48 protein-coding genes and 1 pseudogene (2 of these 49 only partly in view) are annotated in these 57,671 nt (G+C 41.4%); 18 read left to right on the top strand and 31 right to left on the bottom strand.

All coding sequences use genetic code 11. The features are described from left to right. Positions 1 to 935 carry the 5' portion of a tRNA lysidine(34) synthetase TilS gene (gene tilS, locus CAL6303_RS16820; protein WP_041740716.1) on the bottom strand. 97 nt of this gene lie to the left of the window's left edge, so 935 of the gene's 1,032 nt are visible here — the first part of the coding sequence; its start codon is at positions 933 to 935; its stop codon lies off the left edge, out of view. Between the two features lie 305 nt (positions 936 to 1,240). On the opposite strand from tilS, the gene CAL6303_RS16815 reads away from it, so the two are divergent. The 3 genes from CAL6303_RS16815 to CAL6303_RS30405 all read left to right on the top strand — a co-directional run bounded on the left by CAL6303_RS16815 (position 1,241) and on the right by CAL6303_RS30405 (position 4,548). After that, entirely contained in the window at positions 1,241 to 2,923 is a 1,683-nt protein-coding gene (locus tag CAL6303_RS16815; RefSeq protein WP_015199014.1) for a bifunctional serine/threonine-protein kinase/formylglycine-generating enzyme family protein, read from the top strand. A gap of 419 nt (positions 2,924 to 3,342) precedes the next feature. Then, the gene (locus CAL6303_RS16810; RefSeq protein WP_015199013.1) at positions 3,343 to 4,152 is read left to right on the top strand and encodes a formylglycine-generating enzyme family protein; all 810 of its coding nucleotides are present in this window, start codon (positions 3,343 to 3,345) and stop codon (positions 4,150 to 4,152) included. A gap of 225 nt (positions 4,153 to 4,377) precedes the next feature. After that, positions 4,378 to 4,548, top strand: coding sequence for a hypothetical protein (locus tag CAL6303_RS30405; protein ID WP_015199012.1), 171 nt, complete (start codon positions 4,378 to 4,380; stop codon positions 4,546 to 4,548). Between the two features lie 137 nt (positions 4,549 to 4,685). On the opposite strand, the gene CAL6303_RS16805 is transcribed toward CAL6303_RS30405, so the two are convergent. The 4 genes from CAL6303_RS16805 to CAL6303_RS16790 form a co-directional block, all read right to left on the bottom strand. Then, positions 4,686 to 4,970 (bottom strand): KGK domain-containing protein, encoded by a 285-nt coding sequence (locus CAL6303_RS16805; RefSeq protein WP_015199011.1) that lies wholly within the window; start codon positions 4,968 to 4,970, stop codon positions 4,686 to 4,688. 553 nt (positions 4,971 to 5,523) lie between these two features. After that, entirely contained in the window at positions 5,524 to 7,362 is a 1,839-nt protein-coding gene (locus CAL6303_RS16800; RefSeq protein ID WP_015199010.1) for a ribonuclease J, read from the bottom strand. 373 nt (positions 7,363 to 7,735) lie between these two features. Next, positions 7,736 to 8,620 (bottom strand): 4-hydroxy-tetrahydrodipicolinate synthase, encoded by an 885-nt coding sequence (dapA, locus tag CAL6303_RS16795; protein ID WP_041740714.1) that lies wholly within the window; start codon positions 8,618 to 8,620, stop codon positions 7,736 to 7,738. 508 nt (positions 8,621 to 9,128) lie between these two features. Beyond that, positions 9,129 to 10,172, bottom strand: a complete 1,044-nt coding sequence (locus tag CAL6303_RS16790; protein WP_015199008.1) for an aspartate-semialdehyde dehydrogenase — start codon at positions 10,170 to 10,172, stop codon at positions 9,129 to 9,131. A 298-nt stretch (positions 10,173 to 10,470) separates the two neighbouring features. Here CAL6303_RS16790 and CAL6303_RS31490 point away from each other — a divergent pair, with 298 nt between their 5' ends. Continuing rightward, on the top strand, positions 10,471 to 10,605 hold the full coding sequence (locus CAL6303_RS31490; protein WP_255348424.1) for a hypothetical protein: 135 nt from the start codon (positions 10,471 to 10,473) through the stop codon (positions 10,603 to 10,605). Between the two features lie 186 nt (positions 10,606 to 10,791). On the opposite strand, the gene CAL6303_RS16785 is transcribed toward CAL6303_RS31490, so the two are convergent. Beyond that, positions 10,792 to 11,052: a hypothetical protein gene (locus CAL6303_RS16785; RefSeq protein WP_015199007.1), complete on the bottom strand. Its 261-nt coding sequence runs from the start codon at positions 11,050 to 11,052 to the stop codon at positions 10,792 to 10,794. A 134-nt stretch (positions 11,053 to 11,186) separates the two neighbouring features. Here CAL6303_RS16785 and tig point away from each other — a divergent pair, with 134 nt between their 5' ends. The 3 genes from tig (at position 11,187) to clpX (ending at position 15,207) form a co-directional block, all read left to right on the top strand. Next, the gene (gene tig / locus CAL6303_RS16780) at positions 11,187 to 12,596 is read left to right on the top strand and encodes a trigger factor (RefSeq protein ID WP_015199006.1); all 1,410 of its coding nucleotides are present in this window, start codon (positions 11,187 to 11,189) and stop codon (positions 12,594 to 12,596) included. Between the two features lie 562 nt (positions 12,597 to 13,158). Continuing rightward, on the top strand, positions 13,159 to 13,854 hold the full coding sequence (clpP, locus tag CAL6303_RS16775) for an ATP-dependent Clp endopeptidase proteolytic subunit ClpP (protein ID WP_015199005.1): 696 nt from the start codon (positions 13,159 to 13,161) through the stop codon (positions 13,852 to 13,854). Positions 13,855 to 13,863: 9 nt separating this feature from the next. Further along, the gene (gene clpX / locus CAL6303_RS16770) at positions 13,864 to 15,207 is read left to right on the top strand and encodes an ATP-dependent protease ATP-binding subunit ClpX (protein ID WP_015199004.1); all 1,344 of its coding nucleotides are present in this window, start codon (positions 13,864 to 13,866) and stop codon (positions 15,205 to 15,207) included. Between the two features lie 77 nt (positions 15,208 to 15,284). Here the strand turns inward: clpX and CAL6303_RS16765 are convergent, their stop codons facing one another. Beyond that, positions 15,285 to 16,271: a GntR family transcriptional regulator gene (locus tag CAL6303_RS16765; RefSeq protein ID WP_015199003.1), complete on the bottom strand. Its 987-nt coding sequence runs from the start codon at positions 16,269 to 16,271 to the stop codon at positions 15,285 to 15,287. A 203-nt stretch (positions 16,272 to 16,474) separates the two neighbouring features. Between CAL6303_RS16765 and CAL6303_RS16760 the strand changes: the two genes are divergently transcribed. Together CAL6303_RS16760 and CAL6303_RS16755 are read left to right on the top strand one after the other, a co-directional pair. Continuing rightward, positions 16,475 to 17,218 (top strand): dienelactone hydrolase family protein, encoded by a 744-nt coding sequence (locus CAL6303_RS16760; RefSeq protein WP_015199002.1) that lies wholly within the window; start codon positions 16,475 to 16,477, stop codon positions 17,216 to 17,218. A gap of 173 nt (positions 17,219 to 17,391) precedes the next feature. Then, positions 17,392 to 18,294 carry a S1 RNA-binding domain-containing protein gene (locus CAL6303_RS16755; protein WP_015199001.1) on the top strand — a complete coding sequence of 301 codons (903 nt, stop codon included), beginning with the start codon at positions 17,392 to 17,394 and terminating at the stop codon, positions 18,292 to 18,294. A 1,689-nt stretch (positions 18,295 to 19,983) separates the two neighbouring features. Here the strand turns inward: CAL6303_RS16755 and CAL6303_RS31485 are convergent. After that, positions 19,984 to 20,106 carry a hypothetical protein gene (locus CAL6303_RS31485; RefSeq protein WP_255348423.1) on the bottom strand — a complete coding sequence of 41 codons (123 nt, stop codon included), beginning with the start codon at positions 20,104 to 20,106 and terminating at the stop codon, positions 19,984 to 19,986. Positions 20,107 to 20,310: 204 nt separating this feature from the next. Here CAL6303_RS31485 and CAL6303_RS16750 point away from each other — a divergent pair, with 204 nt between their 5' ends. Then, positions 20,311 to 20,607, top strand: coding sequence for a hypothetical protein (locus tag CAL6303_RS16750; RefSeq protein ID WP_015199000.1), 297 nt, complete (start codon positions 20,311 to 20,313; stop codon positions 20,605 to 20,607). A 69-nt stretch (positions 20,608 to 20,676) separates the two neighbouring features. Here the strand turns inward: CAL6303_RS16750 and CAL6303_RS16745 are convergent, their stop codons facing one another. From CAL6303_RS16745 to CAL6303_RS16730, 4 genes are all read right to left on the bottom strand, one after another. Further along, positions 20,677 to 21,420 (bottom strand): class I SAM-dependent methyltransferase, encoded by a 744-nt coding sequence (locus CAL6303_RS16745; protein WP_015198999.1) that lies wholly within the window; start codon positions 21,418 to 21,420, stop codon positions 20,677 to 20,679. Between the two features lie 648 nt (positions 21,421 to 22,068). Then, positions 22,069 to 23,166, bottom strand: coding sequence for an FAD-dependent monooxygenase (locus CAL6303_RS16740; protein WP_015198998.1), 1,098 nt, complete (start codon positions 23,164 to 23,166; stop codon positions 22,069 to 22,071). A 97-nt stretch (positions 23,167 to 23,263) separates the two neighbouring features. Then, entirely contained in the window at positions 23,264 to 24,064 is an 801-nt protein-coding gene (locus CAL6303_RS16735) for a DUF3598 family protein (protein WP_015198997.1), read from the bottom strand. A 120-nt stretch (positions 24,065 to 24,184) separates the two neighbouring features. Next, positions 24,185 to 24,574, bottom strand: a complete 390-nt coding sequence (locus CAL6303_RS16730; protein WP_015198996.1) for a hypothetical protein — start codon at positions 24,572 to 24,574, stop codon at positions 24,185 to 24,187. Positions 24,575 to 24,804: 230 nt separating this feature from the next. Here CAL6303_RS16730 and CAL6303_RS16725 point away from each other — a divergent pair, with 230 nt between their 5' ends. After that, complete coding sequence (locus tag CAL6303_RS16725) at positions 24,805 to 26,274, top strand: leucyl aminopeptidase (RefSeq protein ID WP_015198995.1); 1,470 nt, start codon at positions 24,805 to 24,807, stop codon at positions 26,272 to 26,274. 262 nt (positions 26,275 to 26,536) lie between these two features. Here the strand turns inward: CAL6303_RS16725 and CAL6303_RS16720 are convergent, their stop codons facing one another. The 10 genes from CAL6303_RS16720 to CAL6303_RS16675 all read right to left on the bottom strand — a co-directional run bounded on the left by CAL6303_RS16720 (position 26,537) and on the right by CAL6303_RS16675 (position 37,730). Next, complete coding sequence (locus CAL6303_RS16720; protein WP_015198994.1) at positions 26,537 to 26,764, bottom strand: type II toxin-antitoxin system MqsA family antitoxin; 228 nt, start codon at positions 26,762 to 26,764, stop codon at positions 26,537 to 26,539. 142 nt (positions 26,765 to 26,906) lie between these two features. Continuing rightward, a complete protein-coding gene (locus tag CAL6303_RS31210; protein WP_238993705.1) occupies positions 26,907 to 27,062 on the bottom strand; it encodes a type II toxin-antitoxin system RelE family toxin in 156 nt (51 codons plus the stop codon). Continuing rightward, the gene (locus tag CAL6303_RS16710) at positions 27,049 to 27,261 is read right to left on the bottom strand and encodes a hypothetical protein (protein ID WP_015198993.1); all 213 of its coding nucleotides are present in this window, start codon (positions 27,259 to 27,261) and stop codon (positions 27,049 to 27,051) included. Before CAL6303_RS16710 ends, CAL6303_RS31210 begins: the two co-directional genes overlap by 14 nt. 64 nt (positions 27,262 to 27,325) lie before the next feature. Next, positions 27,326 to 30,112: a serine/threonine-protein kinase gene (locus CAL6303_RS16705; RefSeq protein WP_015198992.1), complete on the bottom strand. Its 2,787-nt coding sequence runs from the start codon at positions 30,110 to 30,112 to the stop codon at positions 27,326 to 27,328. 434 nt (positions 30,113 to 30,546) lie between these two features. Next, positions 30,547 to 31,179, bottom strand: a complete 633-nt coding sequence (locus tag CAL6303_RS16700) for a precorrin-8X methylmutase (RefSeq protein ID WP_015198991.1) — start codon at positions 31,177 to 31,179, stop codon at positions 30,547 to 30,549. 103 nt (positions 31,180 to 31,282) lie between these two features. After that, a complete protein-coding gene (locus tag CAL6303_RS16695) occupies positions 31,283 to 32,092 on the bottom strand; it encodes a TPM domain-containing protein (protein WP_041739708.1) in 810 nt (269 codons plus the stop codon). A gap of 198 nt (positions 32,093 to 32,290) precedes the next feature. Continuing rightward, on the bottom strand, positions 32,291 to 32,860 hold the full coding sequence (locus tag CAL6303_RS16690) for a DUF948 domain-containing protein (RefSeq protein ID WP_015198989.1): 570 nt from the start codon (positions 32,858 to 32,860) through the stop codon (positions 32,291 to 32,293). Positions 32,861 to 32,876: 16 nt separating this feature from the next. Further along, entirely contained in the window at positions 32,877 to 33,233 is a 357-nt protein-coding gene (locus CAL6303_RS16685) for a YtxH domain-containing protein (RefSeq protein WP_015198988.1), read from the bottom strand. A gap of 397 nt (positions 33,234 to 33,630) precedes the next feature. Continuing rightward, a complete protein-coding gene (gene hemJ / locus CAL6303_RS16680) occupies positions 33,631 to 34,197 on the bottom strand; it encodes a protoporphyrinogen oxidase HemJ (RefSeq protein WP_015198987.1) in 567 nt (188 codons plus the stop codon). Between the two features lie 371 nt (positions 34,198 to 34,568). Beyond that, positions 34,569 to 37,730, bottom strand: coding sequence for an efflux RND transporter permease subunit (locus CAL6303_RS16675; RefSeq protein WP_015198986.1), 3,162 nt, complete (start codon positions 37,728 to 37,730; stop codon positions 34,569 to 34,571). Between the two features lie 18 nt (positions 37,731 to 37,748). On the opposite strand from CAL6303_RS16675, the gene CAL6303_RS30400 reads away from it, so the two are divergent. After that, positions 37,749 to 37,919, top strand: coding sequence for a hypothetical protein (locus CAL6303_RS30400; protein WP_015198985.1), 171 nt, complete (start codon positions 37,749 to 37,751; stop codon positions 37,917 to 37,919). A 7-nt stretch (positions 37,920 to 37,926) separates the two neighbouring features. Here the strand turns inward: CAL6303_RS30400 and CAL6303_RS16665 are convergent, their stop codons facing one another. Next, positions 37,927 to 39,384: an efflux RND transporter periplasmic adaptor subunit gene (locus CAL6303_RS16665; protein WP_015198984.1), complete on the bottom strand. Its 1,458-nt coding sequence runs from the start codon at positions 39,382 to 39,384 to the stop codon at positions 37,927 to 37,929. Positions 39,385 to 39,673: 289 nt separating this feature from the next. On the opposite strand from CAL6303_RS16665, the gene CAL6303_RS16660 reads away from it, so the two are divergent. Together CAL6303_RS16660 and CAL6303_RS16655 are read left to right on the top strand one after the other, a co-directional pair. Next, positions 39,674 to 40,558, top strand: coding sequence for an Npun_R2479 family HD domain-containing metalloprotein (locus tag CAL6303_RS16660; protein WP_015198983.1), 885 nt, complete (start codon positions 39,674 to 39,676; stop codon positions 40,556 to 40,558). A 121-nt stretch (positions 40,559 to 40,679) separates the two neighbouring features. After that, a complete protein-coding gene (locus CAL6303_RS16655; protein ID WP_015198982.1) occupies positions 40,680 to 41,795 on the top strand; it encodes an ABC transporter permease subunit in 1,116 nt (371 codons plus the stop codon). Positions 41,796 to 42,295: 500 nt separating this feature from the next. Here the strand turns inward: CAL6303_RS16655 and CAL6303_RS16650 are convergent, their stop codons facing one another. Next, positions 42,296 to 43,636: an IS4 family transposase gene (locus tag CAL6303_RS16650; protein WP_015198005.1), complete on the bottom strand. Its 1,341-nt coding sequence runs from the start codon at positions 43,634 to 43,636 to the stop codon at positions 42,296 to 42,298. A gap of 145 nt (positions 43,637 to 43,781) precedes the next feature. Here CAL6303_RS16650 and CAL6303_RS16645 point away from each other — a divergent pair, with 145 nt between their 5' ends. The 4 genes and pseudogenes from CAL6303_RS16645 to CAL6303_RS28845 all read left to right on the top strand — a co-directional run bounded on the left by CAL6303_RS16645 (position 43,782) and on the right by CAL6303_RS28845 (position 46,884). Further along, positions 43,782 to 44,603, top strand: coding sequence for a Nif3-like dinuclear metal center hexameric protein (locus CAL6303_RS16645; RefSeq protein WP_015198980.1), 822 nt, complete (start codon positions 43,782 to 43,784; stop codon positions 44,601 to 44,603). A gap of 723 nt (positions 44,604 to 45,326) precedes the next feature. Beyond that, positions 45,327 to 45,638 (top strand): DUF6679 family protein, encoded by a 312-nt coding sequence (locus CAL6303_RS16640; RefSeq protein WP_015198978.1) that lies wholly within the window; start codon positions 45,327 to 45,329, stop codon positions 45,636 to 45,638. Between the two features lie 166 nt (positions 45,639 to 45,804). After that, positions 45,805 to 45,930 (top strand): annotated as a pseudogene (locus tag CAL6303_RS31205) (ATP-binding protein); the annotation flags it as partial. A gap of 63 nt (positions 45,931 to 45,993) precedes the next feature. Beyond that, positions 45,994 to 46,884, top strand: coding sequence for a helix-turn-helix domain-containing protein (locus CAL6303_RS28845; RefSeq protein WP_015198977.1), 891 nt, complete (start codon positions 45,994 to 45,996; stop codon positions 46,882 to 46,884). On the opposite strand, the gene dcm is transcribed toward CAL6303_RS28845, so the two are convergent. From dcm to CAL6303_RS16595, 7 genes are all read right to left on the bottom strand, one after another. After that, a complete protein-coding gene (dcm, locus tag CAL6303_RS16630; protein WP_158333163.1) occupies positions 46,881 to 48,290 on the bottom strand; it encodes a DNA (cytosine-5-)-methyltransferase in 1,410 nt (469 codons plus the stop codon). The genes CAL6303_RS28845 and dcm overlap by 4 nt on opposite strands. 85 nt (positions 48,291 to 48,375) lie before the next feature. Beyond that, a complete protein-coding gene (locus tag CAL6303_RS16625) occupies positions 48,376 to 50,046 on the bottom strand; it encodes an MBL fold metallo-hydrolase (RefSeq protein WP_015198975.1) in 1,671 nt (556 codons plus the stop codon). 454 nt (positions 50,047 to 50,500) lie between these two features. Beyond that, positions 50,501 to 52,297 carry an aspartate kinase gene (locus CAL6303_RS16615; RefSeq protein ID WP_015198973.1) on the bottom strand — a complete coding sequence of 599 codons (1,797 nt, stop codon included), beginning with the start codon at positions 52,295 to 52,297 and terminating at the stop codon, positions 50,501 to 50,503. A 148-nt stretch (positions 52,298 to 52,445) separates the two neighbouring features. Then, positions 52,446 to 53,456 (bottom strand): hypothetical protein, encoded by a 1,011-nt coding sequence (locus CAL6303_RS16610; RefSeq protein WP_015198972.1) that lies wholly within the window; start codon positions 53,454 to 53,456, stop codon positions 52,446 to 52,448. Positions 53,457 to 53,808: 352 nt separating this feature from the next. Continuing rightward, on the bottom strand, positions 53,809 to 55,155 hold the full coding sequence (locus CAL6303_RS16605; RefSeq protein ID WP_015198971.1) for an oligosaccharide flippase family protein: 1,347 nt from the start codon (positions 55,153 to 55,155) through the stop codon (positions 53,809 to 53,811). Next, entirely contained in the window at positions 55,152 to 56,399 is a 1,248-nt protein-coding gene (locus CAL6303_RS16600; protein ID WP_015198970.1) for a glycosyltransferase family 4 protein, read from the bottom strand. Before CAL6303_RS16600 ends, CAL6303_RS16605 begins: the two co-directional genes overlap by 4 nt. Before the next feature lie 456 nt (positions 56,400 to 56,855). Next, positions 56,856 to 57,671 carry the 3' portion of a glycosyltransferase gene (locus CAL6303_RS16595; RefSeq protein WP_015198969.1) on the bottom strand. The gene runs 180 nt beyond the window's last position, so only the last 816 of its 996 coding nucleotides appear in the window; its start codon lies beyond the right edge, outside the window; the stop codon is at positions 56,856 to 56,858.

The raw sequence follows: 57,671 nt of genomic DNA, 5'->3' as shown, positions 1-57,671 counted from the left end.
GGGTCTGTTTGTGTCCGATTGGGTGCTGTAATTAATGCTGTTAGCTTTTCAATTTGCTGAAAATTAGGGGAAATACTTAGAGTTTCTTGTAAAATTTGCCGCATCACTCGTCTTTGTAAGGCTAGTGGTGCGGTTTTTAATATTTGACGATTAATTTTTGCTAAATACATTTCCCCCTGCTCCCCCGTTCCCTGCTCCGTAGCCTTTTCCCTTAATTCCTGGGCTGCTTGTTCCAAATATTCCACTTCTGCTTGGAGTAATTCGGCAGTTTGGGCTATAGCTGATTCAACATTTTGATTAAAATGCTGCCGCAAATAGGGTAATACCTCATTCCGGATGCGATTGCGGGCATATTTCAAATCTTGATTGGTGGAATCTTCCCAAATCGGTAGATTTAGCTCTTGACAAAAGTTGTATGTTTGTGTTCTAGTGACCGTCAATAGGGGACGCACCAAAGAAATTTCATGATTTAATTGACGTTGCCAGGTGAGAGACTGTAAACCATCGGTACCACTACCACGGATTAAATTATAGAGTAGAGTCTCAGCGCGATCGCTTTGAGTGTGTCCGGTAACGATATGGGTGTATTTGTGGGAGAATGCGATCGCGCTCAGAATTTCATACCGCCATTCTCTAGCAGCAGCTTCACTACTAATGGTTTCTATGGCTGTTTCCAAATAAAACGGTATTTGCCAACTTTCCATGAGTTTTTGCACATGTTGGGCATTTTCTTGAGAATCATCACGCCAACAATGATCAAAATGAACAACAGCTAAATCCCATCCCCACTTGGGTTGTAAATCTAAAAGTAGCTTTGCCAAAGCCAAAGAATCCTGTCCCCCAGAAACAGCAATCAACAACCGCGATTTTTTAGCAAACAATCCGCGACTACTAATTATTCGATGAATTTTTGCATGGAGAGGAGTCCACATAATAATCAGTAAACAGTTATCAGTTATCAACAAAGCTGACGCAACAACCGCACTTACGTCATTGCGACGTAAGGAAGCAATCTCACAGTCTAGTTTTCTCATTACAATTGCCCAAGTCATGCATGGGTGGGAACTAACCCCATAAACCCGGTTTCTTCAGTCGAAAACGAAAGATTATTGTACTTAATCGAAATAAACCGGGTTTCTCGAATCAACGAAAGTCGTGAAAAACCCTCTCAAGCAAAAACCTCCATATTGCCTAACACCAACAAATTTGTAAAAATAAGGCAAACATTGAGTAAAAAGCGATGCAGCCAGGAACAACTCTCCGCAACCGCTACCAAATCATCAAACTACTAGGAAGCGGTGGATTTGGCGAAACCTACCTCGCTGAAGATTTAGGTATACCCATCAATCCTAAACCTAAATGCGTCGTCAAACGTCTCAAGACTCAAAATCGCAACAACAAGGAATTAGAGTGGTTAAAAAATTCCTTCGAGCAAGAAGCAGCCACTCTGTACAATTTGGGTAAACTACATCCCCAAATTCCCAACTTATCCGAATATTTCCAACTTGGGAACGAGTTCTATTTAGTTCAGGATTTTATCGACGGGGTTGATTTAACCAAAATCATCACCCTAGGGAAAAAAATTCCCGAAGTTGCAGTCACGCAACTACTGCAAGAAATTTTAGAAGTATTGGTAATTGTCCATCAACAGAATATTATCCACCGCGATATTAATCCCAAAAATATCATGCGTCGTCACGGTGATGGCAAAGTCATATTAATTGACTTTGGTGCAGTCAAACAAATCATGTTCAAAAACTCCGGGCAAACCAGTTTGACAGCGGGAGTGGGAACACCTGGTTTTATGCCATTAGAACAGTTTAACGGTAAACCCAAACTAGCCAGCGATATCTATGCTGTGGGGATGGTAGCAGTACAAGCATTGACGGGAACACCACCCCATTTGTTGGATGACGATGAAGATGGGGAAGTAATTTGGCAGGATAGGGTAAATATTAGTATCAGATTTGCGGAAGTGTTGACGAGGATGGTAAATCGTCGAGTCAGTCAGCGTTATCAAAATGCCGCAGAAGCTTTAGAAGCAATGCAATTATTGAATCAACCCATTGCCCCGACAATTATTTTACCAGTTTTACCCCTGCAAGTATTTCAATTTCAAACCGTCACCGTTGATAAAACAGGGAAGGTGACAAAACGGGAACAGAAGCAAGCAAGGTATTTTGTCGAAGACTTGGGGAATGGTGTCACCTTGGAGATGGTAGAGATACCAGGGGGAACATTCATGATGGGTTCTCCAAAAACAGAAGCAGGAAGAAGGGACAATGAAAGTCCACACCATCAAGTTACTGTTCCAAGTTTCTTGATGGGGAAATATCCAGTTACTCAAGCCCAGTATCAAGCGATTATGGGGACAAATCCTGCTTATTTCAAAGGTGTAAATCGACCTGTAGAACAAGTATCTTGGGATGATGCGGTGGAATTATGTGAGAAATTAAGCCAGAAAACTGGAAAAATCTATAGATTACCCAGTGAAGCAGAATGGGAATATGCTTGTCGTGCGGGGACAACTACACCATTCTATTTTGGTGAGACGATTACTAATGATTTAGCTAATTTCGATGGAAGAAAGTACACTTACGCTTCTGCACCGAAAGGGGTTTATAGAGGAGAAACGACAGAAGTAGGTAAATTTTCACCTAATGCTTTTGGTTTGTACGATATGCATGGGAATGTGTGGGAATGTTGCCAAGATTCCTGGCATGGCAATTATAATGAAGCACCGAGTGATAGTAATGCGTGGATTGATAATGATAATCAATACAAGATACTGCGCGGTGGTTCCTGGAACTACCTTCCTGGGTACTGCCGTTCTGCGTTCCGTTTCAACGACATTTCGCGCGTCAATGTCGACTACTTTATTGGTTTTCGTGTTGTTTGTGGGGTCGGGAGGACTCTTCCATAGCCCTTTACCCTCTTGCTTTTTTCCCCTTTACACTTCTTAATTTTTCCCTTACCTCCGCCGTCAGGCGGTAAAATTTTTTATAGGTGTGTGACTAGGATGTTGACTCTGTAGTTTTTTGGAGTTAAATTTTCACGCAATATCTTCGCTCTAACTCGTTCCTTGCCTCTGGCAGGGAATGCATATCGAGAGGCTCCGCCTCCAGTCAGAATAAGAGGTGGAGCCTCAAAGTCAGGGTTCACAGGCAGAGCCTAGGAACCAGTCGATGACACAAAAACTGTATGAACAAAAAGCGTGAAAATCATATCAAAGTTTACAGCCTAGGCTTAAGGAGCCTCTGGGAGCAGGGCTAGATAAAATTTTAGGCTTATTTTAGAGCTATTCGCTTATGAACCTCAACAATTATTCAACCATCTTTAACCATGCAAATATTTCAATTTTCAACTGTCACCGTTGATAAAACAGGAAAAGTGACACAGCAAGAACAGAAAGAAGCAAAATATTTAGTTGAAGATTTGGGAAACGGTGTCACCTTGGAGATGGTACAGATTCCAAGGGGAACATTCATGATGGGTTCTCCAAAAACAGAAGCAGGAAGATATGACAATGAAAGTCCACAGCATCAGGTTACTGTTCCTGCTTTCTTAATGGGGAAATATCTTGTCACCCAATCACAGTATCAAATCATTATGGAGACAAATCCTGCTAGATTCAAAGGTAAAAATCGACCTGTAGAAAAAGTATCTTGGGATGATGCGGTGAAGTTTTGTGAGAAATTAAGCCAGAGGACAGGCAAAACCTATAGATTACCAAGTGAAGCGGAATGGGAATATGCTTGTCGTGCTGGCACAGCTACACCATTTTATTTTGGTGAGACGATAACCACTGATTTAGTTAATTACGACGGAAATTCTAGTTACGCTTCTGTTTCAACAGGGGTTTGCAGAAGAGAAACTACAGAAGTTGGAAAACTACCACCCAATGCCTTTGGTTTGTACGATATGTATGGGAATGTGTGGGAATGGTGTCAAGATACCTGGCATAGTAATTATAATAATGCACCGAGCGATGGTAGTGCATGGATTGATAATAATCATCATCAATCCCAGGTGCTGCGAGGTGGTTCTTGGGACAACTATGCTGTTAATTGCCGCTCCGCTTTTCGCAGTTACTACTACCCCATCTACAATTTTGATATGGTTGGTTTTCGGCTTGTGTGCGGTGTTCCATAGTTTGTTTCCCAAACGATGTTATGGACTAGCCTAGGCTGTTGACTCTGTGCCTTTTTCGGGATTTTGTTCATGCACAATACGTGAGTAGTTATGATGCCTAAAAACCTCTTTAAAGTAGGCTTTTAGCGAAGAATAGAACGGCACATACAAAAGTACTAAAAAACGGTAAAATTTCAACAAAGTCAACAGCCTAGGACTAGCCCTTTCAACAAGATACAGGGGGAAATGACCCCTACAATAGCTGCCGACAAGCGTTGTGCAATATGGGTTCGATTACCCCACTTTTCATCTGTATTCCTTGCCAGAGACAAGGAACAAGTTATGTCACAGATATTGCGTGAACTTTTAGCCTATGAAAAAGCACAAAGTCAAGAGCCTAGAGAGCCAGTCCACTAATATATGTTGACAAAAAAGAAGGTATGTGGGTTAGGATAAAACGTATATTTTGGGTAAAATTATTGGGTCTGATTTTTCTGATTTTTCCTCTATGAATACTCTCACAATAGATTTAAATTAATCAGTCCACTCATTTCCTAATCCATAAAATCTTCGAGGGGTGATTCAATCTGATCAGGACAAAATTCTAGAGTTAATCGTACTTTTCCCTTCTTCCAATCTTGAGCACGGAATTTCAACACTTCACAATCAATTCCTTGATCAAATAATGATGATTCTACTGCATCTAATCCAACTAATTCTTTAATTACTGCCAATAGTTGAATCACTTTAAAAGTATTTGATACTTCTAAATTCTCAAATGTTTCTGAATTTACAGACACAACCTCATTATGATGCAAACGCTGAAATTCCCTTTCCATAGTTTTCTCCATCAGTGCATCTATTTTTGATGTAAATTCAATGAAATAGTCAAAATCAAAGAAATTTTTAATCCTCTAGTGCAGCTTGGCATAAGTTAATAGACCATTTAAGTTACGAAGATTTTATTGTTTACAGGCATTGAAAACGTTATGTTTATTTCCGCCCTGCTGTACTAGTTAGCTTTTCAGCTATTTTAAATGTTATGTAGGGCTTGCTGAATAACTATAAAAACAAAATCCTCGACTTCTGGTTAAAAGCCGAGGAAATAAGGAATCTGAGTTAAATAAAATACAAATATTGATTCTGTAGATTAATGTTGGGTTTCGACTTCCCTCAGCCCAATCTACAAAAAATTGTATATTAATAAATCCTCATTCCTAAGTTAAAGCTTGTCTAGCTTCAGAATCGTAGTTTTAAGTCAAGATTGTTGCTAGTATAGCTAGCCCTACGGACTTATGCTACTCTGCAAGAAGCCTCTGTGCGCCTACGTTACGTCGCAATAACAAAACTCCAATTTTCGTGAGGACAAGGTTTAATTGAAGAGAAAAATTTCTACGAAGCTACCTGTGCGGTAGTTCTAGTTCTTCTTCTTCTTCCATCATTGGCAATTACGGGTGCGGGTATGGAAGCAGTGTTAGTTGCGGTTGGAGTTGCAGTTGTAGCTGTGGTTTCTGCTTTCATTGTTGCTTCTTCTGGAGTTTGCATTAACAATGTCACAGTTGGCTGACAATGTAACTCTTTACGAAGCGATCGCGCTAAGTCTCTTTCGATTAATCCTTGGACTGCTGCCCAATCTACTTCGATTTTACCATCAAAGGTTTGGACGAATTCTGACCATCTGGCAGTGAGGATTTCTTCAATTCGCTGTTGAATCCATTTTTGTAGCATTGGTTTTTCAATGCTGGTGACGACACCTCGGAGATGGATTTCTGGTCTTGCCATGAGTTTACCATTCCAGTCGATGGCGGCGGCAACTGTAACGAGTCCTTCTTCTGCCATTTTTTGGCGTTCTTGGAGAACTTTGGCGCTTACCATTCCTGAACCTGATATATCAACTAATTCTAATCCGGCGGGAACTTTCCCAGCTACACGGAGGGAATTAGGAGTTAATTCAATTACATCACCGTTATCGATGAGTACCATGTTTTCTTTAGGAACGCCTACACTCTGGGCTGTTTCTGAGTGTTTTACAAGCATTCGGTGTTCACCGTGAACAGGAACGAAGAATTTGGGACGTGTCAAAGATAACATCAGTTTTTGATCTTCTTGACAGCCGTGTCCGGATACGTGCATTCCTTTGTCGCGTCCGTATATAACTTTCGCACCCTGCATCATCAATTTGTCGATGACGTTCACCACTGCGATGGTGTTTCCAGGGATGGGGTTGGCGGAGAAAACTACGGTATCACCTTCACGAATGCGAATGTGCTGGTGTTCTTTTTTGGCAATTCTTGTCATTGCTGACATTGTTTCACCCTGAGAACCAGTAGTTAAAATTAGTACTTGCTCATTAGGTAGGTTACGAATAGCGTTGAGGGGTTTAAGTAGGCTATCTTCACACTTGATGTATCCCAGGTTACGAGCATGGGCGATCAAGTTGAGCATGGAGCGTCCAACTACGGAGACGACACGGTTATGCTTTTTGGCGAGTTCCAGAATCATGTTGATGCGGTGAACGCTGGAAGCAAAGGTGGTGATAAATATCCGTCCGCTGGCTTGAGCGATCGCACGATCCAAATTAGGGTATACTGACCGTTCGGAGGGGGTAAATCCGGGGATTTCGGAGTTGGTGGAGTCACTCAATAAACAGAGTACGCCCTTCTCACCATGTTCTGCTAAACGCTGCAAGTCAAAATGCTCACCATCAACTGGTGTGTGGTCGAATTTGAAGTCACCTGTGTGGATTACTACTCCTATTGGTGTATGAATTGCCACTGTAAAACTATCGGCAATTGAGTGGGTATTGCGAATATATTCTACTAAGAAGTGTTTGCCAATCCTCACCGTATCACGAGGTTTAACGCTTCTAAGTTCAGTGCGATCGCGTACTCCTGCTTCTTCCAGTTTACCTTCTAGCATTGCCAATGCTAACCGAGGTCCATAAATTACAGGAATTTCAAACTGTTTGAGGTGAAATGCAATCCCACCGATATGATCTTCATGTCCGTGGGTGACAATCATACCCTTGATTTTATGTCTATTCTCCCGCACGTATGTCATATCTGGAAGGACAATATTTACACCATGCATCCCATCTGTAGGGAAAGCTAATCCGGCATCTAGAAGGATGATCTCATCATCGTATTCAAAAATGCATGTATTCTTACCAATTTCGTGCAATCCACCCAAGGGGATAATTTTTAAGGAACCTAAAGTGTCGTTTTTAGCCATTTTCTCCTGAATGTGTTTCTTTCTATTTGTTCTTTGTCTTTGAAAATTGAAATTTAGGTTTTTCGACGACAGATGTACTGAAATATAAAAATAAGTCAGCCAGAAATCGACCTAATTTTTGTCAAATTTGTCAGATAAATAATGTTGATTGATTTATTCAATAAAATTTAAGTCTGAGTGAAGCCGAAGGGTTGGAGAGAAATCGCTGTAAAGCAGCGGCACTTCCTCTAACTTCGTCAAATTTATATTCTGGGTTTTAAAGTATATATATCTATTGGTAGCACAGGTATTTGACCTATATCTTGGTGAAAATTACGTACTTCTATACACATATTTATGACTAAGTTTACTTGTAGCACTTAATTATACTTAACTAGATTAAACCAACTTCTTTTAAAACTATCTCCAGCTTTTGACTGAATTCGCTTTCTTCTTCGCAAAGGGGTAAACGGGTTGAACCGACTTGCCAACCTTGCAGTTTAAGGGCTATTTTAACGGGAATCGGGTTTGTGGTGATAAACAGGGCTTTAAATAATGGTAGAAGTCGCAGATGAATAGCAGTGGCTTGTTGTACCTGTCCGGAAGTATATGCTTCAATCATCTCCTGCATTAACAATCCAACTAGATGAGAGGCTACACTGACCACACCTTTTGCTCCAACTGCTAATGAAGGTAAGGTTAAAGAGTCATCTCCAGAATAGATTTGAAATTCCGGAGGTGTCAAGCGGCGTAGTTCACTCACTTGATCTAGATTCCCACTAGCTTCTTTTATACCTATGATGTTATCAATTTCAGCTAATCTCGCCACTGTTTGTGGTTGGAGATTTTGACCTGTTCTACCGGGTACGTTGTAAAGTAACACTGGTACTTCAGGGGAGGCTTGAGCAATTGCGGCAAAGTGTTGGTATAATCCCGCCTGTGGTGGCTTGTTGTAGTAGGGAACTACTTGTAAGCAACCATGTACTCCTATTTTAGCTGCTTTTTGGGTGGCTGCGATCGCTTCTTCGGTGGAATTGGAACCGCACCCTGCCATTACTTTGGCTTTTCCTGCCACTGCTTGCAAAACCACACCAAATAATTGGTATTCTTCTTCCCAACTTAAGGTTGGAGATTCTCCTGTGGTTCCACAAACTACCAATGTATCTGTACCGTTGTTGACCAGATGTTCTGCTAGTTTAGCGGCTAAATCATAATTAACGCTACCGTCTTCTTTAAACGGTGTCACCATTGCAGTTAATATTCTGCCAAAATCTACCACCACTAATTCACTCCTGATATCACATTTATATTCATTTGCATTTGGTGGTCTTCCTAATTTAATAGCCTATATGCAAATTTCTTTCAAGTCTTTTTCCTATTTAAATTCACATTTTTCAATTTTCATACCATATTGAGCTTTGTCAAATTTAACATGACTACAACAATGATTTGAATTTGCTATCAATGCTGTTGAATAGCGTTTATGACTACTTACCAACAGTTGACACCAATGCGTTTTTACTAAATTCTATCATCCTGCATCAACAAGCATTCAAAGCTGATGGAAACAGTCTGCTTCTTTTGTGCCAAACTATATTACTTGATTTTTTGGTAAGTCTTTAATATGTATCAGTTATGGTTTTCTCTTACCGAAATTCAGTATCTAACGGCAGAGAAAACTTAGATCATATTTTTAACTACAAACTGAGTGCAAACTGGTGTTATTAAACACAAGCTAACTCTAACTATTTATATAGCTCTACTTCCAAGACTTGCACATGTTAAAACTAAGAAGAAACCAGTGCGCTAGTACTAGTAACTAAGTTGTTGTTAACCAGTAATTCAGCAATTTGCACGGCATTTAATGCGGCACCTTTACGAATTTGGTCTCCACACAGCCATAATTCTAGGCTACAGGGATGGGAAATATCTTGACGAATCCTACCAACTAAAACTTCGTCGCATCCGGTTGCGTCTATCGGCATTGGGAAGTAGTTGGTTTGCCAATTTTCAACTAATTTTACTCCTGGTGCTCGACTTAATATTTGTCTGGCTTCATCAGCTGCAAAAGGGGTATCAAATTCTAGGTTAATCGCTTCAGAATGGGCGCGTAGTACGGGAACCCGTACACAAGTGGCAGTGATTTTGATATCTTGACTACCGAAAATCTTCCGAGTTTCGTTAACCATTTTCATTTCTTCCTCGCAGTATCCCGCATCGTTAAGTGGGGTATTGTGGGGAAATAGGTTAAATGCAAGGGGATAGGGAAAAATATCGGTGACAGGTGGTTTCCCTGCTAAGATATCGCTGGCTTGTGCTTGGACTTCTGCCATAGCTTTGGCACCTGCACCACTAGCTGATTGGTAGGTGGCAGCAATAATCCGCTTGATTTTCTTGACTTGATGTAGTGGGTAGACAGCCACCGCCATCAAAATTGTTGTACAGTTGGGGTTGGCGATGATTCCCTTGTGGTTAGCTGCTGCTTCGGGGTTGACTTCAGGAACTACTAGAGGAATATCGGGGATCATCCTGAAAGCGCTGGAGTTGTCGATCATGACTGCACCAGCTTCGACTATTTGATTAGCATATGCTTTAGAAGTGGAACCCCCTGCACTAGCTAAAACTATATCAACTCCATCGAAAGCGCGATCGCTTACTGCTTCTATGGCTAATTCTTCACCTTGGAATGGTAACATCTGTCCCGCACTGCGAGGTGATGCTAGTAATTTCAAACTAGCTATGGGAAAATTCCGATTTTCCAACAGTTCCATCAATTCTCTGCCCACAGCACCAGTAGCACCTAGTATTGCCACCTTGTATTTTTTTGACAAACTGGCTTCCTCCTCGTTATTTGACTTAAATTTAAGATCTGTAAAATAAAAATTGATATTGTTTTTTCGTGGAAAAGTTAACTAAACTAGCATCGTAGCTCTCAAGTCAAAGCTTACAGCCTCAGATCTATGAAAAACCACGTTGAAATTAAAATAATAAAATTAAACTACTTCACTGATAATAAATACACTATCACTGTATCCCTTAATCTAATACATTTACCGTCTTTTAGTCTATGCTGAAAAACCAAATTCAATCTTTGGGACTTCAAATTCAATAATTATCCAATTTTTGATTGTGGAACACAGAGAAGTTGACGGTGTGGGTTTGCATCCCGTCAAACTACCCTACGGGAAGCTGCGCTATGGAGTATCCCTGTATTTTCGGGCAAGACTTCGGCGTGAGCGCTCAGTCGAACGCTGCCCAAACTAGAGGATAATTTATTTTCTGGAAGTCCCTTTTCACAGATTTTTGCATAATTATTGCAGTTTCAGTGTCAACGACATTACTGTTAATTAAACTTTAGGAGGGAGCATCAAAGTCAGAAGACAAGAGGATTTTCTGATTCTGAATCAGAATCAGCCAACATACCAACTGCTTTACCACTAAGATGATGTACTATGATTCAGATGGACTAAAAGTTGCAGGTCGGTATGAAGTAACATCTTGCTCGGTGCAAGCATCTTCAAGATTTAAACAGCTACAGCAATCGTTTTTGCAGGCTGAGATTAAAAACACAACCTCATACTTAAAGATACCACAACCATGAGACACGAGAAAAATAACTAATTCTTCCGGTTGCGGTGTCAAGTAAAGTCTTAATAAGTTAATGCTGATATTTTCAGCGATCGCTAACTCAAAGACATTAGAATCTAGCATCAGTTGGCAGTAAACTCAGTTTCTGCGTCAATCCATTTCCATATTCTCATGTCTTGCTTCCTGAAAGCTTTCTGAACGGACAAGCTGTAGAGCGAATGTGCCTCAAGTAAAAATATTCAACATCGAGATAAAAAATGAAAGTCACCCAGGAGAAACTTCCCGCAAGTCAGATTGGTCTAGAAATAGAAGTCACCCCAGAAACCACAAAACAGACGTACGAACAGGTTGTGAAAAACCTCAGCCGTACTGTTAACATTCCTGGGTTTCGTAAAGGTAAAGTGCCACGGGCTATACTTTTACAGCGGTTGGGAAGCGCCCGCATCAAAGCCACAGCTTTAGAAGAAATTATCCAAGATGGCATCAACCAAGCCATTAAACAAGAAGATATTCCCGCAATTGGTCAACCACAATTACGTTCTTCCTTTGATGATTTAGTCAGTGGTTACGAACCAGGACAACCACTAACTTTTTCTGCCGCAGTTGATGTACAGCCAGAAATAAAAGTTAACAAATATACTGGCTTAGAAATCAAAGCTGAAGAAATCAAAGTTGATCCAGAACGGGTTGACAAAACCCTAGACGACGAACGCCAACAGATGGCAACATTGATACCAGTACAAGGTCGTCCCGCACAATTGGGAGATGTGGCAGTAGTTGACTTTAAAGGAGTTATTCCTAAAGCAGAAGGTGAAGAGGGAGAAGATGAACCAATTTCTGGTGGTGAGGCTACCGACTTCCAAGTGGAACTACAAGAAGACCGTTTTATTCCCGGTTTTGTCACTGGTATGATTGGCATGAATCCGGAGGAAACCAGAGAAATTTCCGCCCAATTCCCCGATCCCTATGCTAACCCAGATTTGGCAGGGAAAGCAGCCCGATTTACCGTCACCCTCAAAGAAATCAAAGAAAAAGAACTTCCGGAATTAAATGATGATTTTGCGAAAGAAGTGAGTGAGTACGAGACTTTGGCAGAATTACGGAGTTCTTTAGAACAACAGTATCAAAAAGAAGCCGAAGACCGGACTAAATCCAATAAACAAGAAGCCTTTCTCAAAGAATTACTCAACCATATCGAAGCTGATTTACCAGAAACCATCATCGATAAAGAAATCGATGCCATGCTGATGCAAACTGCAATGCGGTTACAGCAGCAAGGTTTGGACGTAAGAAAATTATTCACCCAAGACGTGATTCCCAGATTGCGGGATAATTCACGGGAAGAAGCCATCGAAAGGGTAAAAAGATCTTTAAGTTTACGAGAAATTGGCAAACTGGAATCCATCAAAGTCAGTGAAGCAGAAATAGAAGCCCGTGTGCAAGAGTTAAAGGCTGAATATGCAGATCAAGATGTTGATGAAGATCGCCTACGTTCAATGGTGGAAAATGATTTATTAACAGATAAGATTTTCGATTGGTTATTCGCTAATTCCACAGTGGAATTGGTGGCAGAAGGTTCTTTGGCTCCAAAAGAGGAGCCAGAAGTAACAGAAAATACAGAAAATACAGAGGGAGAAGAAAATCCAGAGGCAACCGAACCACAATAGAATCTTAGTTGTCAGTTAAATAATTAATAATTAACTCTCAAAGAAAAAATCCTAGTTACTAGTAGTACAGCACGGCGCAAATAACCAGACCATTATTTAGCCCTGAAAAGCCAAATAATAAACGGTTTTCCCCACTACCTACTGCCTACTCACTACTGCCTTGACCTACTAGTACTGTCTCAACCAGGATGCTCTGTATTCAATACAGAGCATGTCATCCAGGCTTAAAAACAACAAAAGTTAAACTCTAAGGTAGTGTAAAAAGCCTGTAATTATGGTGTAATATTCCGATAAATGTCAGACTAAATGTAGTCAGGTTGTCTAGAGAATTTGTACAATAGAACCATATAAATTCAGCAAAACTACCAATGTCCCCTCCAGTTAAATTAGAGGGAAATATAAATAAGGCATAATAGTGGTTAGAGTATACCTAAGATATTAATCTTGTTCGCTGCTTTCGGCGGTTTAGACTCCGGATGATGCAAAGCATTAAGCAATACTCCGCAGAACTAGTGCCGTCGCGTCACTGCCCAATGTTCCATAGATTGTCAAACCTTCTGTTATGCTTGTATCGCAATCGGCAAATAATCCCATCAGTAGCTTGAGCCAACCCCAAATTAATTCCCTCGGCATCCCTGGCAACACCATTCCTATGGTGGTAGAACAATCGGGAATGGGAGAACGTTCGTTTGATATCTATTCCCGTCTGTTACGAGAGCGAATTATCTTCTTAGGGACACCCATCGACGATAATGTCGCCAACTCTATTGTTGCCCAACTACTATTTTTGGATGCAGAAGATTCGGAAAAAGATATTCAATTATACATAAACTCTCCGGGTGGTTCTGTTTATGCCGGAATGGCAATATATGATACCATCCAGCAAATTCGTCCCGATGTTGTCACCATTTGCTTTGGTTTAGCAGCAAGCATGGGGGCATTTCTGCTTACATCCGGTACTGCGGGCAAACGGATGTCATTACCAGATTCCCGAATAATGATTCACCAACCCCTAGGTGGTGCTCAAGGGCAGGCAATTGACATCGAAATCCAAGCTAGAGAAATTCTCTACGTCAAGGCAGAATTAAATAAAATGATGGCACACCACACCGGTCAGCCATTAGAAAGAATTACTGCTGATACTGAAAGGGACTTTTTTATGTCCGCTGAAGAAGCAAAAAACTACGGCTTGATTGATCAAGTTATCACCAGACAAAATCTTCCCAACCCTGGGGAAAACGTCACCATTCTGAAATAAGAGGCTGGTATGTCTAAGTACGACTCCCATTTAAAATGTTCGTTTTGTGGCAAGTCTCAAGAGCAGGTGCGAAAGCTCATTGCAGGACCAGGAGTCTATATTTGTGATGAGTGCGTAGACTTGTGCAATGAAATACTGGATGAGGAGTTGCTCGACACCAGTGGGGCTACAGCTTCCCAACCTGTCCCCAAGTCAGAACCACCTCAAAAACGCCGCGCCAATTCTGGTAATCTTTCGTTTAATCAGATACCCAAACCACGAGAGATTAAGAATTATTTAGATGAGCATGTAATTGGTCAAGATGAAGCCAAAAAAGTGCTTTCTGTAGCTGTTTACAACCATTACAAACGATTAGCGATCGCGCAATCAAAAGGAACAGGTAAAAATTCCGCTGAAGATGCCATTGAACTGCAAAAATCAAATATTTTGCTCATTGGACCAACTGGTTGTGGTAAAACACTCCTGGCACAAACCTTAGCCAAAGTTCTAGATGTTCCCTTTGCAGTAGCTGATGCCACCACCCTCACCGAAGCGGGATATGTAGGGGAAGATGTGGAAAATATCCTGCTGCGGCTGTTGCAGGTGGCAGAATTAGATGTGGAAGAAGCCCAACGCGGCATCATCTACATTGACGAAATCGACAAAATTGCCCGCAAAAGCGAAAATCCTTCAATTACCCGTGATGTATCGGGGGAAGGTGTACAGCAAGCACTACTAAAAATGCTGGAGGGAACCGTAGCAAATGTTCCCCCCCAAGGTGGACGGAAGCATCCTTACCAGGATTGTATTCAAATTGATACCAGCAACATCCTATTTATCTGTGGTGGTGCCTTTGTCGGACTGGAAAAAGTAGTGGAACAGAGAACTGGTAAAAAGTCAATGGGCTTTGTGCAACCAGGGGAAGGACAATCAAAAGAAAAACGGATTGCCGATACACTACACCATTTAGAACCAGACGATTTGGTTAAATTTGGGATGATTCCTGAATTTATCGGACGTATCCCCATGGTAGCTGTTGTGGATCCACTAGATGAAGATGCATTAGTGTCGATTTTGACACAGCCCCGCAGTGCCCTCGTGAAGCAGTATCAGAAACTGTTGAACATGGATAACGTTCAACTAGAATTCAAGGGTGAAGCCTTGCGTGCGATCGCCCAAGAAGCCTATCGTCGAAAAACGGGTGCCCGTGCTTTGAGAGGCATCATCGAAGAATTAATGTTGGATGTGATGTACGAGTTGCCATCGCGTAAAGACGTAAACCGCTGCACAATCACCAAGGAAATGGTGGAAAAACGTTCAACAGCAGAGTTGATTGTTCATCCATCATCATTACCTAAACCAGAATCAGCGTAATTCAAAATAAATTCTTTCATCACAGATACCCGACTTTTGCTCAAAAGTCGGGTATTTCGTCCTAGATTTTGAAGTCATCAACCCAAACCCAGTTCACGCTTCAATAGATTAATTGATTTCTCACCAATATAATTATCGCAGCGAATCAGCTTCGGTGGACGAATAATATCTTCTAAAACAGCCTGCATCGCATTTTGAACCGCACTAAAGCTTTTTTGATCGGTACAAAAAATCACCTGCGCTCGTTTAACAATGGCGTGCAATTTGTAGTTATCCTTGGGTTGAGAAGTCATAACTAAGAGTTCATCGCCACGTAACCCGTGTAAAATTACCTCAGTAGCCCGAAGAATACCCGAACTCAAACTAGCAATCCCAATACAGCTATCCTTTGCCAACACCTTAACCATACTCATTTCCTTTGCATAGTCATGGATGTCGAGGGGGATAACCCGTACTGCCTTTGGGGCTGCTAGGGCTTCCACTTCCCCAATAAAATAGCGGCTAGTGACAACAGTTGCCGAGGTGGTTTTATCTAACACCGCCGATAGTTCCTCAGTTGCCACCAACTGTACAGGAATTCTCAAGGCTTGTTCCAATTCATCCACAATCAGTTCACCCGCACCAATATCCTGTAGTTGCACTGCCACTAAAACACGGGCACTACAGCGCAAGCGCCAGTCTATTTCCGCTAAGAAAATCTCCCTAGCTTGGTTGAGGGTACATCCCTGGGAAAGTAAATTATCTAAGGATTGTTGTACTTCTTTATACGCTTGGGGATATTGCTCCAAAATTGGAGAACGGAGGCGACTACCCCCCTCATGCCCTTGGGCACGAACGTAGATTCCAGAACCAGCTAGACTTTCGACAAAACCGTCATCTTCTAGCTGGCGATATACTTTACTGATAGTATTTCGATGTAATCCAGTTTGCATTGCTAATGCTCGCGTGCTTGGTAGCTTATATCCAGGTGGATACTGCCGAGACGCGATCGCAAAACGAATCTGATTAAACAACTGGGTAGATGCGGGAATTTCACTGTCCGGCTGAATACGGAACTGAATCATTAACAAACCTCTGAACTTTTAAGTACTAACACAGAGCCATCTGTCTGTACTACTGGTTAAATATTTTATTCATACATTGAATTAGAAACAGCGGGATTTTCTCATGCCCTTAATGCCGTAAATTGATAACCTAATTGCAGGCAGTACTGGGATACTGACATAGTAATGCATTTAACACACACATAGCACTAGTAATAACTATTATGACAGAGAGCGTAATCGATACTTCAAACATTAAGATTTTACAAGGTGACTTAAAAATATCCGCGTACCTGGCAAAACCTAAAGCTCAAGGTATTTACTCAGGAATTGTAGTTTTGCAAGAAATTTTTGGTGTTAACGCGCACATTCGAGAAGTTACAGAAAGAATTGCCCGTGAGGGATATGTGGTGATAGCACCTGCACTCTTTGAACGGCAAGCACCTGGCTTTGAAACAGGTTACACACCAGAAGCAGTGGAAATTGGTCGCCAATACGCTTGGGGACAAACCCAAGCATCCCAACTCTTGAGTGATATCCAAGCTGCCATTAATCATCTCAAAACATTAGATAATGTAAAAAAAGATGGCTTCGGCTGCATCGGTTTTTGCTTTGGCGGTCATGTTGCTTATCTTGCTGCCACTTTAGCAGATATCAAGGCAACTGCTTCATTTTACGGTGCCCGGATTACAGATGCGACTCCTGGCGGGGGTGCTGCCACTCTCACACGGACATCGGAGATCAAAGGTGTAATCAATACTTTCTTTGGGATGGGAGATACTAGTATTTCCCCTGAGGAAGTAAATAAAATTGCCTCAGAGTTGGAAAAATATCAGATTCCCCATCGTGTCTTTCGCTACGATGGATCTGAACATGGGTTTTTCTGCGACCATCGTGGCAGTTATAATCCATTAGCTGCAAATGATGCTTGGGAAAAAGTAAAACAATTGTTTGTAGAACAACTTTAGTTAAATTAACTAGTGTCAGCAAGTAAAATTCACAGAAGTTAGAGAAGCTTTCTCTGACAAGACATCTGGGTAAAATTAGATAAAATTAAATTTTTTCTAAATTATCCACTGTACTTAGGATTTATTTTCCCATCTAGTTTCCTTAACTAAATATTAATTTAACTTCAAAAGTCATGGATTCAGACGCAAAACTTTCTCAAAAGGCTGATTCGTCATTTACAATGGACGACTTTGCCAAAGCACTAGAACAACACGACTACCAGTTTCAAAAAGGACAAACAGTCCATGGTAAGGTGTTTCAAATCGATCATGATGGTGCCTATGTTGATATTGGTGGTAAAGCATCGGCGTTTTTACCCCGCGATGAGGCTTCTTTGAGAACAGTTACCGATTTATCAGAGATTTTACCCCTCCAGGAAAAATTAGAGTTTATTATTATTCGGGAACAGGATGCTGAAGGGCAAGTTACTCTTTCTCGGCGACAATTAGAAATTCGCCACATCTGGGAAAAGTTAATCCAGATGCAGGAAGCTAGTCAAACCGTGCAAGCGAAGGTGACTGGCGTGAATAAGGGGGGAGTGAATGTTGAGGTGTTTGGGTTGCGGGGATTCATTCCGCGATCGCATTTAAGTGAGCGTGACAATTTAGAATCACTTAAAGGGCAAACTTTAACCACCAGCTTTTTGGAAATTGATCCCAATACTAAACGGATGGTGCTTTCACAGCGTTTAGCCAGTCGTTCGGCTAATTTCAGTATGCTGGAAATTGGTCAACTTGTTGAGGGTAAAGTTACCGGAATTAAAGCTTTTGGCGTGTTTGTGGAGTTAGATGGTGTCAGTGCTTTGCTACACATTAAACAAGTTACCCAAAAATATATCGACAACCTGGAAAAAGTCTTTCAAGTAGGACAGCAAATCAAAGCTGTCATTATTGATATTGATGAAGGTAAAGGACGTATCGCTATTTCTACTAGGGTTTTGGAAAACTTCCCAGGGGAAATACTGGAAAATATGGAAGAAGTAATGACTTCTGCCGAAGCACGCGCTGAAAGGGCTAAAAGTCAAAGTGGACAATAAATAATCTCTGTGATGAATTTCTAACTTTTGACTTTCAACAGCTAAAAACTTCCGGAAGTTTAATCTTCCGGCAAGCTTCCCTATGGCGTTTCCCAAGCAAACGAGGTACACCCCACCGCACTGTCGCCCACCCTCCCCTTGGTAAGGGTAGCGTTAGGGAGAGGTAATCTTAGATTTCACGAGAGTGGGAAAGGCTACAATTAGGCTTTTTTAAGTCAAATTCAGTGATCATACCTCTAAGGAAGGTTTACGCATTCTCCCGAATTAAGGGAAGTGTAGGAGATGTCACCCACAGGAAAGCCACATAACCACCGCCAATTCAGCCTAATTGGATGACTACCGTATAAATACTGAATTTGAATCCTGTTCTGCGTAAGTATTTCCGAGCATCTGCTGACGCATTTTCCGAAAATATTATGGTACTTTACATTTAGCGTTCCTCTGCTACTGAGGGTGGAAACCCCACCTTCTAGCAGTTTTTTTTGTTTAAATTGGTTTTGGCAAAAAAATCCTGTTAAACAGATATTTTTTCTAGCCATCGACATTATATTTCCCGAATTCAGTTATCTCTTATTGAACCAAGCGACAGTAAATCTACTGAAGCAACCCGAAACTCTACAATCAATATTTCGGGATAAATGCGGAAGCAATAATTGGAAATATCACGGTATTCTACACTTAGCGTTCCTCTGCTACTGAGGGTGGAAACCCCACCTTCTGGCAGTTTTTTTAGTGCAATGTTCGGTTTTCTCTAGTTTCCCCCTATAGCTACAGCGTGGGTAGTTAAATATTGGCTGTTAGGTGGTAGCTACAAAGCCGATAAATAAACGACAGTTCAACAGAACGTAAATCACCAGGCCATTATCGAATTCTGGAAAGTCCAGTAATAATAGATTTTGCCCTACTGCCCGCTCACTGCTGCCTTGATCTACTAGTGGCACTTTGAGAAATTCATTTTCTAATTGTTGTTAGTATAGCTAAAAAACAAATAATCTAAAGCTATATTATTTCAGATTTGGGTGAAGTACCCCAACCTGCTTCGCTGAGGTTAGGGCTTCTAACATCATTGAATCAGTGACGGTTTTATTCGTCTTCGGAGTTTCCCGTCTCAACCGCCGTTGCCACGTTAGGGACTCCTATACTCCTATTTCTAGAAGTTCGGGACTGAACCCGATGATGGTCTTACACAGCGTCCACAGGCAGCCGCTCGTCTACCACAGGCAGTTAAAAGTGTTCTCTGTCGAAAAAACCTTTAGCCCAAATGTAAAAATTGCAAGTTCAGCCTAGAATCAGCCTTTAGCTTAACCTAAATTATCAAAGTAGCAAGTTATTTTCTTGCGTAACTTCTCAATTATGGCAGTGCAATTGCCCTAACCTATCGTTGAATTTAGCTAAAGTATTGCTATCTTTACTCTGCTGACCTCAGTATTACCACTTAACCTGGAAAAATAAAGGAAAATATTTCGGGATAAATGCGGACGCACCTTCTAGAAATATCGTGGTACTTTACACATTAGCGTTCCTCTGCTACTGAGGGTGGAAACCCCGCCCTCTTAGCGGCTTTTTTAGTTTAACTTAGTTTTTTCAGTAGTGTCTCTATTTTAGTGTATAGAAAATTAAATTTTTTCTAATTTAGAATTTTGGCTACTAACTCACTATGTTAAATCTCAACGGACGGTATTATTGTAGTTAAGTATCTTCGCTGATGTCACCATTGAGTGGACGGTTGTAGATAAACTTCAAAGTGTCACAACTGGTTATTGCTTGATGTATCTCTTCCACATCAGTCACAGTCAGTCTTCGTTGACCCACGCGATCGCATATAATCCCATATAAGCCTGGTTGGTTTTTGGCTCCTCAAACATGAAGGGTATCTCACAGAGGGAGAGGATCTCGTTTTGGAAGAAATACCCTAGAAGGGTATCGCTACAGCAGCAGAGCCAACTGTCATGGGCTATTTGCCAAAACTGATGCTTCCTCACAGGGTACATCACTTAACTAATAACTGATTAAATCATGCGTGTCAAAATAGAAAACGAAGTATTATTCCTTCACCACGAAGATGTACCTGAATATAAAAAAACTGGTTCAATAGTCCGAAATAGTTATTTTTGGTCTTTAAAATCTATTGCTGGAAGAGCAAGAAGGTATACTGATTGGGAATATGAACAGGAAGTTTGGTTTGCATTAGCAAGAATGCTAATGTCCTTTACAGAATCAGGTTATTTAGGATTGAAAGAAACAGTTTTAGAATTTCCTCCTAATTATGGAGAAATTCCAGCAGTATTTAACCTGGTTTCTACTTGGCAATAGTAATCATTATTTATTTAAAGTCACCAAGCAAATTGTTCTGGTGAAAATTTCAGCAGCAATCCCTAATTATCAACTCAATTTATGGTAGCATCGGGTCGTAATATGGTAAGGATGGAAAACTTCTATAAAATTACTTTGTAGAGTATGAAAAAATTCGCTGATGATTTGCGGATCATCGAGATGAAAAGGAAATTCTTGATTAAAACCTTTAGAAAAATACCAGTTAAGAATTATTTTACCCTGTGGTTCTAAAGCTTGATGGAATTTGAGTAACTGCTGACTGGGATTTGGTAAGTGTTCTAAAACATCGAAACACAAAATTGTGTCAAACTTTTCGTTTTGGGGCAAATCTTCATAGCAAATAATTTTTTGTTCTAGTCCCATTTGTTTAACTCGATAACGAACAAAGTTACAGCTAATGGGATTAAGATCGCAGTATATTACTTGTTCTACCTGGGGACAAAGAGCAGTAGCGATCGCATGAGTCCCAATACCACCACCAAAGTCTAATACTCGACCTTGGGCATGAGCGGCAATTAGCCTTAGCATATCACCGATGTAGTCATGGCTAGTGAGGTGCCATGCACCTAATTCAAATAAATAAACCTCTCCAACCTTATCGCTATAAAAAGCGCTTGCTTGTTCCCAATCAAAATCCTTACGACCTAATTCTGCCATCTGCTGTTGCCCAGCAGTCAATTTTGCTTCTAGGGTTTGTGAATCTAGATGTAAAAAGTCTTGAAGATGCTGCTTTAAATGAAATGAGTCTTGCCAATAGCTACTTAGAGAAGACGGGGTTGGGAATGTCAGCATGGTAGATGGTTTTGCAAAGTAAGCTCAAACCCACTTATGATATTACAAAATCTCTTTAAACTTTCATCAGATATTAAATTTCTTCCTCATCAATCATGATGGCATAAAATATAGATTAAATTTTAGCTTCTGCCTCAAATCTTTTACATAACTTAGCAATGTATGAATCATAAGTATATGAAAAAAATAAACCCAGTATCTCGCAAATAAGGGGTTTATTTGATTTGACTATTTCACCAAAATAGATTTGTCTTGCATCTACAAGTAACTAGTACGTCAAGGCAGTAGTGAGTAGGCAGTGTGGGAAAGCCGTTTATTACTCGCCTTTCATGGTCAAATAATGGTCTAGTTAGTTACGCCAAGCTGTACTAGGGCTTGCTGAATAACTATCAAACATTTATTTATCAAAACTTTCGGGATTTTTCTCCGGGAAAAGTGCAAGGAAATAAGGGTTTGAGGTTTAAAAAACGTGCATTTATTTGGGTACAAAAAATGGAAAAAATAACGGTAAAACTGTTCCCTGTTAAGAGTTCCCTACCTCCACTAGAAGACTTTTACAGCTAACGCTGCGCTACGCGTTTCTTGGATGCCCGAAAGGGCTATACAGCAGATCCTAGCTATATTATATATTGAATTTAAATTGTCTGACTATGAGGCTGTTGGCAACTTTTGAGTTCGACCAGTTTGTTGACTTTTTACCCGACTTGTTAACTGCAATTCGTGGACAATTGGCAAACGCTCTTGTTGATAATCAAGTAATGCTTGTCGAATTGTTGTCGAAGACTGTAAATATTTCGATAATAACACTGCATCTTGAAGTCCACTACTCATCCCTTGGGCGCGAGCCGGACTTTTAGCATGTGCAGCATCTCCCAAAAGTACAATATTTCCTGATACTATTTGGGGTAATGGGTCAATATCGTAGGAATATCGAGTAACTATATTTTCTGATGGAGTAATTTCAATAGTATGACGCATTGCTTCGGGAAGTTTTTGTAATTCATTTGAGGGAATCTCACAGTTTTTTGGTATTAATATCCCCTGCTCATCTTCTGGTTGTTGGTGCTCAATAAAAAATCCCCAATGCAAGCGCCCATTACCAATATCAAAGGCATTTGCATAGACACCACGAGCACGAATATAAACTATAAAATGGTTATCGGGACAAACTTCTGTACTTGGTAAAATACCTCGCCAAACAATATCACCTAAATAAGATGGCTTTATTCCCGGTGCAACGAAATTCCGGACTTGAGAATTTAATCCATCTGCGCCCACCAACAAATCTCCTTCCCATTGTGTCCCATTCCTAAATTTAGCTACAACCTTATCATCTACGGATTCAATTGAGTCTAAATAATGATCGAAATGCAAACATTTAGAAGGAACTCGACTCAGCAAGGCTTGAGTAATATGTTCTCTGTGAATTGTCAAACTGGGAAATCCATATTTTATTTCCGTGTCCTCCGCAGACTCAGAACTAACTAAGTTACCCAACAAATTGCGAAACTCATAAGTACTAACCTTGACCCCAGCTTGAATTACTTCGTCACATAGTCCTCTACTATGGAATGCTAGTGCTTCTAATCCATTTGGTATTAATAAAATGCCACAACCCTCAACCCTTGCTTGAGGTGCCCGTTCAAATAAAGAAACCTCAAAACCCGCGTTTTCCAAAAGAATACTTAAATACAGTCCAGTCGTACCGCCACCGACAATTCCAACTTTTTTCGGCGTTGAAATCATATAATATTCCTTTTTAATAGTATTTACATAGCTAAGTTGACATATTTAGTAAATATTAACAAAAAAATCTTGACAGACAAGCCTTAATATAGTTTCGCTAACAATTCTGATCTACCAGTCTGAATGATTCCAGCTTTACGAAGGAGAAAGCTCCAAATTCGTCATAATTAACCGTCATCTGTTGCATTTGAAATGGTGTTACTAACCAATTTGTAGTAATTGCAAACTCTTTGCCGATACTAACTCGATTGGGGCAACTTAAAGAAATGCCATCGGGGAAGAAGAAGGTTTCGCTATTTTGAGTGATAAATTGTAATTGAGTTTGTGTTGCGAGAGAAGCTTCTAAATCTGGTGTCATTGAAATTGAACTACCTTGCCAATTGCCGCTAAAACTGCGTTTTGGTAGTACATCAACATTATTAGACCAATGTTGACTGGGCAAACCATTAGCATCTTCCCGAATGGATACCGTTTTTGTCAAACTGCCGTATTCATCGTAAATAACATACACACTGATGCGTAAATGCTCATGTTTTAAAATGAACTCAACTGCAAAAATAGAGTTATCTTCCAATATTTTTGTTACCCATGCAGCAGCACCATTATCAAAAAATAATGCTCGCATTGATGGGTTGTCTGAATGATGAATTCCATCAGCTAAATTATCTGAAGATTTATGCAGATGCCATGCTTTTTCTCTTTCCCCACCATTTGCATATTTAAAGCGATTAACTTGATAAATCTCTGTTTGGTTGTCGTTTATTTTAAAGCTTCTGAGACTTTGAAAAGATTCTATGACTGTTTTTTGGGGTGTATATCTTGTCCAAATACCATACCAGTCATACATGTGATGATCGCAGAGATTTTGCCAGTTTCGCTCGTATAAATCTATAGCCATCGTAAACAATCAAATATTTTTTTATGATATCTTTTTTTTAATCGAATAAGAACTAGAGAGCGAGAAACAGGGTGAAGATTTCCAACACCGCGAAGTTATCTCTCACTCGCATCTCAACAATTAGAATCTAATTCCCAATTGACCATTTAAGCCACGTACTGAATTATAACCAGCACCTACAAATATATTCTTAGTGGCTCCAACTTGGACACCACCAGAGAAGGCAACACCTTTATCATTAGAATAATATCCTAAGCCAACATAGGGTGATACGATAGGCAGTGATAAGAATTTCAACACATCTACACCTGTTGAACCATCGGGACCAACCCCCAATTCTGCACCGATACCTAAAGCCTTAGCACCAACAGAGTAGGTGACATCTCCCTCGCTACCCCCAACTGAACCCCAAACCTGTGGGACAATCTGAGCATTTCCGCGTTGAGGGGTAAAAAAAGTTAGGAAACCGATTGATGCGATGATAGTTTTTGCGATTAGCCCCGTTTTCATATTTTTCTCCTCTTAGTAATAATTGCCACATATTTATTTACTGTGACGAACTCTTTATTACTAGTGTGCCCAGTTTACAGGATTATTGCCCAGGGTTTCTAGTACTTGATTAATGAGATGATAAGGGGTGTGATACCCTTAATAACTTTGGCGAAGTTGGGAATATCAATACCCACAACTTGATATTTTTAAGCAATACTGGTACATGAAACTTTAAACAGAGTCCCAAAATGGAAGTTCGTGCTACGAATACGCCACTATTAGAGTGGGTAGGTGATGGTTTGGTGGTTGGTTTATTTGAAGATAATATAGAAATAACTGGCGAACTAGCAAATTTGGATCAGAAATTTGCTGGTGTATTAAAAGAGTTAGTCGCTGAAGAAGAATTTAAAGCAAAACCAGGTAGTTCTGTTGTCACCCGCATTGGTGGTGCTGTTCGGAAAGTTATTTTGGTAGGTTTGGGAAAATCAGACGCTTTCCAACTAGAAGCAGTGCGTCGTGCTGCTGCTGTTGCTGCGAGAATTGGACAGAAGCAAAAGTGTAAAACTCTGGGTATCAGTTTACCTATGGTTGGCGGTGATGCCGCAGCTACTGCCCAAGCTATTGCAGAAGGTGTACAGTTGGCGTTGTTCCAAGATAACCGTTTTAAATCGGAAAGCGAAGATAAACCGACACAGGTGGAAACAGTAGACTTACTGGGTTTAGCTGGAGAAGAAGATGCAATTACCCTAGCCAACAAAATCACTGCTGGGGTGATATTAGCACGGGAATTGGTGGCAGCACCAGCCAACGCCTTGACACCAACTAGTATGGCAGAAATTGCGAGTGCGATCGCGTCCGAGACAGGAATGCATCTGCAAATTTTGGAACAGGCAGAATGTGAAAAACTCGGTATGGGTGCGTTTTTGGGTGTTGCCCAAGCCTCCGAATTACCACCAAAATTTATCCATCTCACCTACAAACCTCAAGGTACACCCCGCCGCAAACTTGCCATAATTGGCAAGGGTTTAACCTTTGATTCGGGTGGTTTGAATATTAAAGGTGCAGGTAGCGGCATCGAAACCATGAAAATCGACATGGGTGGTGCAGCGGCAACATTGGGTGCAGCCAAAACCATTGGTTTGTTAAAGCCAGATGTGGAAGTTCACTTTATCTCTGCCGTCACCGAAAACATGATTAGCGGGCGGGCTATGCATCCTGGGGATGTCCTTACCGCCTCAAATGGCAAAACTATCGAAGTTAACAACACCGATGCTGAAGGGCGTTTAACCTTGGCTGATGCCTTGGTATATGCTGATAAGTTGGGTGTGGATGCCATCGTGGACTTGGCAACCCTTACAGGTGCTTGTGTGGTTGCTTTGGGTGAAGATATCGCCGGATTATTTACCCAAAATGACGACTTGGCAAAGCAGTTGGAAACAGCATCGGAAGCCACAGGCGAGAAATTTTGGCGGATGCCGATGGAAGAGAAATACTTCGATGGTTTAAAGTCGGGAATTGCGGATATGAAAAATACTGGACCCCGTGCAGGTGGTTCCATCACTGCATCCCTATTCCTAAAGCAATTTGTTAAGGATACTCCAGCTTGGGCACACCTTGATATTGCTGGTCCCGTTTGGGCTGATAAGGAAAGTGGCTATAATAACGCTGGTGCCACAGGTTTCGGCGTTCGGGCTTTGGTAAGTTGGGTATTGAGTTAGGTTAACGTTGGTATTACCAGAGAAATCAGGTTATACCAATTCAAATAATGATTGCAACACATCCAACGGTAGAGACGTAGCACTGCTACGTCTCTACAAATATCTATCTGTCGGATTGTTTTTTCAAATTGGTATTATTCACGACTTCTCATTCTCAGGGGAAACCCGGTTTTCATCATCAAATTCATGATTGTCATGCTGAGTGGTGGAAAAACCTGGTTTCGGAAATCTCCGCTTTTGACAGATTTAAATACTCACAGGACTATGCTGCATATCGCATAATTTCCACCTCAGCACCTTTATTAACTGATTCTTCAGCACGTTGTAAAACTTGTTCGGTGACAGCAGCACTTAAATAATATTCACCGCAATTATTACAAACATCTGCTGGCACACCTTTGAGAATAATGATGGTATCATCTCGTTCTAAAGTTACTGTTACTAATCCTGGTTGAGTATTACCATGTTTACAAATAACGCAAGCATTCATATAAAATATCGGTAAAATATTTTCTCAAGGAAAAATTCGATAAATATCTTTACGATGTGCAACTCGCTGACAAATTAATGTTTGTGTTTCTTTGTCTACAGAAAGACCTATTCTCTAATCACCTACACGAATTTTATATTTATCATCGTAGCCCTTCATTATTTTGCAAATAGCCTAATTCAAAAGGATTTTCTGACTCTAGTTCTTGAAAGACTATTGGTTCAACCCTCGCTTGGACATCTTCAGGTAAGTTCGCCAAATCTTTTAAAAACCTTTTTGTATATTCAGTTTTCCACATTCTTGTTCTTCAAATATTGATAATATTTCCAAGCTTCATCCTTAGCGAAGCGTTCGTCATCTTCTGATTCTTCGATTAACTGTACTAAGCCGTAATTTTCCAATATTTCTTCAATTTTTTCAAACTCAGCGATAGGAATTTGCACAGCAATCGGCTGTTGATTTTCATCCGTAACGTAATTTTTAGTTATTTCTAGCATTTTTCTAATATCTGATTGATTATCGGTATTTTCTATTTACTATTTTGACGTTGTTATTCCACAACTAGCTGCGTCGCCAAATCTTGATCGAGCCATCATTATCGCTACTAACTAGAATTTGCCCATCACGACTAAATATTATGGAACTTATTTGTGATGAATGACCAGTCAAAGTAGCAATTTCATTTCCAGAAGCCACGTCCCAAAGTTTAATTGTGTTGTCAGAACAACTACTAGCTAATATTTGCCCATCAGGGCTAAAGGAAAGCAAATCAGAGTAACTAACAATAGAACTATTTATAGTGTAAAGTTGATTTCCGTAAGGAAGTTCCCACAGTTTGATACATTTATGGTTGCTACTTGCTAAAATCTTTCCATTCGGACTCAAAGTAATTGTAGAATGTGCTTCAGGATAGGTATTAATAGTACGAACTGGTTTGCCAGTTTTTACTTCCCACAGCTTAATTTTACCAAAGCTGCTACCAACAAAGCTGACATCATAGCTGATACTGACTAAAATCTTTTTATCTAGACTCAAAGCAATACAGTTAGTATATTCAGAGTCAATAATAGTACAAATATTTTGACCAGTGGCTGCATTTGCTAGCCTTATATTATATTCATCTATATCTGAGTTCTTTCCAGCTACAGCTAAAATTTCCCCGTCTTGGCTGAATGTGATTGCATTGATGAATGCACCTAACCCAGGCAGCTTATTCAGCAGCAAGTCATGTGGTCGAGTATCAACAGTTCTAATTTTTCTACCAGTAGCTACTTCCCAATGTATCGTCTCTTCTCTTGTAGCACTAATTAAAATCTTCCCGTCGAAACTAAAAACTATAGTTTTATATTCATGTCCAAAACGACGGATGAAAGCGCCACTACGTACGTCCCATAATTTAAGACCACTGTCACTACTAGTAGCAATAATTTGTCCATCTGGACTAATGGTAAGGCAATTAATACCTTGAACATGTCCACTCAGTTTACAGATTTCACTATACTGACATAGACCATCTAAACTCCATAAAGTGATCCCATGGTTATCAGAACTAACGTTACTCACTAAAGTTTCACCATCAGGGCTAAATTTTATTGATTCAACCCAGCTATCAGACTCGGAAGTCAAGGTACAAATGTTTTGAAGCTTTACCTGTTGCCACCGGTTATGGTTTAAACGCCATAGTTTAATATCACCGTTCTCATCACCACTAGCTAACTTCTCCCCATCGGGACTAAAGGTAAGAGATGTAATTGGCTTGGAATCAGCTTTAATCGAGCATATTTTTTTTCCAGTTGCTACATCCCATAATTTGATGGAACCTTTGGGTGAATAGAAAAAGCCTCCATAGTTGTCGCTAATAGCCAAAATCTTACTATCTTGGCTAAATGCAAGAGCTTGTACATCTTTAGAACGAGAAGAAATAGTACAGATTTCTCTGCCAGTAGCTACGTCCCATAGTTGAATTACTCCGTCTTTACCCCAAAAAACAGATGCTAGAATCCGTCCATCGGGGCTAAAAGTAAGAGGATAATAGTCATCACCAATTGTAATAGTACGAATTTCTTTACCAGTAGCTACATCCCACAGTTGAATTTTGCTGCCACAGTCACGCGAGGAAGCAGTAGCTAATATTTGCCCATCAAAGCTAAATGCGGCGGAATTAAGCTCATCGCCAAATGTACCGAATTCGATAGTGTAGATTTCTTTCCTACTAATTATATCCCACGCACTGAATCCATGGAAGCTAGCACCAGCTAAAATTTTCCCATTTGCACTAAAACTTAAAGATTGGTTAGCAAAAAATTCAAAAGAGTCAATTTCTTGACCATTGGCTACAGACCATAATTTGACACCTTTGTAGACACCACCACTAGCTAATATTTTTCCATCTGGACTGAAGGCAACAGAGGCAACAGAGCTTGCATAATTAGTTATGATTTGTACACATTTCCAGGTTTGAGAAAATGTGATAACAGGTGTTTGAGGTTTAAAATTAGGTTGAGTTGGTTGTATGCGTTTTACTACTTCAACTCCGAACAATTTCAACCACTCCTGCACCGATTGGGGTCGAAATTTGTAATTTAGCGCCATACCCCACATAATTGCCTCATTCACCCTGTCGCTGATGCTCGAATTAAAATCTTTTGGCGCTTTTAGGGTAAAGTTTTGCAGTCTAGCTGGTGCTGGCATGGGCAATTGCCCAGTCACTAAAGCATATAATGTCGCGGCTAAGGCGTAAACATCAATATATTCTCCTCGTTCTGCATCAGCTAAATACTGTTCTGGTGGTGCATAACCGGGAGTGAGACTTTCTGTATGCTGTAAAGCTACACCAGAAATAAATTGTCTAGCAAGTCCAAAGTCAATTAGCACTGCCTCTTGTTTACCTGCACGCATCATGATGTTATTCGGCTTCAAATCCCGATGCAGCAAACCTTTAGCGTGAACTACAGTTAAAGCTTCGCCAATTTGCCGAATATATTCCAGTGCTTCTGCTTCCGGTAAAGCCCCTTTGTTGGTGATTCGCTTTTTCAAATCTTCGCCTGCGATGTACTCCATCGCCATACATGGCAAATTCTCCTCATCAAAGACGTTTTCTACCTGCACAATATGGGGATGACGACATAAAGCTAAACGTAACGCTTCATCCCGGAAATCTTGCCGTAGTTTATCTTGATGTGGTATCCAGTCAGGATGATTCAGGATTTGTTCTCTGAGGGTTTTGATAACTCGTAACTCACCGCTGCGATTTTGAGCGAGATAGGTAATACCAATCCCCCCTTCCCCCAGCTTGCTTTCGATAAAATAGCGATCGCCAAATAACTTCTGCCCTGGATTCCACGCCATAGGTAATAGTTTGTAAATTTTGGTGCTTATTACTTATTACTAGCTAGATAGTAGTGGATTTTGCATGGAGTATGGGCATTTTGGAGAGAATTATCCTAATTTATATCCGCCAACTTTTAGGACTTACGCAATCGTAACGAGAAAAAAAGACTATGAGTAGGCGCAGCCAGCCCTACGGGCTTATGCTAGTCTGCGACAAGCCGCACTTACAGAAGTCACTCCGTGCCTACCGCGTCTACCTTACGTCGCAATGACATAAATGCGTAGTTCTTGCGTAAGTCCTAATTTTATTGATAAACGCTTATCTCGACTAATACCAATTTGAAAAAACAATGCGACAGATAGATATTTGTAGAGACGTAGCACTGCTACGTCTCTACTGTTTGATGTGTTGCAATCATTATTTGAATTGGTATAAGTACAAAAATCTTGCTCTATTCTTCAGAACCTGAACTTTTTTTACCATGAGCTTGCCAAGCTAAATCAATTAAAGCATCCAGAATTGCAGTGGCAACAACGGCGTTTCCTTTATTGCTATTAATAGTAATATTGGGAATCAATGAATTTTGTAATTGCTCCTGATTGCTATTTACATCATTAAAGTTTGGAGAAGTGGCGATGATTAATGAGGGTTTAATTTCTTGAGTTTCTATTAAACTCATTAAAGCAGTCAAAGCTGTTTGTGCTTGACCGATCACAAAAATACCTTCAGGATACCTTCTAGCTAAAGTTTCTAAACCCCAAGCAGCGTTAGTTTGGGCGTTTTGAGGACGATTCATCCTCTCTAAACCGCAGAATATTGGATTCGCAAAAGTTTCTTGAATCTCATACGCAATACCTGCTTGTATCATTGGCAAATCAACAACGATAGTTGTACGTGCCGATAGGGCTGCAACTGCCGATTGTATTGCACGTTCAGAGAAATTAATTAGTGATTTATACTCAAAGTCACCAGTAGCATAAATTACTCTTCTTGTAATCTCATACTCCGCTGGTGAAATTAAGCGATCGCCTATTTCATGATCGATGATTGCCAAGCTTTGAGCATCAGTTATGTGCCATTCCATTTTTATCTAGCCCCAAACCACAGCCTTCAGCTTATCAGTAAAATTGTTGGGAGTCAGGTAAGTTGTTCTCATTATTTACCTCTTGTGACTCCCAATTTACCCCTTATGACTCTGCGTTGGATGAAGGACGGCTAAAAATAGGTGATAGGAAAGCCACTAAAACACCCATCAGGAAACCAACTATATTACGGGTTAATGGCAACCACTCTGAAGTTCTTGTTACTACTGGTCCAATACCAAATGCGAGGAATAATATTCCCCATAATGGGGAAAAAATCAATGCCCATTGCCAAGCAAAAATCTGTCCTTCCTTGCGTGGTTGAGCAGCAAAGCCACAAATTACACCCCCAAGTGCGGAACTAATCAAGGTTAAAATCCACTGTTCTCGTGGCAAACCTGGTACAACACCGCAACCACCCTGACGTAGACAGGTTTCCACAGTCTTCATTGTTTGGAAAATTGATTGATCTTCGCCATTTTCGCGGACAAAGTACAAATTCCCAAATCGTGTTTGCAGTTCAATCCAAAATGTGCGGGGTAAAAGTTCGTAGACGGCATCACCCACACTAAAGCTGAGAATGTTTCCACCTCTTGCATCTGCTACCAAGAGGATGCTTTTATCATCCAGACCCCAAAAGTTAATCACTGCGCGTCCAGGGGTGCGGTCGAATTGTGTCAATACTCGTAACTTCCAACCAGTTTCTGTCTGAAAGTCATTTAGTTCTTTAACTAAGTTTTCTTCTTGAACATCAGTTAGGGTTTTTGCTAAATCGATAACCGGGGTAGGATTTGCAGGTAAAAGTTCAGGGTTATCATAAGCGTAAGCTAAATGAGGATTTACTAACCAAAGTGAGCCAGCTAAGAAAAAGACTGCAATAAATGCCAGAATCCGCCGTAAAAGAGAATGTCTCATAGACTTTTTATATAAATCTTGCCAAATGGATGTAAATAATTGCTTCTCAAAACTGAGACAGAAGTTATACATCTTTACACTTTTTAACTTTAATCTAATCTTGGTTACGAAAGCAAAGGGTTTTTAGCTGGATTTTGATGATTTTTGTCAAGCTAGGGTGTGAATAAATCCAACATGATTAATATTCTTCAATCACATCTATTCTTCACCTGACCAATCATCAGCATTCTGGTTGCTAGATTTGGTTGGTATTTCTGGAGTATCAAACTTATTCTCATAATCATTAACCCAATCACCATTACGGTAGCCATTATCTGAAGAGCGTCTGTTTTCTGGGCGTAATTCCCATTCTCGTAATGTGAGAGGTTGCTTTGTTGTGTGGTTGATGGGGCGTTTTGATGGTTTTTGACGGGTGAAGGTTTTCCAGGCTGTTTTTACCCCAACAAATAGGCTACGGGTGCCAATTTGGAGATTTTGAGCTTGTTTACGGGCACTTTCGAGGCTTTGGTCTACTTGTTGTACAGTTTGGGTGACACTTTGAACACCATCACTGACATCTCCAGTCAAGTCTGTGATTTCTAAACTTGTCATGCGGATGGCATCAAGCGTTGGTGGAAGTTCACGGGAGAGGGTATCAAATAGTTTTTCAGCGCTGCGGGCTGCCCGTGCTAACTCCTGCAAGGCTGGAATTGATACAACCAAGACAGCAGTGAGGCTGGTGGCGACTAGGAGAATAGAAAATCCCAGCCAAAACAGGGGTTCAGTCACGGTAAATGCGGTAATTTTAGTTACTTAGATGGGGAGAATTTGGATCTTCTGAGTCAATGTCATCATCAGTGTTCTGTGTTTTGAGAACTTGACTCTCACGCTGGGTGGCTTCGATTCCGGATGCGATCGCATCACGTAACCGTTCTAGTGTTTCATCCCAATTTCGCACAGCACTCACCGAAAGACGATCTGCTTGCAACTGGACGCTGGTGGATAAATCTTCTGCTAATTCTGGTAAAGCATCGGCAGATTTTTTCAACAGTTTACGAGTTTCGCGTCCTGTGCGGGGGGCAACCAATAAACCTGTTAAGGTTCCAATTGTCGCCCCTAGCATCAAACCGCCAAAAAATACTCCAGAACGGTTATTAGACATTATATATTTCCTCTCCTTACAACCATTCTATTCGGGTTTCTACAACCTTGTAAGCCCTAAACAACAATACTTAGGATTAGCAATTAAATAATATACATATACTGTGGAATGGGCAGCGTTCGATGGTTCCTGAGCCTGTCGGAACGAAGTGTACCGGAGGTAAGGACTGAGCGCTCACGCCGAAGTCTTGCCCGTTGATCTAATTATGCAGGCGGGATGCCTGCTCTATAAAATCAAAACTTGCATTGTATTTAACCAGTTACCAGTTATCAGTCAAGAGTGATGTGTTTATCGTTGGGAATAAGAGTCCCCCACCAATTGCTGGTCGGCGTTGGTGGCGGGTTTCAATCCCCCACCATACGCCTTGATAAGTGTTCACTGTTTACCGTTCACTGATTTAAGCTCCTAATTCTTTCAGTTCCTTCTCTTTATCTAGACGACGTTTTTTGGCATAAAGTTGAATTGTCACAGCCATCAACACCACTAAACCGAAAATTACCCAAGCGGTGACATCTGTTGGTAAGTTGTCTTTGAATATTACCAACATAACAATTATGACTAGCAAAATTGTTGGTGCTTCATTCATTGCCCGCATTTGTTGACCTGTCCACTTACAGGTTCCTTGCTCTAACTGTTTCATCAACCGACTACAGTAGTGGTGATAAACCAGCAATAATCCCACAAAACCTAATTTAAAATGTAACCATGTTTGATGTAAAAAATCAGGTTGTGTTACTAGCAAACCAATCGCACAGACGACAGTCACCAACATTCCCGGAGTGGTGATGATATTGTAAAGGCGTTTTTCCATAATTTGATACTGTTTTTTGAGTATCGTCTGTGCAGGTTCTGGTTCTTGGTTGGCTTCGATATGGTAGATAAACAGTCGCACTAGGTAAAATAACCCTGCAAACCACACCACAACCCCGATGATGTGGAATGCTTTAAACCAAGAATAAGCCATAGATATTCAGACTGCCTTTTTGAAACTTGTTTATTTTCATCATAAAAGACAACGACAGTGGCGAATGAAGTGAAGTCTAGAGTTGTTGCAAGTCTTATAGATGGAAAATGGAATCATTAGATTTTTATCACATCTAGCAACCCCAAGATCCCAGAAACCCGGTTTCTCGCCACCCATGAAGGGTTAAACTGCCATCATGCAGGTTTTCAACCACATCCAATAATCTCCAGATCCCAGCAACCAGGTTTCTCCACATTCAACATCACAATTTTTCACTCTTACCAATGCAACCGGGTTTCCCAATGCACCACGACAGTCGTGAAAAGCATATCCCCGACTTATTCAATAAGTCGGGGATCTAAATCGTAAATTTAGGGTGCTGATTTTTCCCGTTCTGGAGGAATTCCTATGGCATCATGTCGCGCAAGCTTTCCATCGCTATCGTGAGCCCGATGAGTTGGGGGTTTCTTACCAAAGCCATATTTGAAAGTGTTAATTAACCAAGTTTGGAAACCATCAACGTAGGTAAATAGGACGGGTACAACTACCAATGTGAGTAAGGTGGAGGTTGTAAAGCCTCCCATGATGGCGACACCCATGGGTTGCCGCACTTCTGCACCTGCGCCAATCCCTAAAGCGAGGGGAATAATACCCGCGATTGTGGCTAAGGAAGTCATTAAAATTGGTCTGAGTCGGGAAGTACAAGCGTCTATTAGTGCGGCACGTTGTGGCATCCCTTCTTGCATGTTAATGATGGTGTAGTCCACCAACAAAATCGAGTTTTTGGTGACGATTCCCAACAACAAGACAATGCCAATTAGGGCATAGATTCCCATGGCTTTTTGGGCAATTAGTAAACCTAGCAATGCTCCACCCAAACAGAAGGGTAGTGCTGCCATAATTGTCAAGGGGTGGAGGAAGTTGTTGTATAAAAGTACCAAAATTGAGTAGATACAGGTGACTGCTAGAAGTAGTGCTAAACCAAAACGACCGAAGATATCCTGCATAATTTTGGCATCCCCGGAGTTACGTTGACGGACTGCGGGTGGTAAGTTTTGCAGAATTGGCAGTTTTTGGCTGCTGGCAATGGCTTCACCGAGGGAAAGTCCTTGTAAGTTGGCTTCTACTGAAACCTGTCGGAGACGATCGAAACGGCTAATAGTGGAGGGTCCACTACCAATTTTGATGTCAGCAACGGCGATGAGAGGAACCGTGGTACCGCTTTGGGTGGGGACACGGAGGTTTTTGATGGTATTGATGTCTGTGCGGGTTTTGGGGTCTATTTGGATGCGGATGGGAATTTGGCGGTCAGGAAGGTTGAATTTTGCTAAATTGGCATCGTTATCACCAATTGTCGCCAGTGAAGCGGTGCGCGCGATCGCATTCACGGTGACACCCAAGTCACCAGCGCGTTTTGGATCTGGTATCACCAAAATTTCTGGTTTGACTAAACTGGCACTGGATGATACTTCCACTACACCAGGAATACCCCGCATTTGTTTCTCTAATTCGTTTGCTGATTTACTGAGGGCTTCAGGATCTTCACTTTGAAGTAAGATAGTCAAATCTTTTCCTCCCCCCACTGCACCCGCACTGGCAAAGCTAATCCTAGCACCAGGAATCTGTTCAAATAGGGGACGGGTTTGGTTTTCGTATTCTAATTGGGAGACTTTTCTTTCTTCTCGCGGTTTGAGTTTGATGACGACTGTAGCTTTATTGACGTTTTGGGTACTGAGAACACTTTCCACCACGGGATTTTGCCGGATTAAATCGGTGGCTTTAGCGGCAACTTTTTCCGTATCTTGAAGGGTGGAACCTGGTGGAAGATCAATGTTGACAGTGGAAATTCCCACATCTCCCCCATCTACTAAGCCTGTGGGAATATAGGGAAGTAACATCAAACTAGCCACGAAAAACACAAGCGCGATCGCCATTGTGGTCAAACGATGCCGTAATGCCGTTTTTATCAGCGAGGCATAGGGACGAAACCGTCGCTTTGAGGAAGATTTCGGCAACGATGGTATTTCTCCCCTGCTCCCTGCTTTTTTCTGTTTTCCCTGTAGTAAATACGCTCCCATCATCGGTGTCACCATCCGTGCAACCAAGGTGGAGAAAATCGTCGAAACAGCAACTGTAACACCAAAGGGTTGGAAAAACTGACCAGGAACACCACCCATAAATGCTACAGGTAAAAATACCGCCACAATTGTCGCGGCACTGGCAACCACTGCCAAACCTACCTCATCGGAGGAGTCAAAAGCAGCTTGTCTAGGTGTTTTCCCCATCTCCATGTGCCGTTCCATGTTCTCGATTTCCACAACGGCATCATCCACCAGGTTTCCCACTGCTAAAGCTAACCCTAATAGGGTCATGTTGTTGAGGGTATAACCTAATGCTTGTTGCACCGCAAAGGTGGGAATAATCGACAATGGTAAGGCGACAGCCGTAATTAATGTTGCTCGCCAATTCCGTAAAAACAACATAATTACAATTACAGCCAGGACTGAAGCCTGAATTAATTCTTCCATTGTGCTTTCGTAAGATTGCCTTACAAAAGTCGCACGGGTAAAAATTTGTTCTAATTTAACATCCGCAGGTAAGCTTTTATGCAGTTCTTCTACTTCTGCCTTTACCCCTTCTTCCACTGTCACCAATACACTACCCGTACTCCGCAGCACCTCGAATGCCACCACAGGTTTATTATTCAGTTTGGCACTTTGGCGAATATCACCAAAACTATCATCGATATTGCCCAAACTGGATAGGGGAATCGAACCACCTTGAGGCAGAACAATTTCATAATTTCGCAGTGCTTCTACACTTTTAGCACTACCCAAAGTCCGGATACTTTGTTCGGTACCACCAACTTCAGCCCGTCCACCAGGTAAATTGATATTTAGAGCGCGAATTTGATCGTTGACTTGGGTTGCTGTAATACCTACCGATTCCAAACGTTGAGGATCTAAATTAATTCGGATTTCTCGATCTACACCACCAAGACGGCTAATTTGGGCAACACCACGCACCCCTAACAAACTGCGGCTAATACTTTGATCAACTAAGTTACTTAGTTCTTCAACCGATCGTTTATCAGATGTCACCGCATAGGTCATAATTGGACCACCAGAAAACTCCAAGCGTTTCACAATGGGGTCATTAACCTCTTGGGGTAAGTTCTGGCGAATTTGCGCGATCGCATTCCGCACATCATTGGTGGCACGATCGGTATTGGTACCCAAAACGAAGTTAATCACAGTGGTGGAGACACCATCTGTGACAGTGGAACGCAACTCATCAATGTTGCCTAAACTGGCAACTGCATCCTCAACTTTTTTCGTCACTTGGGATTCCAGTTCCGCAGGACCCGCACCTGCTTGGGTAACTGTCACCGAAACTGTAGGAACATCAATATTTGGGTTAATATCGACACCCAAAGTAGTAAATGACAACCAACCAATAGCTGTCATGATGGCGAAAATGATGATGGTGGGAACGGGTTTTTTAATCGACCAGGCAGAGATGTTAAATGACATGAGTGGGGGAGTGGGGGAGTGGGAGCAGGGGAGGTAGGGGAAGCAGGGGAGGCAGGGGAAGCAGGGGAGGCAGGGGAGGTAGGGGAGGTAGGGGAGGTAGGGGAGGCAGGGGAAGCAGGGGGAGTAGGGGAGGCAGGGGAAGCAGGGGGAGGTAGGGGAGGTAGGGAAAAAATGATACTTATTACTTAATTACTTGTTACTTATTACTTACTCTCACGGTGTCACCGTCCTTAATATACCCAGCACCATCAACAACAACTTTTTCACCTAGCTTTAAACCAGTTTTTATTTCTACCTTCTCACCGCTGAGAATTTCGCCAACTTCGACCTTTTGCGATCGCACTTTGTCTTCAGCGCCGAATATAAACAAAACTGTGCTGCCATCAGGTTGCGGTTGAATTGCTTTTTGAGGTACCGCAACGCTGGTGGATGTGGTTGTGGTAATGGAACCTGTGGCAAACATTCCTGGTTGTAAGGATTTTGTTGCTGGGATATCAATTTTTACTAATGCTTCTCGTCGCTGCTGGTTAATTACAGGGTCAATTTCTCGCACTTTTCCCTGCACACGCACCTTCTGATCGCGGTTGGATGTGACTTCAACACTGGCTCCCACCTTAACTTGAGACAAACTCACTTCTGGAACCTGTGCCTGTAATTCCAATTGACCATCTTGAATAATGGAAAATAATTTCTGACTTCCACCTGCCAAATTTGAGACTTGTGTCTGCGGTGGAGTTCCCGTAATATCACCTACTCTAATTAATTTTTCCGCCACCAATCCAGACACTGGCGCACGAACTATGGTTTGTCTTAGTTGTGTTTTATACTGTTCTACCTTCGCGGAGTTACTTTTCGTCACCGCTGCTGCACCATTAATATCAGCACGGGCAGTCTTTACAGCCGCTTCTGCACTAGCTACATTTGCTTGAGAGTTAGTAATATTTGCTTCGCTTTGCAGTACCGCAGCACGGGCAGATGCCAAGTTTGTCTCAGCTGTATCTAATAACTGTTGACTAATTGCCCCATCTGTCAGGAGTTTCTTATTTCGATCATAACTGCGTTGGGCATCAAGTAGTCTTGCCTTTGCCTGAATTAAATCGGCTTCCCGTTGCTTTACAGCGGCTTGGGATGCAGATACGGCAGCTTGTTTTGCGAGTAAATCAGCCTGTTTAGAAGAAGTATCAGCTTCCTTGGATTCCACATCTGCCCTGGCTTGGCGAATTTGTTCCTGAAGCAGCGAGTCATCCAAGATTGCCATTGGTTGTCCAGCTTTCACATAGCTGCCAATTTCTACCAACGTTTGTTTTACCTGTAAACCATTAACTTGGGGTAACACAGGAGTTAAATTTCTGGCAGCTACAGTTCCTGTAACAGTCAAACTACGTTCCACCCTTGCGGACTCAGCCTCCCCTACCGTTACCGTCATTGATGGGTTAACCTTTTGTGGGATAGCTTGATTAGTTGCACCTTTTGGAGCATTTCCCTTACCACCAATCAGATGCGTAGCCGAAAGCGCGATCGCAATTCCTAACCCAGTACCTGCTAACAGTGGTGTTAACCAACGTCGCTGCTTTGTACCTGGTTTTTCGACTTCCAGATCCTCGTCTGAGAGGATTTCCTGTACTTCTGAATCCGAAAAATCCTGCTCACCCACGGTTGTTCCTCCAATTCTGCCCCAGCAAACTTCAAGCAGTTTTTTTAAGAAAGTTTGAGAATATTAACATTCTCTTTAATAATGACGTATTTCTGAATAATATGCAGGCGGCAGGTAGCAAATATTACTCTAAAAAACCGTAACAAATTAAATTAAATCCTAAATCGGGTCTTTCCCTAAGTTAATTTAGTCTTTGCACCTACCAAAAGGTATGGCATATCCTGTGATCAACAGAGTCATTTTTGACTTCTGCATTCTGATGTAAGTTCCTTACTTTAAGTTAAATATTATGTTCAACGCCACAGAAATCCTAATTGATGCTTTCGTGAATCGAATTCGTGAAGGATATAGACGTACCTATGGTTGCCTGAAAATGGATTATGAGGACATTATCGCTTGGGCTAGTGGCATGGCATTAGAAAACATAGCCAATAGTGATGCCCTTTTCCATGATGTTGAACATTCAATTTTGGTGACATTAGTAGGGCAAGAAATTCTTCGAGGAAAACATATTCGAGAAGGTGGGGTTTCTAGTGAAGATTGGCTTCACTTCATGATTTCTTTAGTCTGCCACGATATTGGTTATGTTAAAGGAGTATGCCGACTCGACCGGGAATCTGAAGGTTTGTATGCTACAGGAAAAAAAGATAGTAGCATGATTTCCCTACCACCAGGAGCATCGGATGCCAGCTTAACACCGTATCATGTGGACAGAGGCAAGTTATTTATTGATGAGCGCTTTGGTGGACACAAGTTAATCGATTCGGAAGTCATCAAAAGTAACATCGAATTAACCCGTTTTCCTGTTCCTGCTGCGGAAGATCATCAAGGGACAAACAATTTTGCTGGCTTAGTTCGGGCTGCTGATTTAATCGGACAATTAAGTGATCCTCGCTATTTAAAGAAAATTACTTCACTCTTCTATGAGTTTGAAGAAATTGGCATGAACAAGATTTTAGGCTATCAAAATGCCGCCGATTTACGCAAAAATTACGCCAAATTCTACTGGAATGGTGTTTATCCATATATTAAAGATGGCTTGCACTATTTATCCTTAACTCAACAAGGAAAGCAAATTATGGCTAACCTCTACTCAAATGTTTTTATTGTTGAACACGAACCTCAGCCGGAAGAACAGCAGAGACTGAGAATGGAAGAACGTTTACGGGCTTAATCAGTTATCAGTTATCAAATTTTTTCACCGTTGCCTAACTTTAACCTCTGATCTCTTGACTATTAACCCCTCACCCTCGACTATTAACTGTTAACTAAACTATTGACTTAATTGCACAATTATGAACTGGTGGCATCGACTCAAAAAAAATCCTTTGGCAAAATTCGGGGCGATAGTATTACTAATTTTTTATATATCAGTAATTGCAGCCGATTTTGTTGCCCCATATGATCCTTTGGCTTCTCAATCAAACGGTTCACTATTACCACCAACAAAAATTCACTGGAGTACGCCTGAGGGTAAGTTTATTGGTCCTCACGTTTACCCCACAACCCAAGGAGAGACAAATTTACAAACAGGCGATCGCGCTTTGCTCGTAGACTATAAAAAACCGTCTCCCATTCGTTTATTCGCCACTGGGTTTGAGTATCGTTTACTGAAAATTGGCTTACCCCTACCTCCCACTTGGAAAGAACAAACCATCATTCCCGGAATTCCCTGCAATATACATTTATTTGGTGTAAATAATGATGCTAATTTAAATATTCTGGGAACTGATGACCAAGGACGCGACCAATTTAGTCGATTGTTATTTGGTGGTAGAATCAGTCTATTCATCGGGATTGTGGGAGTAGCGATCGCGTTTCCCCTCGGAATGATAGTGGGCGGGATTTCCGGTTATTTTGCAGGCTGGACTGATAGCGCCATCATGCGTTTTGCTGAAGTACTAATGACTGTTCCTAGTATTTACTTATTAGTTTCCCTTGCCACAATCATACCCACAGGCTTGACAAATACCCAACGATTCTTACTAATTATCGTCATCACTTCCTTTATTCGCTGGGCAGGTTTAGCTAGAGTAATTCGTGGGCAAGTTTTATCCATCAAAGAACGGGAATTTGTCCAAGCAGCTAGGGCAATGGGTGGAAATCCTATGTACATAATTATCCGCCACATCCTACCTCAAACTGCCACCTACATTATCATCACAGCCACTTTATCAATTCCCAGTTTCATCGAGTCGGAAGCTGTACTAAGCTTAATTGGTCTGGGAATTCAACAACCAGACCCTTCGTGGGGTAATATGCTTTCTTTGGCTAGCAATGCATCAGTACTTGTTTTACAACCTTGGTTAATTTGGCCTCCCGCAATATTGATAATCTCCACAGTGTTAGCTTTTAATCTCTTAGGAGATGGCTTACGCGATGCCTTAGATCCCCGTAGTATGCAGCGGTGAACTACCCCGCCGTAAGACGGACGGAGCTTCCCAATAAGTGCGATCGCTTATCTTACCGCAGACCGAGAATTCATTGGTAAAGATTCGCGCTTGTTATTTAGGGCTTGCTAATTAAAGCTCTAACCTTCGCCAAATAAGAGTTTTAAGCATCTTTAAGGTAAACAAGTGCAAGGTTATGGGATTTAAAGTCTCAAAATCCATGCACTTTGGAGGAAAATCGCGGGATGAATTTTGGATTTGACCTCCAAAACCATCATTATTCAAGCTGCGTGACATCTAGATTCCCTTTGTATGCTTTTACAGCTAACGCTGCGCTACACGTTTCTTGGATGCCCGAAAGGGCTATACAAGATAAACATGATTGTTGTAGAGATGTAACCCTACTACGTCTCTACAGAATTGTGGATTTGTACACAATCGCCAAAATATAATTGACAAATTAGTAGGGTGTGTGATGCTTTGAGTAAAATTTAGTCGTATCACCCAATACCTCTGCCAAATTAAGAGGATTCAACGCCCGTAGAAACGTGATGAATACGCCCTAAAGAAGTAAGCTTGGCAAAAATCCGGGTTAATAAAATAGGCTCAGGGATTTCTGGAAGCATTTTTAAGATCTCATGGACATATCGAAAGCCACGATAATGAGCCTTAAGATCAATAATGCCGGAGTCAGGATTCAGGATGCGGAAATCAGCGAGAAGATGATGAGATAAATTAACCATAAAGAATGCTAGATTAGCAGCATTAGTCACCGCAGTTTGACCGATGTTCATAAAGTCTTCCAATCCCCAAAATTGCTTGGCATCACGGAAGTTAAACTCGATCTGAAAGCGTAGTTTGTAGTAGTCAATTATTTTCTCAGATGACAACTTTAGGTCACTAGAAAACAGAATTACGTGACTGCGAGCATTAGTTTTCAGATTTGTTTTCACCAAAATAACTACATTCAGGGACTGGGCAAATTCTTTGTGCAGTAAAGTAGCTTGGTAACTATCGGTTTGGATATCCTCTTCGATACTACTTTGACGCAAATATTCATCAGAAATATTACGCCAGTCTAGTTTATCTCCGTATTTACGGCGTGAACGATGATTAGGGTCAGGATTTTGGTAAGGTATGTATAATGCTGAATCGTGGCGTAACTTGGAAATTATATGTAAGTTGACCTGTCGAGCCATCTGCAAAGCATTATTGTTTCCAAAATGACCATCTAAGACTAAGTAAGTCAGTGGGATAAAGTTAGCTACCAGCTTGACTAGCTCATTAATCATCTTCTTAATTCTGAGTAATTCAGATGTGAGAATTACTTCGGTCTTGTTTTTATTTTTACTCCCTTTTGGTCGTCCACGTCCACGTTTTTCTTTGGCTTTTATTTCTGGTCTTGGCGATACACTACTTTTTTCTATATCGTTCTTTATTACCTGTTCTATTTGAATCGGAAATGAGTGCCTTTGTTCAACACTTACTAATGATAATGTAAAGAAAGATAGCCCTGATATTGGCTTACTTACTAGGCTGGAAAAGAATCTATCCAACCCATAAGTTTTTTTCCCAGATTTACTTACTACAACTTCATCTCCTGCAAGCAAATAAACCTCATTTGCACGGAACAAATGCTTGCGGAAAAATAGCCAAAACAATGTCGCCCAAGGGATTACCGTATGAAAAAATCTCAACATCGTCCGATAACTACCACCACTACCTGTCCAACGAGAAATTCCCAACATAGTGACTCGCCCGCTCATCGCTAACATTGCCAAGATTATTTGGTTCAATTGCTTCATCGTTGTAGCATTTATCTGCGGCAGGAAGCACTGTAACAATGATAAAATGTCAAACATGGGCGCACATAGTGGTTTTTGAGTTGTCGTTGTGAGAGACAATAACTCTACTACGAAACGCCCTACCTCTTCCTCTTCATCCTCTTACTTTGGCGAAGGTATTGATCACCAAGAAACTGCTGGTATTCTCTAATTGAAAGTTTCTATGAAAATTGCGGAATTAATTAATTGGTTTGAAGCCTGGGCAAACCCCGCTTGGCAGGAAAAATGGGATAATTGCGGTTGGCAGATTGAACCAGGAGTTTTAGAAAAAAGTGCAGGTGTGCTGGTATGTCTGACTCCCACTTTGGCTGTAATGCAGGAAGCAATCCATCTGCGAGAACAGGGGATAGAAATCAATCTGATTTTCGCACATCATCCATTAATTTTCAGTCCTCCCAAATCGCTGCAAAGTGGTGACTACATTGGAGAAATGGCACGTTTAGCATTTACTCAACAAATTGGTGTGTATACTGCTCATACCAACTTTGATCAGGTAGCAGATGGAACTGCTGATGTGCTTGCCCAAATTTTGCAACTGGAAGATACTACTGCAATTGTCCCAACTCAAGCAGGTTTGGGATATGGGAGGGTCGGGAATCTAATATCCCCTATGACTCTAGAAAAGCTGCTGATTCATATTAAAAATCGTCTTGGTGTCCCCCATTTACTTCATTCCCCTACAAATGAACTTCAACCGCTAATTGAACGTGTAGCAGTTCTGGGAGGCTCTGGAGCTAGTTTTCTTTCGGCAGTTGCCAAAACTGGCGCTCAAGCTTATTTAACATCAGATTGCAAATTTCACCAGTTTCAGGAAGCACGGGATACCTACGGGTATGGGAGCCAACGCAATTTAATCTTAATCGATGCTGGACATTATGCCACCGAACGCCCAGCGTGCGATCGCTTGGTAAAAAAATTCCACTCTCTGGGCGCGGATTTTGTCAAGCTAAGTCAACAAGATGAAGATTTCCGGGTGTTTTTCTAGCCGAAATTTAAAGTTTCTGTAATTTTTACTTTGGCAAATATTATCTAAATTTATCCATCATTCAACTGCTGATACGGTATTCCCGGAACAAAGAGCTTTGTTAATTGAGCTAGAATTGTTTACAGTTAGGTGATGTAAGAGGAGGTTCCTCTGACTTTGTGAATAATTCCTGAGTAACTGCTTTGCTATCGTTCTGAAGCTTGGGGTTTTGGGTTTATTTCAGGAGGAAAATATGTCTGATTCCCAAAAACCAACTGTTACTGCAATAACGGTGTTATTATTAAAAACCATTTTGGTCTGGCTAAGAATAAGCTAAGATCAGATACATAGGGGTAAAAGTAAAGCAAAATTCCCTGAGTTCCCAATGATGGCAATGACTACAAGTAGGCAACTCATACAACCGCAATTAATGCTTGTACCTAAGTATTATTTATTACATAATATAAAGGAGGACTCACAAATCACCATGTATTTGGTTAGGGAACACCCCGAATTGTGCGACTTCTATGAAGAAGACATTTTGAACTGAGCTAATTTAGTAAAACCATTGATTAGCGATCCCAGATTCCATTTAAAAACATGAATTAAAAATCACTATTGGAATCAGGTTTAACTATAAGAACTTTTAATGTGTCAATTTACCCGACCTTGAAAGCATCTTAAACATTGGGGAAACCCAAACTTTGGCAGAATTCACTTCGTATAAAAAGGCAGAATCAGTAGATGCTACACCGCAAGATTTATCAATTGTGTTGCGATGGGCGTGAGGTTTGTATTTTCTTGCGGGACCAGCAACGCTGGATAGAACGCGCCCGCATCCTTGATATAGAAGGAGATTTAGTGACCCTCAGATATGAAACCGATGAAGAAGATGAAGTATGCTCTTGGGAAGAGATGGTTCGTCTAGAAAGCATTGGAGCAGTCACCCAAAAGTTGGCTTCTGTGCCACGCGGCAATGTGGAACCGCTTATGACTGAAGATTGTCCAGAAGCTGAACGGATTCATAATCGTTTTCCTGACTCAAATCCTGAATAAATAAGCATTGCTATATGGGGATTAAGAGTTAAATGCTTAAAATCAAGAACCTTTAACTCATCTGAGATGGGATCTATATCTCCCTCCAAATAACCAAGCAATTCATAACTTTAACAGCCTTTCCTAACTTACTGGGAGAGGCTGTTTAGTATGTAGTAACATATTTCGCGGTGGTAGCTTCCAAGCTGCTTTGACTGGGTTACAGCACAAAGGCTTAATTTATAGAGCAGAGCAAGGTTATCAACTAGCATTACCTTTGTTTGCTTTGTGGTTGAAGCGACGCTTGAGATAAAAGATACTTATAGTCCGTAGACTTATAGTCATCTTTAAATGTTTACTGTTGGACTAAGTGTTAATGCAGTTTAAGGGAGATAAAGTGGTCTTAACGCTCTTTGGAGAACGTGTGCGTGTTCTTCGCCAAGCTCGTAGTCTTTCCCAAGAAGCTTTGGCACTTGCAGCAGAGTTAGATAGAACCTATATCGGGGGAGTTGAACGAGGCGAACGAAACATAAGCCTCTTGAACATCCAGAAAATTGCTCAGGCTCTCGATGTGTCACTGACTGATTTACTCCAGTTTGAACAGAAGACTGAAGTAATGCGCGAACCTGCTGCAAAAGGCTTCTTAAATGCAAAGGTCATAGAAGAAATTGGTTTAAGTCATGAGATGCTTAGACAAGCAATTCGAGATACCTACAAGCTCCTTGACCAAATAGATGCGACACTTGAGACCGCAGAAGTATTTCCCCTTAGTCAAACGGTTGAACTTGCAAACTTATCTTCGATGATCGGAAATATTTTCGCCTCAGCGATCGCTAAACACTCAAACGACTTACTTAGGCGTAATAGACCTCACAGGTATCCTGATTTATTGACAACTGGGATCTCTCCGCAAGTACCTGATCTGGAACTAAAGATGGCTCTCGAAACCAACAAGCCTAAAGGTCACCTTGCCAAGGAAGGGTATTACCTCATCTGCCGTTACGTACTTTGCCAACTTGATGGCTCCCTGCAAATTGGAAAGGAGCAACGTGGTATAAAACCTTATATTTGGGAAATACGCTGTGGCTATCTTCTCCTAGAACATTTCAACCTCAGCAATACAGCAGGGGATTCAGGAAAAACTGCTGTGGTGAATGCTGCGGGCATGGAAATCCTTCAGATAGTTTATTGTGATTTAGAGCGTGCTCCTCTATCCCGAAAAGGTAAAACCTACCAGAGTTACCAGCAACTTTTTGAAAGAAACTAATCACTTTCCAAGATTGCTTGTGCTACTGTGCGTCCCAGTAAAGGCGGTACAGCATTTCCAATTTGTTTAACAATCTGAGAGCGTGTACCGATAAACTCAAAAGTATCTAAGAAGCCCTGCAAACGCGCTCCCTCACGCGGTGTTAATGCACGATGCTGGTGAGGGTGAATACATCTGTTAGAAGCTGGATGAACAAAATTCACAGTCAAGGTTACGCTTGGCTCCGCCCCATTGAGTCTGCTGTAGCAGGAGCTAAAGCCACTCTTGACGACTCCTTCAGGCAAGGCATAAATATTAGCTCCTGCTTGTCGAATTATCTCTAGCATTCGAGGTGAATGTGCAGTTGCTTCATGCATCTTTAATTGTTGTGCTCCATTACGGATGAATAATTCGTATGGTGTAGACTCAATGTCACACTGATAAGTGGTAGCCCGTCCTCCTGCTTCAACTTCAGGAAGATCGTGAATTGCTTCATCAACGGTGATAGCAGATTGTAGATCCTGAATTAACCCTTTTGACGGCTTAAGAATAAACTCTTGTCGTCCAGCCATGCTGCGATGCTCACACCAATGAGTAGGTTGAGTCCACTTGAAAGGTTTGCCTGCTCGACTGCCAACGATAATTAATCGCTCACGGCACTGTGGCAATCCATAATAAGCAGCATTTAGTACCTTAGCAGCTGTTCGGTACCCTATTTCCTCAAATGCTTCCACAATGGTTTGAAAAGTTTTGCCGTTGCTATGTGTGAGCAAGCCAACTACATTCTCAAAAACTATCCATTCTGGTTGTAAGTTATGTACTATACGGCAAAATTCTTCTGCAAGATTGTTTCTAGGGTCATTTCGTTCAATATTTCGGAATGGACGAATGGATGAGAAGCCTTGACATGGGGGTCCACCTACAATAACAAAGGGATGAGGGTTCTCATTATATAAGATATCAGTAGAGAGGGTGTTAATATCTTGTCCATAGGCATTAGCAGTGCCATGATTGCGTGAGAATGTTTGTAATCGATCACTTAAAAGATCAACTCCAGCAACCACCTGAAATTCTTCATGCATCTCGAATCCATACGATAACCCGCCAACTCCACAAAATAAGTCAATGACAGGTTTTTTTGTACAATCAAGAGGCTTTCTGCGCGGAATTATTTGGTTGTTTTGGGGACGAGCGGTAGCGTAACCTTCACCTGTCAAAGGATTTTCAAAAAGTTGATTCTGTCCAATTGTGATTTGGGCAACATCCATACCTAAGCAATTAGATATCTGGCGAAGTAGTTTTTCAGAGGGACTTATCAGCCCTCGTTCGAGCCTCATCAACTCACGTACAGAAATTCCAGTAGCAGCGGCTAAGTCACGCTGTCGTATTCTAGAGACTTTTCTCGCTGCTCGTATATCTAATACCATGTCAACCCATACATAACATATATTAATGATACATATAGTCATCATTTTGATCAAGTTGCTGTTCAAAATTATGGATTCTCGAAATCTATGATTCCGAATTAGGAATTAAATCTTCAAATGCGGGACAATAACCTTCCAAGGTGACGCGAAAATTGTAGAGGGGAGATGCAGGATTCCAACAGCGTTGTCCCCGCTGATGGCGACAGGTACCACAACAATCAACATCTTGCCAGAGAAAGCGATCGCTTGTTTGACTCAGCAGTTCTCGTGGCGTTAATCCCCGTAGTACTAATTCTTCACCTTGCCAACGGGCTTCAATTAAACCTGTATCCGCGAATTGTCGCCATCTGGGGTCAGCTGCGATCGCATCTGGTAAAGTAATGGTAACTACCGTTCCCAATTCCGTCAGTTCACCTTCATAGTTAGTTTCGGGGGCTGCTGGTTGTAAAAAAGTCTCCCCAATTGGTAGCTCAACTAATACACCTGTCTTCGGTGAATGTACGTGATAGCGGTTTTGGAGTTCGTCTAAACTGGTTAAATCTGCCAGGTATACAGGGGAGCCATGGACAAATACTACATGCTGTGGTCGTAAATTGTGGATTAACTGGGTGGTTCCAGGTCCATCACTATGTTGCGCGAGAAGGTAGGTTTCGGTGTGGGTAGTAGTGGAAAAGCTGCTGGGTAATTCAATTCCACTTTTTTCGGGAATTAAAATCAACCAGGGTCCGGTATCTGGCTGGCAATATTCGTGGATATCAATAATTGAGTCAGTTAAGACAATACAGGCAGATCTGCCAATAGCATGACGTTGTTGGGGTTCCACACGACGTACCCTGGGACGCACTCGTTCGTCCCAAAACAGGGGTTGATGACGGGCAAAATTTTGCACAGATGGAGGTAAATGTGCCAGAAGTTCGAGATATATATCACAGCCTATTGCCACAGTGCCATCAACTAAAATATCTAAATCCCTACCTGTGAAGTGGTGATGACTGCGTAACAACATGAGTAATTCTTGCCCTAAACCTAATCCATTGGTAGGCATAAGTACAGAATAACCGTCAGCGATCGCACGATTGATTCTTTCAGCAAGTTGATTTTCTTGATTACGACGATGGGGATGACGAGAAGTCCCGTAGGTACCCTCAATAATCAAAACATCTAAATTTAGCCCCCGCAATTCTTCTAAGCGTAAACCCTCCACTAAGCGGGAGTTGGAGAGGAAAAAATCCCCTGTATACAAAAGTTTGTAACTGCGCTGTGGTGTATTGTAGGTGAGGAGAATTGCCACTGCACCAGGTAAATGACCTGCGGGAAATAGCTCTACCACCAAACTATCTCTAAGTTCAATTGGCGATCGCAATGGTAGAGCTTGACAAAAATGCTGTTTTATCGGTGGTTCTGTATCCCAGTTGAGGGTTAATAACTTGCTGGTGACTTCGCTGCTATAGATGGGTAGCAGAGGGAAAAGATTATGCAATTCCAAAAGTCCCTGTGTGTGATCTTGATGAGCATGACTAACTAGGACTAAATCGGCAGGAGATGGGGAACTTCCGGGAATTGCAGATTTTTCTAATCCCATCACCAAGGCTGAGACATCTGGTAAGCCACAATCAAGTAGGATGCGATGGGGTCCCATACGTACCAACAAACAAACGCCTCCATCACTATGGCTAGTACCATAGGGTAGGCATTCTAACTCACAAGTTGGTTCTCCAGGATCAAACTGGAGGGATACCGATGCACGTTCACTCATCCTTTCTCCCAAAAGCCAGCATTAATCAAGAAAAATTGTCTGGGGTGTAGGAAAACCCCATATATGTGGCTTACAGTTTTCTATTTTGCTATCAGTTATCAATTACTCGATAATTATTTGTTTAATTTTACGCTTTGATAACTGTTCACTGTTTAATGTGCGGAACCGTTGCCATGATAGTCATCTGAATCATAGAATCCATTTTTTGTGCCAAAAAACAAGCACGCAAAAGTAAAGACTACTGTTAGGGCTACTAAAATTAACTTTACGTCCATTGTTTTTTTTACCTTTTGCTCAAAGACAAAGACCTTCTGATTTTAATCGAGCGATCGCGCTTTTAAACAACTGTACTAAAAATCTTTACTATAGACGGGAGGCAAAATGTATTTTTTCTTCTGCCTCCTAATCAAGAAGAGGCAGGGGTCATTTCCCCCTGCCCCCTTACTCCCTGCCCTTATGCCGGAACCACAAACTTTTCACAACCAGCCAAATCAAAGGCGGCGTGAATCACTTGCAGTGCTTTGACTCCTTGTTCTTGGGAGACGACGCAGCTAACTTTAATTTCGGAAGTGGTGATCATTTGAATGTTAATTTGATTTTCGGCTAAAGCTGTAAACATTTTGGCGGCAATTCCCGGTTGTCCCACCATACCTGCACCAACGATACTGACTTTAGCGATCGCGTTATCCAAAATAACCTCACCCCAGCCTGTTTCTATTGCTACTTGCTGTAACATCTGGTGGGTGGCTTCTGCTTCTGCACGAGCTACTGTAAAGGCAATGTCACGGGTGGGAATACCACCAACAATGTGGCAGCGTTGCGATTGAATAATCATGTCAACTGATACATTGTACTGAGCCAAGAGTCCAAATATTTTCGCTGCCATCCCCGGATGATCTGGGACATGGCGAATTGCCAGTCTAGATTGATTTGTGTCAATTGCAACTCCACATACTGCATTATGGGGAAGGGGAGCCGAGGTTGTGGGGGATGCATCGATTTCAAAGGCTTGGCTCAAAGCTGCGATCGCGCGATCACATTCTTGAGCATCCACAACGCAACTAACTTTAACTTCGCTGGTGGATATCATTTGGATATTCACACCAGCCTCAGCAAGGGTGGCAAACATCTTTGCGGCGACACCTGGACGACCAATCATCCCGGCACCTGCAATACTAACTTTAGCGATATCTTTCTCCACCAATACCTCAGCCTCATCTGTCTTTGATGGGTGGCTTCGGAGGGCGGGTGCGATCGCATCTGCCACAGCTTCGGCTTTTTTCAAGATTGGATTCATCACGGTGAAGGCAATGTCATTACTATTACCATCGTGGATGGATTGAATGATTAAATCCACATCCACATTTTGCCGAGAAATTTCCCCAAATAACCTTGCAGCAACACCTGGTTTATCGGGAACACGCAATAAAGCCACCTTGGCTTGATCTGTGTCAAATTGAATACTATCAACTGGACGCGCCAATTCCAAATTCACCAAAGAACGTCCTTGGGGTCTAGATGATGTAACCCAAGTACCGGGTTCGTCTGTCCAACTGGAACGCACCACCAGCGGAACCCCATAGTTACGGGCAATTTCTACTGCCCTTGGATGTAATACTTTTGCCCCCAAACTTGCTAGTTCCAGCATTTCATCACAGGTAATCTCATCAATCAACTGAGCATCTGGAACCAAACGCGGATCTGTAGTTAAAATCCCTGGGACATCTGTATAAATTTCACAAAAATCAGCATTTAAAGCTGCCGCTAAAGCCACAGCAGATGTATCAGAACCACCGCGCCCTAAGGTAGTAATCTCTAGTTCGTCACTACTGCTAACACCTTGAAATCCAGCTACAACAACAACTTTACCCTCATCTAGTTGTCTAACTAATCGCTCAGTCTCAATATTTAGAATTCGCGCACGGGTATGTTCGGCTTCGGTTAAAATTCCTACTTGTGCCCCAGTCATGGAAATTGCTGGTTGTCCCAATTCCTGTAATGCCATACTCACAACTGCAATTGAAACCTGTTCACCAGTGGAAAGCAACATGTCCATCTCTCGACGACTGGGATTTTTAGAAATTTCATGCGCTAGTTTCACTAGTCCATCGGTGCTTTTACCCATAGCAGAGACAACTACAACCACCGAATTTCCGGCTTGAACCGTTCGACAAACCCGCTGTGCAACAGCTTGAATGCGTTCAACCGAACCGACAGAAGTGCCACCATATTTCTGAACTATAAGCGCCATAGCTTTATCAACTGGGTTACGTAATTTTGACGAAGTAAGAGGAGGTTCCTCGTCGTTACGCGGCGAGGTCTCTCTGACCGTAATGTATTTAGTATATAAAACAAGCGGCTCAGGATAACAGTTTTTTCGTTTTCCCTTGGTGTATTATTTAACCAATTACAAGTTTTTGCGATTGAGATTCGATTTGTCTTTGTTGAATTGCACGCCATTCTTTGAGGATGCGACGGATAATTTGACGCTGCAATCCGCCGATTTTTGGCATCAGGGGAACCTGTTGATTCAGCCAGGAGTATATTTCTGGCAATTGGGTTTGAATTTCTGTTAATGCCCAAGTACATTGTGCAGGCTTGGTAAAGGCATGGTGATAATGGAGAACATAGGCATTTTCTAATTCCTGTCGTTTGTAGGTTTTGGAATCAGGTGTGATTTGATAGTTGTAGGAAATAGGTAATAAGTGCCAATTGAGTTTTTGTAGGACGACGGCAAAGGCTAGGGCAACACTATCTCCAGGAAAAGGTAAACGTTCGCTGTAGGCAACACCACTGTGGAGAACTTGCTCACAGGTTTCAACAAATTTTTTCCCTAACCCGGTGTTCCGTCGATAGCTATACACTCCAGAATGGATGCGAAAGCGAACTTTTTGCTGTTCAAATGCGGTGGTAATCCAGGGTAATTCATCGATTTCAATGCCGAATTTAGAGCATAATGCCATCCAGTAGGGTTCATTCTGATCATTGCTACCGCTACTACCAACATTTTTATCGGTGGAACAAACGGCAAAGTCCACACCTGGTTCTAACCATAAACCCTGTGGTTCTCGAATAATTAGGGTGTCGGAATCCATCCAAATGATTTGCTCAGTTTGGGCATATTCTTCTGCTAGCATGACTGCTAGGGATTTATTCATGTAACAAAACCACGAGTCTGGATGATGCAAATTACTATTGATGTAGGTAATTTCCAATTCATCCATCCGTCGTCGTGTTTTGGTGGTTAAAGTGGGACCAAAACGTGGTGTAATTGCCAGTACTGGAGCCTTTGCAAATGCTCCTCCAAATTTTCGCAAACTTTCCACTGCTAGGAGGGTTTGAGTCTCAAAGTAACCTGATTCGATAGAGTAAACAAATGTTGTAGATGGTTGATTTAAAGCATGAGACATAACTAAAATGTGGGGTGTATAGTTTTAATCGGCAAAATGCTAGATCTGCAATCACTTTTATTTTGCCGTATAAAAATAAAACCTATCACTTTATTGGTAATTTATCTGCGGAAATAAAATAATAGTTAGGGTTGCTCAATTCAGAAAAAACCAGTTGTATGTAATTAACACAACTAATTGATTCTGCATAATTTTACGTAAGTTATTTAGGAATGCATATTAAATAAAATGCAAGTTTTGATTTTGTGGAGCAGGCATCCTGCCTACATAATTAAATGAACGGGCAAGATGCCCATTCCACAAGATATGTATATTATTTAATCGCTAATCCTTACCATTAGAATCAACAAATTTAAAGAAATATTGGAAATGGGTTGCCCAATCCTAAAGAGTGACGAATTAACATAAATAAAATCAAAGTTCCGATGAATAGTGCAGTTCCTTGAATATCTTGAACTATACACAAAAGTTTTTCTCGCCACAGTCCGTATAAGTTAGCTAAATATAAGGGGAAATCACTGAATGCGATCGCTATAATTGCTCCGAGGCTACCTTCGTAATAAAAAGCGATGGGTAATCCCACACTAATACTAATAAATCGGACAAAGTTACTTTGTGCTGAATATAACGGTTTTCCCACTGCCAATAGTGCGGGGCTGGTTGTATAGAATAAAACTGAGAACCAAATACCACTACATAATATTGGCATCATCCAAATCGCTTCGACGTACCGCTGATCGTAAAGTCTAGCAATCAACAAATCTCCAATACTTACCAAACCTGCCAAACCCAAGGCAAAACCAATTAGAATTAATCCCCGTTGGCGAATAATTTTGGCGCGTAATGTTGCCCTTGGTAGCTCAACTTGGTGGGAAATTGTGGGGAAAATAACGCGATAACTCAAATGTTTAATTACTTCCCTCGGCATATTTGCTAAAGTTGCAGCAATACTATATACACCTAGCATCTTAAGGGTAAATAATTTACCGAGGATCAATCTATCTGCTTGTTCGGCGACAAACATCAAGGCTGTAGCGATAAATATCCATCTACCAAAGGATACCATTTCGTTTAATGAGGCTCGATTCCACGCAAAGCGATTGGGCTTTTCTGGCAATAAAAAATGACTGCCAATAGCTCGGATACAAGCACCAACTAAGCCACCAATTACTAAAGCATAGATGTTACGAAAATAGAAGGCTAAACTGACTAAGATGATAAGTGAAAGTAACTGGACAATCACATCAAAAATAGTTAATTTTCCCAGGTTCATTTTTCGATTTAGAAGGGCTGGGGCTGTGGAGGCAAATCCTAGGATAATGGAGGTAAACCCCATGATTGGCAATAGCCACAACAAACGTGGTTCTTTGTAGATACTAGCTGCGGGAAAGGTAATTGCTAAACACAGCAACCACACCAAAAATCCGCGATAGATTTGTAATGTCCAAGCAGTATTCAAAAACTCTGTTTCTTCACCATGTTTGTTTTGAATGATGCTTTGTCCAATCCCCACATCAGAAAATAATTCAATACCCATCAATAGGGTGTTGACAATTGCCATTAAACCGAAGTATTCCGGCATCAGCAAACGGGTTAAAATCAGGTTACTACCAAAGCGTAAGATCTGGTTTGTACCGTAACCAATAATTGTCCAAGCTGCGCCGCGAATTGCCTTCTTTTTAACTGAGACTGTCGTCATTTTGCTGTTGTAAATAGGGGGGTAAAGATGTTAGGGAGATTTTCTAGAGGTTCTTGAAATAGTGCTGCTAATTTCTTTGCTTCTTTAGTTGCGTCATGCTGTTGACTGATAGATGCTGTTCCAGATTTTCCCATCTGTTCAAGGGTATCTGGCGAGACTTTTAATACTTGGCGAATAGCTGTAATTATGTCTTCAACAGAACCAGCAGGGATTAACCAGCCGTTTTCACCGGATTTCACCAATTCGGGAATTCCCGCAATATATGTGGTAATTACTGGTCGCTTGAGTGCTAAAGCTTCCATTAAAACTACGGGTAATCCTTCGGCAAAGCTGGGTAATATTAAGGCTCTGGCGTTGGTAATATGTTCTTGGACTTCGTTACCACTTGCCCAACCTGTGATGTAAACTTGCTCGTTGAGAGCGTAAGCATCAATCTTGTTTTGAAGTTGCGATCGCAAAGGACCATCACCTACTAATGTGAGGTTGATTTGCACTCCTTCATCTACCAAGTGCTTAATTGCTTCTAGGAGTAAAAGTTGTCCTTTTTGCTCGCACAACCTGCCAACGCAGACTAAGCGGTGATTGTCATTTGGGGTATGAATGGATTGATTGAGGAATTCCCTATCAACTCCACAGTGAACTACATGGATTTTCCGCCATTCCTCATGTTCACAATAGCGGTAGAGTTGACTTCTGCCAAAGGAACTGATGGCAATGATAAACTTAGCGCGGTGAATCTTCTCTGTTAAAGCAATATTTGGAGCGCGGTCAAATTCTTCTGGACCGTGTACTGTAAAGCTGTAGGCTGGTCCACCAATAGCATGACATAACATGGCGACGGTGGTGGAGTTGGTACCAAAATGGGAATGGAGATGGGTGATACCTAATTTCTGTAGCCGCAACCTGAGAACGCAAGCTTCCGCTAAGTAGATAATGTGACGCAAAACTCCTGTATCCGATTTCCAACCGACTTGGAGGGCTAATTTGAGTCCGGTGAGGAGTTTTCTTGGTTGCGCGATCGCATAATGGAACAAATGTAGCAATAAGCCAAGAATCCCCACATCCAGTAAAACTTGCGTTTTCTGAAATTCAATTTTATCTTGCCTATCCACTAACTCCGATTCACATGAGCGAATCGAAAAACGCTCCACAGCTACACCACTAGCCTCAAGTGCCAAGATTTCACGTCGGATAAAGCTATGACTCACCTTCGGATATTTATTCACCAGGTATGCAACTTTCACTTTTCTATCTCCCAGACACCGTTATGCTTTTTGATTCGTGGTTCATTGTCGATTATTCACTTGCCGAGCGATGTAGGACTTTGGTAGCTGTGGCTGAAGCCTAAAATTATCCAAACTTTTAATCAACCTTAATTATCTCCGTAATCCAGATTACATCAGTTTAAATTTAATGTATATTTTTTTACTAGTTTTATTTATATCTCAAAAGATAATATGTTTCCCCAGTAAAATCAATTTAATTTCATGAAGTTAGGCTTTTAATTCATGAATTTCTGATGAAGTTAATCGTAACTTTGCTGATTTTGTCGGTAATAGTGAGAATTACTGATGTCTTGAGCAAAAGTTAGGAACGTGGATTAAATAAAGTACAAAAGTAGGGTGTGTAAGCGGAGCCTAACTCACCATTTCATTGTCGAGCAAAATTGCATGTTATTAAATTTCCGTTCCTTAGGGATGTTAGGCAATATTTTTGTATTCAACCAAAGTTGCTTGACGCTTGAGTAAGCGCCAGATATGGAACTGAATTTGCCCTTGAAGTTGGGGAAATTTGGCTAGAACACAATTCCAGGTATAAAGTTGAGCATCTGGGGGATTAAAGCCCTGATTTCGTAAATAAACGTATATTTTCCGCCAAGATAAAGTATAAATACAGATGGCTGCAACTAAGCTCAAACCGTAAGTAATTCCAGCTAAAGCTAAAGCTACTAAGGGAATTCCCAAGCCCCAAATCCAAATACTTAAAGATTCTTTCACCCAGTGACGTTCAGGTTTATCACCATGCAACCATGCTCCTTGAGCATAGGCATAACCGGAACGAAGTAGTCGCTTCCACCATTGGCTAAGGTGTTTTATTTGAGCATCATGCCAGGTCATATCGGCATTAATACGTATGATTCTTCCACCAATTTGGCGTAATCTTACACATAATTCTGGTTCTTCACCTGCAATCAAAGCCCCATTAAATCCACCCACAGCTTTTAAGGAACTGACTCGCATCATGGAGTCACCACCACAGGCTTTTGCTTCTCCTACGGGAGTATTCCATTCAATCTCACAGAGACGATTGTAAATTGAATAGTTGGGAAATTCTTCCCGTCGCCGACCGCAAACCACTGCGACATCAGGTTGAGAATTTAATTCATTAACAGCACGTTCTAGCCAACCGGAAGCAATGCGACAATCACCGTCGATAAATTGAACATAGGCAAGTTCCGGGTAGTTTGCCACTAAATACTCAAAACCGACATTACGCGATCGCGCTGCGGTAAAGGG

This window comes from Calothrix sp. PCC 6303, from assembly GCF_000317435.1.
Taxonomy (GTDB): Bacteria; Cyanobacteriota; Cyanobacteriia; order Cyanobacteriales; family Nostocaceae; genus PCC-6303.
The sequence above is the reverse complement of the archived record's forward strand: the minus strand, read 5'-3'. Positions and strand labels throughout refer to the sequence as shown.

What these genes read in the sequence shown, in the direction of transcription:
- clpX (WP_015199004.1), top strand. Translation starts at nt 13,864, where the DNA reads ATGTCTAAGTACGACTCCCATTTAAAATGTTCGTTTTGTGGCAAGTCT.
- CAL6303_RS16615 (WP_015198973.1), bottom strand. Translation starts at nt 52,297, where the DNA reads ATGGCGCTTATAGTTCAGAAATATGGTGGCACTTCTGTCGGTTCGGTT.
- CAL6303_RS16640 (WP_015198978.1), top strand. Translation starts at nt 45,327, where the DNA reads ATGCTACACCGCAAGATTTATCAATTGTGTTGCGATGGGCGTGAGGTT.
- CAL6303_RS16605 (WP_015198971.1), bottom strand. Translation starts at nt 55,155, where the DNA reads ATGACGACAGTCTCAGTTAAAAAGAAGGCAATTCGCGGCGCAGCTTGG.
- CAL6303_RS16730 (WP_015198996.1), bottom strand. Translation starts at nt 24,574, where the DNA reads ATGAAAACGGGGCTAATCGCAAAAACTATCATCGCATCAATCGGTTTC.
- clpP (WP_015199005.1), top strand. Translation starts at nt 13,159, where the DNA reads ATGCTTGTATCGCAATCGGCAAATAATCCCATCAGTAGCTTGAGCCAA.
- CAL6303_RS16720 (WP_015198994.1), bottom strand. Translation starts at nt 26,764, where the DNA reads ATGAATGCTTGCGTTATTTGTAAACATGGTAATACTCAACCAGGATTA.
- CAL6303_RS16625 (WP_015198975.1), bottom strand. Translation starts at nt 50,046, where the DNA reads ATGAGTGAACGTGCATCGGTATCCCTCCAGTTTGATCCTGGAGAACCA.
- CAL6303_RS16700 (WP_015198991.1), bottom strand. Translation starts at nt 31,179, where the DNA reads ATGGAATGGCACATAACTGATGCTCAAAGCTTGGCAATCATCGATCAT.
- CAL6303_RS16785 (WP_015199007.1), bottom strand. Translation starts at nt 11,052, where the DNA reads ATGCTAGATTCTAATGTCTTTGAGTTAGCGATCGCTGAAAATATCAGC.
- CAL6303_RS16710 (WP_015198993.1), bottom strand. Translation starts at nt 27,261, where the DNA reads ATGCTAGAAATAACTAAAAATTACGTTACGGATGAAAATCAACAGCCG.
- CAL6303_RS16750 (WP_015199000.1), top strand. Translation starts at nt 20,311, where the DNA reads ATGCGTGTCAAAATAGAAAACGAAGTATTATTCCTTCACCACGAAGAT.
- CAL6303_RS16740 (WP_015198998.1), bottom strand. Translation starts at nt 23,166, where the DNA reads ATGATTTCAACGCCGAAAAAAGTTGGAATTGTCGGTGGCGGTACGACT.
- tig (WP_015199006.1), top strand. Translation starts at nt 11,187, where the DNA reads ATGAAAGTCACCCAGGAGAAACTTCCCGCAAGTCAGATTGGTCTAGAA.
- CAL6303_RS16650 (WP_015198005.1), bottom strand. Translation starts at nt 43,636, where the DNA reads ATGTTTGACATTTTATCATTGTTACAGTGCTTCCTGCCGCAGATAAAT.
- CAL6303_RS16655 (WP_015198982.1), top strand. Translation starts at nt 40,680, where the DNA reads ATGAACTGGTGGCATCGACTCAAAAAAAATCCTTTGGCAAAATTCGGG.
- hemJ (WP_015198987.1), bottom strand. Translation starts at nt 34,197, where the DNA reads ATGGCTTATTCTTGGTTTAAAGCATTCCACATCATCGGGGTTGTGGTG.
- CAL6303_RS16675 (WP_015198986.1), bottom strand. Translation starts at nt 37,730, where the DNA reads ATGTCATTTAACATCTCTGCCTGGTCGATTAAAAAACCCGTTCCCACC.
- CAL6303_RS16725 (WP_015198995.1), top strand. Translation starts at nt 24,805, where the DNA reads ATGGAAGTTCGTGCTACGAATACGCCACTATTAGAGTGGGTAGGTGAT.
- CAL6303_RS16685 (WP_015198988.1), bottom strand. Translation starts at nt 33,233, where the DNA reads ATGTCTAATAACCGTTCTGGAGTATTTTTTGGCGGTTTGATGCTAGGG.
- CAL6303_RS16660 (WP_015198983.1), top strand. Translation starts at nt 39,674, where the DNA reads ATGTTCAACGCCACAGAAATCCTAATTGATGCTTTCGTGAATCGAATT.
- CAL6303_RS16705 (WP_015198992.1), bottom strand. Translation starts at nt 30,112, where the DNA reads ATGGCGTGGAATCCAGGGCAGAAGTTATTTGGCGATCGCTATTTTATC.
- CAL6303_RS16760 (WP_015199002.1), top strand. Translation starts at nt 16,475, where the DNA reads ATGACAGAGAGCGTAATCGATACTTCAAACATTAAGATTTTACAAGGT.
- CAL6303_RS31210 (WP_238993705.1), bottom strand. Translation starts at nt 27,062, where the DNA reads ATGTGGAAAACTGAATATACAAAAAGGTTTTTAAAAGATTTGGCGAAC.
- CAL6303_RS16745 (WP_015198999.1), bottom strand. Translation starts at nt 21,420, where the DNA reads ATGCTGACATTCCCAACCCCGTCTTCTCTAAGTAGCTATTGGCAAGAC.
- CAL6303_RS30405 (WP_015199012.1), top strand. Translation starts at nt 4,378, where the DNA reads ATGACCCCTACAATAGCTGCCGACAAGCGTTGTGCAATATGGGTTCGA.
- dcm (WP_158333163.1), bottom strand. Translation starts at nt 48,290, where the DNA reads ATGGTATTAGATATACGAGCAGCGAGAAAAGTCTCTAGAATACGACAG.
- CAL6303_RS16765 (WP_015199003.1), bottom strand. Translation starts at nt 16,271, where the DNA reads ATGATTCAGTTCCGTATTCAGCCGGACAGTGAAATTCCCGCATCTACC.
- CAL6303_RS16755 (WP_015199001.1), top strand. Translation starts at nt 17,392, where the DNA reads ATGGATTCAGACGCAAAACTTTCTCAAAAGGCTGATTCGTCATTTACA.
- CAL6303_RS16735 (WP_015198997.1), bottom strand. Translation starts at nt 24,064, where the DNA reads ATGGCTATAGATTTATACGAGCGAAACTGGCAAAATCTCTGCGATCAT.
- CAL6303_RS28845 (WP_015198977.1), top strand. Translation starts at nt 45,994, where the DNA reads ATGCAGTTTAAGGGAGATAAAGTGGTCTTAACGCTCTTTGGAGAACGT.
- CAL6303_RS16815 (WP_015199014.1), top strand. Translation starts at nt 1,241, where the DNA reads ATGCAGCCAGGAACAACTCTCCGCAACCGCTACCAAATCATCAAACTA.
- CAL6303_RS16610 (WP_015198972.1), bottom strand. Translation starts at nt 53,456, where the DNA reads ATGTCTCATGCTTTAAATCAACCATCTACAACATTTGTTTACTCTATC.
- CAL6303_RS16810 (WP_015199013.1), top strand. Translation starts at nt 3,343, where the DNA reads ATGCAAATATTTCAATTTTCAACTGTCACCGTTGATAAAACAGGAAAA.
- CAL6303_RS16805 (WP_015199011.1), bottom strand. Translation starts at nt 4,970, where the DNA reads ATGGAAAGGGAATTTCAGCGTTTGCATCATAATGAGGTTGTGTCTGTA.
- CAL6303_RS16695 (WP_041739708.1), bottom strand. Translation starts at nt 32,092, where the DNA reads ATGAGACATTCTCTTTTACGGCGGATTCTGGCATTTATTGCAGTCTTT.
- CAL6303_RS16800 (WP_015199010.1), bottom strand. Translation starts at nt 7,362, where the DNA reads ATGGCTAAAAACGACACTTTAGGTTCCTTAAAAATTATCCCCTTGGGT.
- CAL6303_RS16645 (WP_015198980.1), top strand. Translation starts at nt 43,782, where the DNA reads ATGAAAATTGCGGAATTAATTAATTGGTTTGAAGCCTGGGCAAACCCC.